Below are 56010 nucleotides of genomic sequence, written 5' to 3'. Positions count from 1 at the left end.
GGTCGACGCCGGATCGCCCCTGCCGGACCGTGCCCTACGCTGGACGGGTGACGACCCCGGAGACCGACGACGTGGCAGAGCAGCCCGAGGAGCAGCCTCGGGAGCGGCTCAAGGACCAGCTGAAGGAACGGATCGAGCGGTCTCGGGAGCAGCGGCAGGAGCGGCCCGAGGAGCGCCTGGAGCGGGCGGTGCGCGCCGCCGAGCAGGCGCTGATCGAGTTCGAGATCGCCGTGGAGACCTTCCGGGTCGAGGTGGAGAACTTCTCGCGCCTCCACCACCAGAAGCTCGGCCCGATGTACGCCCGGCTCGACGAGCTGGAGGCGCTGATCGCCGAGGCGACGGCGGAGCGCACCGGGGACCCGGAGGACCGCAGCCGGGCCGACGAGGCGCGGGCGCGGGTGCTGCCGATGCCCGGTGTCGAGGAGCTGTTCCACGGGTGGATGGACGGGGACGGACTGTTCCCGGAGGCCGTCGCGATGCTCACCGACCAGCAGGTGCGCCCGCCGCAGCGGGTGCGGCCCAGCGAGGAGGCCCGCAAGCTCTACCGCGAGCTGGCACGCAAGGCGCACCCGGACCTGGCCCAGGACGAGAAGGAGCGGGAGCGGCGCGACGAGTTCATCTCGCGGGTGAACGCGGCGTACGCGCGCGGCGACGAGCCCCTGCTGCGGGAACTGGCCGAGGAGTGGGCGGCGGGTCCGGTGCCGCCGGAGCGGGAGCCCTCGCCGAGCGAGGAGCTGTACGCCCGGCTCGACTGGCTGGCCCAGCGCAAGGAGCTGCTGACGGCCGTGGCCCGGGAGCTGGAGGAGGGCGCGATCGGCTCGATGCTGCGGATGGCGCCGGACGACCCGGACAAGCTGCTCGACGAGATCGCCGAGCAACTGCTCGCGCAGGTCGCCGAGCGGGAGGCCGAGCTGGAGCGGATCACCGCGGGCTGAGCGCGGCGGGCGGTCGGGTAGCGTCGGGGGCATGGTCTTTGGTTCTGGTGTGCCCACGGTCGGAGTCGACGAGCTCAAGGAAGGCGACTTCCTGCTCGACGTGCGGGAGAACGACGAGTGGCACGCGGGTCACGCCGCGGACGCGCTGCACATTCCGATGAGCGAGTTCGTGGCGCGGTTCGGCGAGTTCACCGAGGCGGCCCCGCAGGACGCCCGGGTCAATGTGGTGTGCCGGGTCGGCGGGCGCTCCGCCCAGGTCACGGCCTATCTGGTGCAGCAGGGCATCGACGCGGTCAACGTCGCGGGCGGCATGCAGGCGTGGGAAGCGGCCGGCCGCCCCGTCGTGGACGACGAGGGACAGCCGGGCGCCGTCGTCTGATCCGGACCGCTCAGCCCAGGGGATGGGCGGCGAGCAGATCGCCGAGTGCCTCCTCGTGGGCGGCGGCCGGGCCGAGCGAGAGCTCCAGGTGCTTGGCCCAGGCGTGGTAGCGGTGCAGTGGGTAGTCCGTGTCGGCGCCGAAGCCGCCGTGCAGGTGCTGCGCGGTCTGGACGACCCGGCGGACGCCGTCGGACGCCCAGCTCTTGGCGACCGCGACGTCACCGGCGACCGGCAGCGCGCCGCCCGCCCCGGTGCTGAGCCGCCAGGCCGCCTGCCACAGGGTGGCCTCCATGGCGCGCAGATCGATGTAGCGGTCGGCGGCCTGGACGGCGACGGCCTGGAACGTGGCGATCGGATGCCCGAACTGCTCGCGCTTGCCCGCGTAGTCGCTGGTCATCTTCAGCACCCCCTCGCCGAGGCCGAGCGCCAGCGCGCAGGTGCCGGTGGCGAGCAGATCGTGCAGCCGGGGCCAGGCCGCGGCGTCGTCGACGAGGTGCCGGTCGTCCAGGTGCACACCGTCCAGACGCAGTTCGGCGAGGCGCTCGCCGGTCGTGGAGATCTGCTCGGTGAAGGTGAGCCCCGGCAGGTCCTCGCCCCGGCCCGGACCGGGCAGGACCGCCAGTACCGGGGCGCCGTCACCGGTGTGCGCGGGGACGAGGACGCGGTCGGCGCCCCAGGCCCACGGCACCGCCGTCTGCACCCCGTCCAGGACCCAGCCGCCCGTCCCCGAGGCGCCCTCGCGGCGGGCGGTCACCGTCAGTTCGGCCGGGTCGTGTCCGGTACGGCCCGCCGCCGCCACGGTCAGGGCGAGACGGCCGTCGGCCGCGCGGGGGAGGATCTCCCGCTTCAGCTCCTCGCCGCCGTACGCCTCCACGGTCGCCGCCGCCGCGCTGTGCTCCAGGAGCGGGATGCGGGCGAGGACCTTCGCGGATTCGCGCAGCACCAGACAGAGCGCGATGGCGTCGAGTCCGGCGCCGCCGTGCTCGGGCGTGATGAGCAGGCTGAGCAGATCGGCGTCGGCGGCCTTGGACCACAGCGCGCGGTCGAAGTCCTCGGCCACGGCGCCGGCGGTGAGCGAGGGACTGGGCACGCTGTCGGGCGCGACCGGTGTGAACACCGCCCGCGCCGCCTCGACCGCCGCCTGTTGCTCCTCGGAGAAGGTGAAGTCCACCGGCTGTCCTCCCGTTCCTGCTCGGCTCCCTGACCCCCAGCGGGATCTGACGGAGCGTCAAGATAGAACAGGTTCTACGAGAAGGGAACAGGCGCAGGCGCGCCGCGGTCAGGCGGGTCAGCGGTCGAAGTCGAGCTCCACCTTCTCCGTGGTCGGACGGGACTGGCAGGCCAGGACGTACCCCGCGTCGGTCTCCTCCGGTTCGAGCGCGAAGTTGCGGTCCATGCGCACCGAGCCCGAGACGAGGAAGGCGCGGCACGTGCCGCAGACTCCGCCCTTGCAGGCGTAGGGCGCGTCCGCCCGGTTGCGCAGCACCGCGTCCAGCAGGGACTCGCCGTCCCGCACCGGCCAGCTGCCGGACCGTCCGTCGAGCTGCGCGGTGACCGTGCTGTGCGCGGGGGCCGAGGCCGGGGCGACGGCGGGCCGGTCGGTGTCCGGGCCGCCGTCCACATGGAAGATCTCCTCGTGGATGCGGGTCCGCTGCACTCCGAGGCCGCGCAGTGCCCGCTCGGCGCCCTGCACCAGGCCGAAGGGACCGCACAGGAACCAGCCGGCGATCCGCTCCACCGGCAGCAGCGCGGGCAGCAGCGACGTCAGCCGCTCCTGGCCGAGCCGCCCCGAGACCGGGCCCGCCTGCTGCTCCTCCCGGGAGAGGACGGTGACCAGCTGGAACCGGTCCGGGTAGCGGTCCTTCAGGTCCGCGACCTCCTCCAGGAACATCGTCGAGGCGGAGGTCCGGTCGCTGCGGATCAGACAGAAACGGGCCGCGGGCGCCCGCTCCAGGAGCGTCGTCGCGATGGAGAGCACCGGGGTGATGCCGCTGCCGCCGACCACCGCCGCGTAGTGCCCGGGGGCCGGGTCGAGGGTGAAGCGGCCGGCCGGGGTCATCACCTCCACCTCGTCCCCCACCGCGATCTCCTTGTGGGCGTACGTGGAGAACGCGCCGCCGTCGACCAGGCGCACGCCGACCCGCAGGGTGCGCGGGGCACCGTCGGCGGGGGCGGCGGAGCAGATCGAGTACGTACGGCGAACCTCCGCGCCGTCCACGGTGCGGCGCAGCGCGAGGTGCTGGCCCGGGGCGTGCCGGTACCGCTCGCGCAGCTCCTCGGGGACGGCGAAGGTCAGCGCCACCGAGTCGTCGGTGAGCCGGTCGACCGCCGTGACCCGGAGCCGGTGGAAGCGGGCCCGCGCGGGTGCTGCCATCACAGCTCCTTGAAGTGGTCGAAGGGTTCGCGGCAGTCGAGACAGCGGCGCAGCGCCTTGCAGGCGGTGGAGGAGAACCGGCTGAGCAGTTCGGTCTCGGCCGATCCGCAGTGCGGGCAGGCCACCGGCTCCGCGCTCACCGGTCCGGTGACGGACCCGGTGGTGTGCCGGGTCGCTCCGAGCGCCACGGGGACCGGGCCGGCGGGGGCGCGGGTGGTGCGCGGGGGCGCGATCCCGAACTCCCGCAGCTTGCGGCGGCCTTCGGGGCTGATGTCGTCGGTGGACCAGGCCGGGGAGAGGACCGGGCGGACGGTGACCTCGGGGATGCCGTGCTCGTGCAGGACCCGCTCGATGTCGGCCGACATGGCCTCGATCGCGGGACATCCGGTGTACGTCGGGCTCAGCTCGACCTCGACGCGGCCCGGGCCGAGGGTGTGCACGGCGCGCAGCACACCCAGCTCCTCCAGGGTCAGCACGGGCAGCTCGGGGTCGGGCACCGAGCCCGCGACACGCAGCAGCTCGGTCTCCAGCGGGGTGAGCGGCGCGGTCACCATGTCGCCCCCGGGTGGCTGCGGTGCAGGTGCTGCATCTCGGCGAGCATCCGGCCGAACGGCTCGGTGTGCAGGCCCTGACGCCCCGCTCCCGCGCTCCAGCCACCGCTCTGCGGGCCCTCGGGGACGGCGAGCGTCGCCTCCCGCAGGACGTCGGTGACCGCCTCCGTCCAACCGGCGCGCAGCTCGTCCCAGTCGAGCTCCACTCCCGGAAGCGGCTGGAACATCTCGCCGGTGAAGCGCCAGAGCGCCTCGACCGCGCGCCGCATGCGCGCGTGGCTCTCCTGCGTGCCGTCGCCGAGCCGCAGCGTCCACTGCCGGGCGTGGTCCCGGTGGTAGGCCACCTCCTTGACCGCCTTGGCGGCCAGGGGGGCGAACTCGCCCTCGCCGTCGGCCAGTCGGCCGTACAGAAGGTGCTGGTACGTGGAGAAGAACAGCTGGCGGGCGATGGTGTGGGCGAAGTCGCCGTTCGGCTGCTCGACCAGCTGGAGATTGCGGAAGTCGCGCTCCTCGCGCAGGTACGCCAGCTCGTCCTCGTCGCCGACCGTGCTCAGCAGGACGCGGGCCTGGCCGAGCAGGTCCAGCGCGATGTTCGCCAGCGCGACCTCCTCCTCCAGCACCGGGGCGTGGCCGGCCCACTCCCCCAGGCGGTGCGAGAGCACCAGGGCGTCGTCGCCGAGGGCCAGGGCGGCAATCGTGCCGCCGGCCTGCGAGGGCTGCGTCCGCTGCGTCACAGGTGCTTCACCCCTTCCGGGATCTCGTAGAACGTCGGGTGCCGGTACGGCTTGTCCGCCGCCGGTTCGAAGAACGGGTCCTTCTCGTCGGGCGAGGACGCCGTGATCGCCGTGGACGGGACGACCCACAGGGAGACGCCCTCGCCGCGGCGGGTGTACAGATCCCGGGCGTTGCGCAGGGCCAGCTCCGCGTCCGGGGCGTGCAGGCTGCCGGCGTGGGTGTGGGCGAGACCGCGGCGGGAGCGGACGAAGACCTCCCACAGGGGCCACTCACCGGCGCCGCCGGGCGCCTTCGGGGTCTCGCTCATGCTGCCCTGCCTTCTCGGGTCGGTGCCGGATCCGTGGTGGTGTGCTTGGCCGCGTGGGCCGCGGCGGCCTCGCGGACCCAGGCGCCCTCGTCGTGGGCGCGCCTGCGCTGGGTGATCCGCTGTTCGTTGCACGGGCCGTTGCCCTTGAGGATCTCCTTGAACTCCGACCAGTCGATCGGGCCGAAGTCGTGCTGTCCGCGCTCCTCGTTCCACACCAGGTCCGGGTCGGGGAGGGTCAGACCGAGGGAGGCGGCCTGCGGGACGCAGATGTCGACGAAGCGCTGCCTCAGCTCGTCGTTCGAGTGGCGCTTGATCTTCCAGGCCATCGACTGGGCCGAGTGCGCCGACTCGTCGTCGGGCGGGCCGAACATCATCAGCGACGGCCACCACCAGCGGTCCACCGCGTCCTGCGCCATCGCGTGCTGGGCCTCGGTGCCCCGGCTGAGGGCGAGCAGCAGCTCGTACCCCTGGCGCTGGTGGAAGGACTCCTCCTTGCAGACCCGGACCATCGCGCGGGCGTACGGGCCGTACGAGCAGCGGCACAGCGGGACCTGGTTCGTGATCGCCGCGCCGTCCACCAGCCAGCCGATCGCGCCGACGTCGGCCCAGGTGAGCGTCGGGTAGTTGAAGATCGAGGAGTACTTCTGGCGGCCGCTGTGGAGCTTGTCGAGCAGCTCGTCGCGGCTGGTGCCCAGGGTCTCGGCCGCGCTGTAGAGATACAGCCCGTGCCCCGCCTCGTCCTGCACCTTCGCCATCAGGATCGCCTTGCGGCGCAGGGACGGTGCGCGCGTGATCCAGTTGGCCTCCGGCTGCATGCCGATGATCTCGGAGTGCGCGTGCTGCGCGATCTGCCGTACGAGCGTGGCGCGGTAGGCGTCGGGCATCCAGTCGCGGGGCTCGATGCGCTCGTCCGCGGCCACCGCCGCGTCGAACACCGCCTGGAACTCCGCGGCGCGGTCGGCGCTGCCGGTGCTCTCGGTGCTCTTCACGTGGTGCGGGGCTGCTGTCGCCATTCCCGGTTCCCCTCGAACTCGGCTGCCGATGACGAGCCGGTCCGGCGCGGCCGGGCCGCCGTCCGCTCCCGACCGATCGTTCGGTTCGTCGAGTTCAATGGTGGGACCCGGCGCCGTAGGGTGTCAACCCTGAATGACCCGGCCTGTGGATAACCTCGGCCGCCTGTGCTTCGGGGCCGCTCCCCAGTACCGTGCCGGTGCGCCGCACCCGCGGGTCGACGGCGCGGAATCGGTTCGGCGGTGGACGGGCCGGGAGACGACGGGACCGGGACGGGGAACGGGGAACAGTGATGAAGACCGAAGCAGGCGCTGCGGGCGAGGCCGACGGGCCCGCACCGGAGCCGCCGGCCGGACCGCCGCCCGGAGGCGACGCGCCGCCGCCCGACGGGACGCACGAACCGTCCGCGCAGCAGCCCCGGCGCCAGGGCTTCGCCGCGCTCTCCCCGGTGAGCCAGGTCGCCGCCTCACTGGCCCTCGCGGGCATCGCCGTCGTCGCGTGCGTGCACATCCTGATGGTGTTCCTGCACGTCGCCCCGTCGAACACGATCACCAAGCGGCACGGCAAGGCGGTGGACGAATGGGTCTACCCCGAGTTCGAGCAGAACTGGAAGCTGTTCGCCCCCAACCCGCTGCAGCAGAACATCGCCGTCCAGGCCCGCGCCGAGGTGCGCGGCTCCGGCGGGGAACAGCGCACCACCGGCTGGTACGACCTGTCCGCCCAGGACGGCGCCGCGATCAAGGGCAATCCGCTGCCCAGCCACACCACGCAGAACGAACTGCGCCGCGCCTGGGACGTCTACCTCGGCTCGCACGACGCGCAGAACCGGTCGACCGGTCTGCGGGGCACGCTCTCCGAGCAGTACCTGCGCCGCATCCTCGTGCTCCGCTTCGACCGGCTCGGCGTCGCCGGCAAGGGCGACGTGATCGAGCGCGTCCAGATCCGCTCCCGGTCGGTCACGATCGCGCCCCCGAAGTGGAGTGACGAGAAGGTGAACCAGAAGCCGGTCTACCGGCAGCTGTCCTGGTGGACGGTGACCTCGCGCGACGCGCCTCTCGACAGCGGCACGCACGTGCGCGCGCAGGACCGGACGGACGGTGCGCGATGAGCGGCTTCCAGCGGAACGCGGCGGCGGAGCACGCCGAGCACCGGAACGGCGAGAGCCTGGGGCAGCGCGCCTCCCGGGCGGTGAGCAGCGGCATCGAGCGGGTCACCGCGTCCGCGCTCGGCCCCTACCAGAGCGCCGTGGTCCGCATCGGGTTCTCGGCGACCTGGCTGCTGTTCCTGCTGCGCGAGTTCCCGCACCGGCGGGAGATGTACGGCCCCGACGCCCCGTGGAGCTGGGGCATGGCGCAGCAGCTGATCTCGAACAACGACGCGTTCACCGCGCTGATGTGGTCGGACAGCCGGGTGTGGTTCGAGTTCGTCTACGGCGTCGCGGTGCTCGCCTCCGTCCTGCTGCTCCTGGGCTGGCGCACCCGCGTCATGTCGGTCCTGTTCATGATCGGCGTGCTGTCGCTGCAGAACCGCAGCGTGTTCATGGGGGACGGCGGCGACAACGTCATCCACCTGATGTCGATCTATCTGGTCTTCACCCGGTGCGGACAGGTGTGGTCGCTCGACGCGCGCCGCGCGGCACGCGCGCGTGCGGGCGGGTTCGGTTCGCCGGGAGTGGACCTGGCCGGGCCCGTCCTGTGGTGGGTGATCGGGCTCGCGCTCTCGACGATCACCTTCACGGGCAGAGTGAGCTTCGGCTGGCTGCTCTTCTTCTGGGGGCTGTGGGTCGTCCAGGGGCTGTGGTGGTTCGCCGACCGCCGCTCCGAGCGCGGTGAGGCGCGCCAGTTGTTCGACGTCGTCGCCAACCTCGCCCACAACGCGGCCCTGTTGATCATCATGGTCGAGGCGTGCCTGATCTACGCGACGGCCGGCTGGTACAAGATCCAGGGTGGCCGCTGGCAGGACGGCACCGCGGTCTACTACCCGCTCCACCTGGACTACTTCTCGCCCTGGCCCGCCCTGGGCGATCTGCTCAGCGCGTTCGGCCCGATGGTGATGCTCGTGACGTACGGGACCGTCGCCGTCCAGGTCGCCTTCCCGTTCACCGTCTTCAACCGCAAGATGAAGAACGTGCTGCTGGTCTTCATGATCACGGAGCATGTGTTCATCGCGGTCGTGCTGGGCCTGCCGTTCTTCTCGCTCGCGATGATCGCCGCCGACGCGGTGTTCCTGCCGACGTCCTTCCTGCGACGGGTCGGCGGCTGGGCCGCACGCGCGCGTGAGCGTGCGGTCGGTGGGCGCGCGGGCGGGGACGCGGCGGTGCCGGAGCAGCGTCCGGCGCAGGACGCCGAGCCGTCGGCGGTGCGCACGTAGGCTTCCTGCCATGAGCAAGGCGAGCACGGCGGACGGGCACAGCGGACTCCACGGGGGCGCCGACGGCGCCGAGGAGGCCGTACGGGCCTGGCGGCGCGCCGCCGACGACGCGGTGCTCCTCGACGGCTTCCACGCCCTCAAGCACGCCCTGCGCTTCGGCGCCGACGTCCGCGTCGCGCTCGCCGCCGACAAGGCGGCGGCGGGCGCCCTGGCCGACGACCTCGCGCCCGATGTCGCCGAGGACCTGGCCGCGCGGCTCGTGGAGGTGCCGGGCGACGTGCTGCGCTCGCTCGTGCCCCGGCTGCACCCCACCGGGGTCGCCGCGCTGGCCGGCCGCCCCGCGCGCGCCGGGAACCTGGCCGCGATCGGCCGGACGGGACGCACCACCCCGGTGATCGTCCTCGACGAGCCGCGCAACCTCGGCAACGCGGGCGCCGTCATCCGGCTGGCCGCCGGGTACGGGGCGGCCGGTGTCGTCACGACGGGCAGCCTCGACCCCTGGCACCCCACCGTGGTCCGGGGCGGGGCCGGGCTGCACTTCGCGACCGCCGTGGAGCGGCTGACCGTCGGCGAACTGCCCGACGGGCCGCTGTACGCGCTCGATCCCGAGGGCGCCGACATCCGCGGCCTGACGCTGCCGGACGACGCGCTGCTCGCCTTCGGGTCCGAGCGCAGCGGCCTCTCCGACGCACTGCGCGCGCGGGCCGACCATCTGGTGTCCCTGCCGATGCGGCCCCAGGTCTCCAGCTACAACCTGGCCACCAGCGTCGGCATGACCCTCTTCCACTGGAGCGCGCACAGCACGCAGGCGCCCTAGACGCCGTCGCGGCGGACCTCCACCACCCGGAAGCGGTTCGCCACGAAGGCGCCGTCGCACAGGGCCGCGTTCGCCGCCGGGTTGCCGCCCGAGCCGTGGAAGTCGGAGAACGCCGCCGTCTGGTTCACGTACACCCCGCCCGTCAGGTTGAGCGAGAGCTGGGCGCACTCCTCCAGGCAGACCTCCTCGACGGCCCCGGCCACGTCGTCGGACGTGGTGTACGCGCCGACCGTCATGGCGCCCTTCTCGCGCACCGTGCGCCGCAGCAGCTCCAGGGCGCCTGCGGTGGAGTCGACGGCGACCGCGAAGGAGACCGGGCCGAAGCACTCGCTCATGTAGGCCGCCTCGGCGTCGGGCTTCGCGCCGTCCAGCTTCACGATCACCGGGGTGCGCACCACGGCGTCGGGGAACTCCGCGTTCGCCACCTCCCGCGAGGGCAGGGCGACTTCACCGAGTCCGGACGCCGCCTCCAGACGGGCCTTCACGTCGGGGTTCACGAGCGCGCCCAGCAGCGCGGTCGCCCGCGCGTCGTCGCCGAGGAGGCCGGCGACCGCCGCCGCGAGGTCCGCGACCACCTCGTCGTACGACTTCGGGCCCGCGTCGGTGGTGATGCCGTCGCGCGGCACCAGCAGGTTCTGCGGGGTGGTGCACATCTGGCCGCTGTACAGGGACAGCGAGAACGCCAGGTTCGCCAGCATGCCCCGGTAGTCGTCCGTGCTGTCGATGACGACCGTGTTGACGCCCGCCTTCTCCGTGTAGACCTGCGCCTGGCGGGCGTGGGTCTCCAGCCAGTCGCCGAAGGCCGTCGAGCCCGTGTAGTCGACGATCCTGATCTCGGGGCGGACGGCGAGGGTCTTCGCGATGCCCTCGCCGGGCCGCTCGGCGGCGAGCGCCACCAGGTTCGGGTCGAAGCCCGCTTCGGCGAGCACCTCGCGGGCCACCTGGACGGTGAGCGCGAGCGGCAGCACCGCGCGCGGATGGGGCTTCACCAGCACCGGATTGCCGGTGGCGAGGGAGGCGAACAGGCCCGGGTAGCTGTTCCACGTCGGGAACGTGTTGCAGCCGATCAGCAGCGCGATCCCGCGCCCGACCGGGGTGAACTCCTTGGTCAGCAGCAGGGGATCGCGCTTGCCCTGGGGCTTGGACCACTGCGCCGTGTCCGGGGTGCGCACCTGCTCCGCGTACGCGTACGCCACCGCCTCCAGGCCGCGGTCCTGCGCGTGCGGGCCGCCCGCCTGGAACGCCATCATGAACGCCTGGCCGCTGGTGTGCATGACCGCGTGCGCGAACTCCATCGTGCGGGCGCTGATCCGGGCCAGGATCTCCAGACACACCACGGCCCGCAGCGCGGCGCCCGCCTCCCGCCACGCGCGCAGGCCCGCGCGCATGGCGGGCAGCAGCACGTCGACGTCCGCGTGCGGATACGTGATCCCCAACTCGATCCCGTACGGCGAGACTTCACCGCCGACGAAATCGTCCGTGCCGGGCTGGCCGAGATCGAGACGGGTGCCGAGCAGGGCGTCGAAGGCGGCCTTGCCCTCGGCCATGCTCAGGCTGCCGCCCTCCTCCCCGCCGTAGGCCTTCGGGTGCTCCGGGTGCGGGGACCAGTACGCGCGCGTGCGGATGGTGTCCAGCGCCTGGTCCAGGGTGGGCCGGTGCTGAGCGATCAGATCGTGCGCGGTGCTTGCGGCGGCGGCCATGGCGGACCAACTCCTCCTCGGTGCCGGCTCCTCGTCGAGCCGGCGGGCCGGTTGGGACCGGGCGGTGCGGGGCTGGGCGACGACGACCAGCAAGAGTTAGAGTAACCGAACGATCGGTCGGGACAAGGGGGCGGCGAAAAGCTGTGGAAAACCCGCCCATCGAGCCCCGGAGGCCCGGAGCGGACGCACGTACGGGAGGATCACGCCATGACTGCACATGACCGCCTCGTCGGCGTGGTCGGCACCGGCACCATGGGTCAGGGCATCGCCCAGGTCGCGCTCACCGCGGGCCATCCCGTCCGGCTGTACGACGCCGTGCCTGGCCGGGCCCGCGCGGCCGCCGAGTCGATCACCGCGCGGCTCGACCGGCTCGTCGAGAAGGGGCGCATGAGCGCCGAGGAGCGCACGCTCGCCGTCGCGCGCCTCAAGCCCGCGCAGACCCTCCACGAGCTGGCCCCCGCGGCCCTCGTCGTCGAGGCCGTCCTGGAGCAACTGGACATCAAGCAGGAGCTCTTGCGCGAGCTGGAGGAGATCGTCGGCGAGGACTGCCTGCTCGCCACGAACACCTCGTCCCTGTCCGTGACGGCGATCGGCGGCGCGCTGCGCGTCCCCGGGCGCTTCGTCGGACTGCACTTCTTCAACCCGGCGCCGCTGATGCCGCTGGTGGAGGTCGTCTCCGGCCACTCCACGGACGTCACCGCGGCCACGCGCGCGTACGAGACCGCCCGCGCCTGGGGCAAGACCCCGGTGGCCTGCGCCGACACCCCCGGCTTCCTGGTCAACAGGATCGCGCGGCCCTTCTACGCGGAGGCGTTCGCGGTCTACGAGGAGCAGGGCGCCGATCCCGCCACCATCGACGCGGTGCTGCGCGAGAGCGGCGGCTTCAAGATGGGCGCCTTCGAGCTCACCGACCTCATCGGCCAGGACGTGAACGAGGCGGTCACCCGCTCCGTGTGGGAGGGCTTCTTCCAGGACGCGAAGTTCCGGCCGTCCCTGGCCCAGCGCCGGCTCGTCGAGGCGGGACGCCTCGGGGTCAAGTCGGGCCAGGGCTGGTACGCGTACGGGGACGGCGCCGAGGACGACGACCGGGCCGAACCGCACACCGCCGCCCCGGCCGCGCCGCCCGCGCACGTGACCGTCGAGGGCGATCTGGAGAACGCGGGCGAGCTGATCGCGATGATGCGCGCGGCGGGCATCGAGGTCACCCAGGAGGACGAGGACAAGGGCACCCGCATCGTGCTGCCCGGGGGCGGCCAGCTGGTGCAGACGGACGGACAGACGTCCATCGAGTACCGGGACGTCGTCTACTTCGACCTGGCCCTCGACTACCGCTCCGCCACCCGCATCGCGCTGGCCACCTGCCAGGACGGCAATCCGCGCACCCTGCGCGAGGCCGTGGGGCTCTTCCAGGCGCTCGGCAAGGAGGTCAGCGTCATCGGGGACGTCCCCGGCATGATCGTCGCCCGCACGGTCGCCCGGATCATCGACCTGGCGCACGACGCCCTCGCGCGCGGGGTGGCCACCGAGGAGGACATCGACACCGCGATGCGGCTCGGCGTCAACTACCCCCTCGGCCCCTTCGAATGGAGCCGCAAGCTGGGCCGGACCTGGGCCTGCGGCCTGCTGGAGGAGCTGCGCGACCGGGACCCCTCCGGGCGCTTCGCACCCTCTCTCGCCCTGCTCAGGCACTCGTACGACCCCAAGAAGTGGGAGGGCTCCGCGTGACCACAGCACGGCGCGACACCTACACCCCGCAGTCCCTGCTCGCGGTCGCCGTGACCGTCTTCAACGAGCGCGGCTACGACGGCACGTCCATGGAGCACCTGTCCAAGGCGGCCGGCATCTCCAAGTCGTCGATCTACCACCACGTGACGGGCAAGGAGGAGCTGCTGCGCCGCGCCGTCACCCGGGCGCTCGACGGCCTCTTCGGCATCCTCGACGAGCAGCCCGCGCGCGAGGGGCGGGCGGTCGAGCGCCTGGAGCACGTCACCCGGCGCATGGTCGAGGTGCTGACCGCCGAACTTCCCTACGTGACCCTGCTGCTGCGGGTGCGCGGGAACACCGCCACCGAGCGCTGGGCGATGGAACGGCGCAGGGAGTTCGACCACCAGGTCGCCGCGCTGCTCAGGGCGGCCGCCGCCGACGGTGACGTGCGGGGCGACATCGAGGTGCGGCTCGCGACCCGGCTCGTCTTCGGAATGATCAACTCCATCGTGGAGTGGTACCGGCCCGGCCGCGGTGAGCTGGACAGCGCCGAGGTGGCGGAGGCCGTCGCGAAGCTGGTCTTCGAAGGACTGCGCAAAGAGGGCTGAGCGGGGGCTCAGACGTCCGCGGGGCCCGGGTCCCCGGCGGCGCCCGCGTCGAGGGTCTCCTCCTCGAAGACCAGCAGCGTGCGGGTGCTGAGGACCTCGGGGATGGACTGGAGCTTGGTGAGGACCAGTTCGCGCAGGGCCCGGTTGTCGCGGGTGTGCACCAGGATCAGCACGTCGAAGTCGCCGCTGACCAGGGCGATGTGCGCGGCCTCCGGCATCCGGCGCAGCTGCTCGCGGACCGTCCGCCAGGTGTTCTGGACGATCTTGAGGGTGATATACGCGGACGCGCCCTGACCTGCGCGTTCGTGGTCGACGCGGGCACCGAAGCCACGGATGACCCCGTCGTCGATGAGGCGGTTGATCCGCGCGTAGGCGTTCGCCCGTGACACATGGACGCGCTCGGCCACGGAGCGTATCGACGCGCGGCCGTCGGTCCGGAGCATCTGCAGGATGTCGCGGTCGATGGAGTCCAGGGGCCGGGCCCCGGAGCCGTCGGCCATTTGTTCAGATGCCATGTGCCCCCGCCTCCCTACCATGGACGTACTGCATTCATCTCAGGCTGTGGAGAACCGATTGTCCACAGCCTGGAGGGGCCTGTAGCCAAAATGTGCCGACGACCGAACAATCGGTAGGTGAGGCGGGTCACATCCGACGCGCCAGCGAACCGCTCCCACGAGGAGGTGTCGTCATGACGGTCATGGAACAGCGGGACTCCCGCACCGCACCCGTTCCGCCGCCCGCCTGGCAGCCCCGCACGGACCCCGCGCCGCTGCTGCCGGACGCGGAGCCGTACCGGGTCCTGGGCACCGACGCCGCCGCGCAGGCCGATCCAGGGCTGCTGCGCCGGTTGTACGCGGAGGTGGTGCGCGGCCGCCGGTACAACGCGCAGGCGACGGCGCTGACCCGCCAGGGCCGCCTCGCCGTGTACCCGTCGACGACCGGCCAGGAGGCGAGCGAGGTGGCCGCCGCGCTGGTCCTCCAGGAGCGCGACTGGCTCTTCCCCAGCTACCGCGACACCCTCGCCGCCGTCGCCCGGGGCCTCGACCCCGTGCAGGCGCTCACGCTGCTGCGGGGCGACTGGCACACCGGTTACGACCCGCGTGAGCACCGCATCGCACCGCTGTCCACGCCGCTGGCGACCCAGCTGCCGCACGCCGTGGGCCTCGCGCACGCCGCCCGGCTCAAGGGCGACGACGTGGTGGCGCTCGCCATGGTGGGCGACGGCGGCACCAGTGAGGGCGACTTCCACGAGGCGCTGAACTTCGCCGCCGTGTGGCAGGCCCCGGTGGTCTTCCTCGTCCAGAACAACGGGTTCGCCATCTCCGTGCCGCTCGCCAAGCAGACCGCGGCGCCCTCCCTGGCCCACAAGGCCGTCGGGTACGGGATGCCGGGCCGCCTGGTCGACGGGAACGACGCGGTGGCGATGTACGAGGTGTTGGGCGACGCGATCGCCCGCGCGCGTGAGGGACACGGTCCGACGCTGGTGGAGGCCGTCACGTACCGCATGGACGCGCACACCAACGCCGACGACGCGACGCGCTACCGCACCGACGCCGAGGTCGAGATCTGGCGGGCGCACGACCCGATCCTCCTCCTGGAGCGCGAGCTGACCGGGCGCGGGCTCATCGACGAGGCCGGCATCCGGGCCGTGCGCGACGACGCGGAGACCATGGCCGCCGGGCTGCGCGAGCGCATGAACCAGGACCCGGTGCTCGACCCGATGGACCTGTTCGGCGACGTGTACGCCGAGCGGACCTCGCAACTGCGCGAGCAGGCGGCCCAGTTGCGGGCCGAGCTCGACGCCGAGGCCGAAGGGGGCCAGGCATGACCACGGTCGCGAAGCCACCCGCCGCCAAGCCCGCGAAGCCCGCCACCATGGCGCAGGCGCTGGGCCGGGCCCTGCGCGACGCCATGGCCGAGGACCCGGCCGTGCACGTCATGGGCGAGGACGTGGGCACCCTGGGCGGTGTCTTCCGGATCACCGACGGGCTCGCCAAGGAGTTCGGCGAGGACCGCTGCACCGACACCCCGCTGGCCGAGGCGGGCATTCTCGGCACCGCCGTGGGCATGGCGATGTACGGGTTGCGGCCGGTCGTGGAGATGCAGTTCGACGCGTTCGCGTACCCCGCCTTCGAACAACTGGTGTCGCACGTCGCGCGGATGCGCAACCGCACGCGCGGCGCCCTGCCGATGCCCCTCACCGTGCGCATCCCCTACGGCGGCGGCATCGGCGGCGTCGAGCACCACAGCGACTCCTCCGAGGCGTACTACATGGCGACGCCCGGCCTGACCGTCGTCACCCCGGCCACGGTCGCGGACGCGTACGGCCTGCTGCGGCAGTCGATCGCCTCGGACGACCCGGTGGTGTTCCTGGAGCCCAAGCGGCTCTACTGGAGCAAGGACACCTGGAACCCCGAGCAGCCGGCGGACGTTGAACCGATCGGCACGGCAGTGGTCCGCCGCCGCGGGACCGGTGCCACGCTGATCACGTACGGACCGTCGCTGCCCGTCTGCCTGGAGGCGGCCGAGGCGGCCCAGGCGGAGGGCTGGGACCTGGAAGTGATCGACCTGCGCTCGCTGGTGCCGTTCGATGACGCCACGGTGGCCGCGTCCGTGCGGCGCACCGGGCGCGCGGTCGTGGTGCACGAGTCCGGGGGCTTCGGCGGTCCCGGCGGGGAGATCGCGGCCCGGATCAGCGAGCGGTGCTTCCACCATCTCCAGGCGCCGGTGCTGCGGGTGGCCGGGTTCGACATCCCGTACCCGCCGCCGATGCTGGAGCGGCACCACCTGCCCGGCGTGGACCGGGTGCTCGACGCGGTGGCGCGACTGCAGTGGGACCAGTGAACATGGGACCCGTGACAGGGCCGGCGAGGGGTCCGGTGAGGGACGGTGGGCTGATGGCGCAGGTGCTGGAGTTCAAGCTGCCCGACCTCGGGGAGGGACTCACCGAGGCGACGATCGTGAGCTGGCTGGTGAGCGTCGGTGATGTGGTCGCCGTCGACCAGCCGGTCGTGGAGGTGGAGACCGCCAAGGCGATGGTGGAGGTGCCGTGTCCCTACGGGGGCGTGGTCACCGCCCGCTTCGGCGACGAGGGGACCGAGCTGCCGGTCGGGGCCGCGCTGCTGACGGTCGCGGTCGGCGCCGAGGGCGCGGGTGCCGCGGCCGGCGGAGCCGCTCCGGCGGCCGCCGCGCCCGTGCAGAACGGCGCGGCCGGGGAGAAGTCCGGCGCGTCGGGGAACGTGCTGGTGGGGTACGGGACCAGCGCGGCGCCCGCCCGCCGCAGGCGCGTGCGGCCCGCGGTGGCGACCGGGGGCGCGGTGCCCGAGCGGCGCGAGCCTCCGCGTGCCGGGTCCGCCGCCGTGCCGACCGCCGTTCCGGCCGCCGAACCCGTCGCGGGGCCGGTCGCCGTGATCTCGCCGCTCGTGCGCAGGCTGGCGCGGGAACACGGCCTCGATCTGAGCCGGTTGACCGGCTCGGGGCGCGACGGGCTCATCCTCCGCTCGGACGTGGAGCGGGCGGTGACGGAGCGTTCCGCCACCCCGACGGCCACCACCGTCCCGGCAACACCGGCAACACCGGCAACACCGGCAACACCGGCAACACCGGCAACACCGGCAACGCCAGTCACCCCGACAGCCCCGAACGCCCCGCAGGGCCACCGCACTCCCCTGCGCGGCATCCGCGGAACCATCGCCGACAAGCTGTCCCGCAGCCGTACCGAAATACCCGACGCCACCTGCTGGGTGGACGCCGACGCCACGGAACTGCTGCTCGCGCGCGCGGCGATGAACGCCGCGACCGGTCCGTCCGCCGGACCCAAGATCTCCGTCCTGGCGCTGCTGGCCCGGATCTGCACGGCGGCCCTGGCCCGCTACCCGGAGCTGAACGCCACGGTGGACACGGCCCGCCGCGAGATCGTCCGGCTGGACGAGGTGCATCTCGGGTTCGCCGCGCAGACCGAGCGCGGCCTCGTCGTCCCCGTCGTACGGGACGCCCACACGCGGGGTGCCGAGTCGCTGAGCGCCGAGTTCGCGCGGCTCACCGACAAGGCCAGGACCGGGACCCTGACGCCGGCGGAACTCACCGGCGGCACCTTCACGTTGAACAACTACGGGGTGTTCGGGGTCGACGGCTCCACGCCGATCATCAACCACCCCGAGGCGGCCATGCTCGGCGTCGGCCGGATCGCGGCCAAACCCTGGGTGCACGGAGGGGAGCTGGCGGTCCGCCAGGTCGTCCAGCTCTCCCTCACCTTCGACCACCGGGTCTGCGACGGCGGTACGGCGGGCGGTTTCCTGCGGTACGTGGCGGACTGCGTGGAACAGCCGGCGGTGCTGCTGCGCACCCTCTGACCGGCCGCGCGTCGCCGAGTCGGTGTCCCCCGGGGTGGCAATGATCGGTTCTGCGCCCATACTCGGGGGATGACCGAAGCCGCCACGCCCGACCGGCGCAGCGCACCCGCGTACGACGCCGTCGTCCTCGCGGGCGGCGCCGCGCGTCGGCTCGGCGGCACGGACAAGCCCGGGGTGCGGGTCGGTGGCCGGGCCCTGCTCGACCGGGTCCTCGCCGCCTGTGCCGGGGCCCGGGACACCGTCGTCGTGGCCGCGCCGCGGCCGACCGCGCGCCCGGTCCGCTGGGCCCGCGAGGAGCCGCCGGGCGGCGGGCCGCTCGCCGCTCTGGGCGCGGGAGTTCGGGCCCTCGAAGGCTCCGCGCAGGCCCGGCCGGACACGGTCGTCGCGCTCTCCGCCGACCTGCCGTTCCTGGAGCCGCGCACCGTACGGCTGCTGCTCGACACGCTCGCCGCGCAGGACGCCGAAGGGGCGCTGCTGACCGACGGCGAGGGCCGGGACCAGCCGCTCGTCGCCGCCTATCGGGTGGCGTCGCTGCGCCGGACGCTGGACGCCCTGACGCGGGAGCACGGGGCGCTCACAGGCCTGCCGTTGCGGCTGCTCACCCGGGATCTGCGGCTCGTCCGCCGCACCGATCCCGTCGATCCCGCGGCCTCCTTCGACTGCGACACCTGGGACGACATCGCCGCCGCCCGATCACGGATCAGGGAGCATGGGCACGTGTTGGATGAATGGATCTCCGCAGCCAAGGACGAACTGGGCATCGACCTGGACGTCGACACCGGCGTCCTGCTCGACCTCGCCCGTGACGCCGCGCACGGGGTAGCGCGCCCCGCGGCACCGCTGACGACGTTCCTCGTCGGATACGCGGCCGGGCGGGCGGGCGGCGGTCCCGAAGCCGTGGCCGCGGCCGCCGCCAAGGCCGCCGCGCTCGCCAACCGGTGGGCCGAGGAGGCCGCCGCGGCGGACGCCGAGTCGGGCGACGCGGGATGAGCGGGCCGCACGCGCGGGCCGCGCACGCCGACCCGCTGGACGGCGACGTCGAAGAGGCGCTCGCCCTGGCCAACGGCGGCCGGAGCACGCCCCGCCCCGAGGCCCCCGCCCCCGCGGCACCCACCGCCCCGCAGACGCGGACCTCCGCCCCCGCCCACCCGGAGCGGGACCGGCAGTCGGCACCCCCCGGCGCCCGCCCGGCCCCCGGCACCGGCACCGCGCACACCGCACCCGGCGCTCACGGCCACGGTGAGGGCTCGTCCTGGGCGGCCGCGCGCCGCGCCGCAGCCCAGGCGGGCCGGGCCGCCGCCCAGCACCGGGCCGCGGCCGCACACCGTCCGTCCCCGGGCGCGTCCGCGACGGCGGCACCCCATCCCCGTACGACAGAGGGCCGCACGGCAGAAACCCGTACGTCGGAACCCCGCGTCCAGCCGATGGTGCCCGCCAGCGCCGTCGACGCGCTCGACGCCGTCGCGCCCGTCCCCGTGGACGAGAACCAACTTCCGCTCCCCGGGCTCCCGTTCATCGACCACACCCCGCCTCCGACCCCGGCGGGGCCCGTCGCGGTCGACGAGAGCGAGCCCGCGCGGATCCCGCCCGGCGCGGCCCGTGTCCCGCTCGACGAGGCCCTGGGCCTCGTCCTCGCCGCCCCCCTCACCGCCCTGACCGACCTGCCGTCCTTCGACACCTCCGCCATGGACGGCTGGGTCGTGGCCGGACCGGGCCCCTGGAGCGTCCGGGACCAGGGGATCCTCGCCGGACACGGGGGGCCGCCCGAACTGTCCGACGGCGAGGCGGCGGCGATCGCGACCGGCGCCCGGATCCCGCCGGACACCACCGCCGTCATCCGTTCCGAGCACGGGCATCTGGACGACCAGGGCCGACTGCACCCGCTGCGCGACGTCACGCACGGGCAGGACATCCGGCCGCGCGGCCAGGAGTGCCGCAGTGGCGAACCGCTGCTGCCCGCGGGCGCGGTCGTCACCCCGGCGGTCCTCGGCCTGGCGGCCGCCGCGGGCTACGACGAGCTGACCGTCGTCCCCCGCCCCCGGGTCGACGTGCTCGTCCTGGGCGACGAACTGCTGACCTCGGGACGGCCCCGCGACGGCCTCATCCGGGACGCGCTCGGCCCGATGCTGCCGCACTGGCTGCGCGCGCTCGGCGTCGAGGTCACGGCCGTGCGCCGGCTCGGCGACGACGCCAAGGCGCTGCTCAAGGCGGTCCGGAAGTCCACCGCCGACCTGATCGTCACGACCGGCGGCACCGCGTCCGGTCCTGTCGACCACGTCCACCCCACGCTGCGCGCCGTCGACGCCGAACTCCTCGTGAACGGGGTCGCGGCCCGCCCCGGCCACCCGATGCTGCTCGCCCGTCTCACGGAGGGGCAGCACCTCGTCGGCCTGCCCGGCAATCCCCTCGCGGCCGTCTCCGGGCTGCTCACCCTCGCCGAGCCGCTGCTGCGCGAGCTGTCCGGCCGGGCCGGGCACACGGAGCCGTACAGCGCCCCGCTCCACACCGCCGTCCACGGGCACCCGGGCGACACCCGCCTGGTCCCCGTCGTCGTCCGGCAGGACGAGGGCAGCGGGCACGAGTGGGCGGTGCCGCTGCGCTACAACGGCCCGGCCATGCTGCGCGGCATCGCCGCCGCCGACGCCCTCGCGGTGATCCCGCCGGGCGGCGCCCAGGAGGGCCAGGAGGTCGAGATCCTCGACCTGCCGTGGTCCTGGGGGTCACGATGACCGCCGCGCCCCGCACCGCCACCTCACACATATCCGGGCCCCGCCCAGCCAGGGCCCTCAACTCGCGCGCAGACGAAGGGTGTTTCACGTGAAACTGGCCGGCCATGACGCCATGGCGCGCCAAGCGGACGAACGCACGACGACCTACCGGGTGAAACTGCCCCGGCGGGTCGTCGAGCGGCCGCTGCGCCAGGTCGCCCGCCGTGTCCTGATGGCGCTGACCGTGCTGCTGGCCACCGCGATGATCGTGTGGGCCGACCGCGGCGGCTACAACGACACGTCCGACGGCACGGTCGACCTTCTCGACTCCTTCTACTACGCGACGGTCACCCTCTCCACCACCGGTTACGGCGACATCGTGCCGGTCAGTGACTTCGCCCGTCTCATCAACATCTTCGTCATCACGCCGCTGCGCGTGCTCTTCCTGATCATCTTGGTCGGCACCACGCTCGAAGTCCTCACCGAACGGACCCGTGAGGAATGGCGTCTGAACCGCTGGAGGTCCACCTTGCGTGACCACGTCGTCGTCGTCGGCTTCGGAACCAAGGGCCGCAGCGCCGTGGAGACGGTCTGCGCCACCGGTCTGAAGCCCGAGCAGGTCGTGGTCGTCGACCCCAGCGGCAAGGCCATCGAGGCCGCCACCGCCCTCGGCTACGCGGGAGTCACGGGCGACGCGACCCGCAGCAGCGTGCTGCTGCGGGCCGAGGTGCAGCGGGCCCGGAAGATCATCATCGCCACGCAGCGCGACGACACCGCGGTCCTGGTGACGCTGACGGCACGCCAGCTGAACCGCGCCGCGAAGATCGTCGCCTGTGTGCGCGAGGAGGAGAACGCGCCGCTGCTGCGCCAGTCGGGCGCCGACGCCGTCATCACCAGCGCCAGCGCTGCGGGCCGTCTGCTCGGCCTGTCGGTGCTCAGCCCGCACGCGGGCATGGTCATGGAGGACCTGATCCAGAAGGGCAGCGGCCTCGATCTGGTCGAGCGGACGGTGACCAAGCCGGAGGTCGGGCTCAAGCCGCGCGACACCGACGATCTGGTGGTCAGTGTCGTCCGCGGACACCGCATGCTCGGCTACGACGATCCGGCGGTCGGCACGCTCCAGCTCACCGACCGGCTGATCACCATCGCGCGCGTCACGCCCACCCGGCAGGTGGTGCCCGACACGAAGCCGTTGTCGTAGGGGACGGGAGTAGCCTCGCGGCCATGTATGCGATCACGATCCCGGAACCCGGCGGACCCGAGGCGCTCGTGTGGACGGAGGTCCCCGACCCCGTGCCCGGCGAGGGCGAGGTCCTCGTCGAGGTCGTCTCCAGCGCCGTCAACCGCGCCGATCTGCTCCAGCGGCAGGGCTTCTACAGCCCGCCCCCCGGCTCCTCCCCGTACCCCGGTCTGGAGTGCGCGGGGCGGATCGCCGCGATCGGCCCCGGGGTCGGCGGCTGGTCGGTCGGCGACGAGGTGTGCGCGCTGCTGGTCGGCGGCGGTTACGCCGAGAAGGTCGTCGTGCCGGCCGGTCAGCTGCTTCCGGTGCCCGGCGGCATCGACCTCGTCACGGCCGCCGCGCTGCCCGAGGTGACCTGCACCGTCTGGTCCAACGTCTTCATGATCGCCCACCTGCGCCCGGGGGAGACCTTCCTCGTGCACGGCGGGTCCAGCGGCATCGGCACCATGGCGATCCAGCTGGCGAAGGCCGTCGGCGCCAAGGTCGCGGTGACCGCGGGCACCAAGGAGAAGCTGGACTTCTGCGCCGAGCTGGGCGCGGACATCCTCGTCAACTACCGCGAGCAGGACTTCGTCGAGGAGATCGGGAACGCCACCGACGGTGCCGGGGCCGACGTCATCCTCGACAACATGGGCGCCAAGTACCTGAACCGCAACGTCGACGCCCTCGCGGTCAACGGCCGGCTCGCCATCATCGGCATGCAGGGCGGCGTCAAGGGCGAGCTGAACATCGCCACCCTGCTCGGCAAGCGCGGCGCCATCACGGCGACCACGCTGCGGGCCCGCCCGCTCGCGGAGAAGGCGGCGGTCGTCGCGGCGGTGCGCGAGCACGTGTGGCCGCTGATCGAGGGCGGGCACGTACGGCCGATCGTGGACCGCAGGCTGCCCATGAGCGACGCGGCACAGGGCCACCGGGTGCTCGAGGAGTCGGGCCACATCGGCAAGGTGCTGCTGACGAACGCGTAGTCCCTACGGGCGGGGCGGGTCAGCGGCGCAGACGCAGGGCCAGGAAGCCGAGCCCGAGCCCGGTCAGCAGCAGGCCCGCCCCCAGCGGCAGCACATTGACGAGCGGTCCGCCGAGTCCCGGCCGCAGGACGGGCCTGCGGACGGCGGAGGGCCGCTCGGTGTCGCGCGGTGCGGGGGTCGCGGCCGGTTCGGAGGGCGGCGCCACGGGCTCGGACTCCCGCGGCGCGGGCAGCTCACGGCCGGGCGGGGTACGGCCCACTCCCGCCCTGCTGCCGGCGAGGGACCCGTGCGGCGAGGGCTCGGCCGCGTACGCGACGCCCCCCAGGAACAGCGGCAGTGCGAGCAGAACGGCCAGTGCGCCGGCCGCCCACCGAAGCCGCCCCATGCCCTGCCCCTTCCGTCGATCGCCCCATTCCTACGCCAAGCCTCACACAGCCGGATAAAACAGGCACGCCGGATTTGTGACCCGGCAGGACGGTGGATCAACCGCTGACGGGGGCACCACGGTCATGTGAGCGCTCGGTGCGAGAGAATGGCGGCATGGAGATGCCGAGGAACGAACAGTCGCCGGAGAACCCGCAGATCTTGGTCGTGGGCCAGGACGGAATGGCTCTGGGTGGCGGCTCAGACGACGGCTCCCGCGAGGTCCCGGTGACGGAGATGGTGGAACAGCCCGCCAAGGTGATGCGGATCGGCAGCATGATCAAGCAGCTGCTCGAAGAAGTGCGCGTGGCTCCGCTGGACGAGGCGAGCCGGCAGCGGCTCAAGGAGATCCACGCCAGCTCCGTCAAGGAACTGGAGGACGGCCTCGCGCCCGAGCTGGTCGAGGAGCTGGAGCGGCTCTCCCTGCCCTTCACGGACGACGCGACGCCGACCGACGCGGAGCTGCGGATCGCGCAGGCGCAGCTGGTGGGCTGGCTGGAGGGGCTGTTCCACGGCATCCAGACCACGCTGTTCGCCCAGCAGATGGCGGCGCGGGCCCAGCTGGAGCAGATGCGCCGCGCGCTGCCGCCCGGTGTCGGCGGCGGCGACGAGGACGAGGACCCGCGCACGGGCGGCCGCTCGGGCGGCCCCTACCTGTAGAGCACCAGGCACGAGAGACGGGTCCGGCCCGCGCGAGCAGCGCGGGCCGGACCCGTCTCTCGTGCTGTCGCCGTTCCGAGTGAGGTTCGCCACCGGGCGCCGGGGCGGGATGCCCGTTACGTGAACGTTATGCGGTCGGTGGTCAGGGGACCGGCACGGAATTGGCGCGCACGATTTGCATGGCCTGCACGCCAACGGGTTTGATGTCCGGTCCGTCTCGGGCCGGGGCGGTGTCCGGAGCCTGTAGCGTGGCCGCGACGGAGACCGTAATTCACAACCGCGCGTACTCCGACGGGATACAGGAATCCGGCAGCGCGCACAGAAACGACGGCGAGGACCGATGGCACAGGCAGGCGCTCAGGGCCCGTCCGACCCCGAGGCGACTGGCGGCGGTATGTCAGACGCGCCGGAGATGTGGGGCAACGGCGGGCTCGTCGGGGACGGCCGGTACCGGCTGACCCGCAGACTCGGCCGGGGCGGCATGGCCGAGGTGTTCGCGGCCGAGGACGTACGCCTCGGGCGCACCGTCGCCGTCAAGCTGCTCCGCTCCGACCTCGCCGAGGACCCGGTCTCCAAGGCCCGCTTCACGCGCGAGGCCCAGTCGGTCGCCGGCCTGAACCACCACGCGGTCGTCGCGGTCTACGACTCCGGTGAGGACTACGTGAACGGCTCGACCGTTCCGTACATCGTCATGGAGATCGTCGAGGGCCGCACCATCCGCGACCTCCTCCTCAACGCCGAGGCGCCGGGCCCCGAGCAGGCCCTGATCATCGTCTCCGGGGTCCTGGAGGCGCTCGCCTACTCGCACCAGCACGGCATCGTGCACCGCGACATCAAGCCCGCGAACGTCATCATCACCAACACCGGTGCGGTGAAGGTGATGGACTTCGGCATCGCGCGCGCCCTGCACGGCGCCCAGTCGACCATGACGCAGACCGGCATGGTCATGGGCACGCCCCAGTACCTCTCCCCCGAGCAGGCGCTCGGCAAGGCCGTCGACCACCGCTCGGACCTCTACGCGACGGGCTGCCTGCTCTACGAACTGCTCGCGCTGCGGCCCCCGTTCACCGGTGAGACGCCGCTGTCCGTCGTCTACCAGCACGTCCAGGACTCCCCCGTGCCGCCCTCCGAGGTCTCGGACGCGGTGCCGCCGGAGCTGGACGGCCTCGTCATGCGCTCGCTCGCCAAGGACCCGGACGACCGGTTCCAGACGGCCGAGGAGATGCGCGGGCTCGTCCAGTACGGGCTCCAGATGCTGTACGAGCAGGGCGGCCACACCGGCACCTGGAACACCGGGCCGGTCGGCATGCACGAGGGCGGCGGGACCCCCGCGATGGGCGTCGCGGCCACCACGGCCATGCCGCACCCCGGGGACAGCGGCACGGCCGCCCAGCCGATGCTGCGCCCGTCGGGCGGCGACGACGGCGGCTTCGAGGGCGGCGGCAACAAGGGCGGCGGCCGCGGCAAGCTGTGGATCGTGGCCGTGCTCGCGGTGATCGCGATCGCGGTCGGTGTGGCCCTGGCGCTCAACGGCGGTGGCGGCGACGGCGGTGGCGGGACCAAGCAGTCGCCGACGCCGACCAAGTCGGAGAAGAAGGAGTCCAAGGAGCCCTCGGACGAGGCGACCACCGAGGACACGGACACGGGCGACTCCGGCGACTACACCAACGAGCCCCCGCCGGAGGCGACGACGCAGCCGACGCAGACCCGGCAGCCGACCAGCCAGCCGCCGTCGGACACGGGCACGCCGACCGACAGCACGGACGGCGGTCAGAACACGGGCGGCGGCGGTACCGACGGCGGCACCGACGGTGGTGCGGACGGCGGCACCGACGGCGGGACCGATGCCGGGACGTCGGACGGCGGCACGGACGCCGGGGCGACCGAGGGCAGCTCGGCCGGGAACGGCGGCGCGACGCCGACCCCGCCCACGGCCACGCCCTGATCCGAACCGCCCGACCAGAATCCGCTGATCAGAACCGCCTGATCAGCGCCGTCGTACCCGCGCCGCCGGGGGCTCCACCCCGGCGGACCCGCCCCGCAGCTCGTGCACCGTCATGAACTGCGGGGTGACGCACAGGTACACCGGTTCGTAGATCTCGTCGTCCGCGTAGTGCGGGGCGGATCCGAAGAGTTCGAGCTCTGCGGTGCTGGGCTCGATCAGCTCGCAGGTGCCGACGCACTGCACCGACCACTGGCCCGGCTCGCGCGACCGCTCGGCGCCGAGGTTGTCCGCGCCGTACGCGACGACGCTGCCGACGCACGCCTGGTGGTAGCCGTATCCCCGGTGCATGCGCAGCAGCAGGCGGCCGTCGGCCACGACGTGGCGGGCGGCGGCGAGGAAGGGCAGGGCGCGCATGCTCGTGGCGACTCTCCCGTACGGCACTCGGGAGAGAAGCTCGAAGCCGCGGTCCAGGTCCGGCTGCGTCTCGGAGGGCATGTCACCACTGTGCGTTGCCGACACCGCGCCGGAAAAGAGGACCCGGCCCCCAGCACGGGGGACCTACGTCCCGTGTGGAGGGGCGTCCGGGTGGGCCGGCGGTGACGGGGCGAACGCGCTCAGTGCCTCTCGGCCTGCAGACGGGCGACGTAGGCGGCCGCCTGGGAGCGGCGCTCCATGCCGAGCTTCGACAGCAGGCTGGAGACATAGTTCTTGATCGTCTTCTCGGCGAGATGAAGGCGCTCGCCGATCGCGCGGTTGGTCATGCCCTCGCCGATCAGGTCGAGGATCTTGCGCTCCTGGTCGGTGAGGCCGGCCAGCCGGTCGTCCTCCTTGCTGCGGCCGCCGTCCCGCAGCCGCTCCAGGACCCGGGCGGTGGCGACGGGGTCGAGCAGCGACTTGCCCGCGGCGACGTCCCGTACGGCCGTCAGCAGCTCATTGCCGCGGATGGCCTTCAGCACGTAACCCGAGGCACCGGCCATGATCGCGTCGAAGAGGGCCTCGTCGTCCGCGAACGACGTCAGCATCAGGCACTTGATCGACTCGTCCTGGGAACGGATCTCCCGGCACACCTCGACCCCGCTGCCGTCCGGCAGCCGCACGTCCAGGACGGCGACGTCGGGCCGGGTGGCGGGGATGCGCACCAGGGCGTCGGCCGCGGTACCGGCCTCGCCGACCACCTCGATGTCGTCCTCGACCGACAGCAGCTCATGGACTCCCCTGCGGACCACTTCGTGGTCGTCGAGGAGAAATACCTTGATTTTTCCGTCTTCGCGCACGGAGTCAGTCTCACACACGAACTCGCGCAGCGCCCTAGATGACCAAGGGGTGACCGGGATAACGTGCCGGTGTTCCGGCCCCCTGCCAGGCTGTTACCAGGTGCCGTCGCACAGCTGTTGACCTGCGGCGCTCCGTCCGAGGTGCGATTACTAGGAAATCCAATCAAGCACTTACTTGGAAATCCAAGCAAAATCGCAGGTCAGATGGGGTTTCGCAGATGTGTGACCCACTGGGTAACGTGCTGGGTGAAGGGTGCTTGCCGGAGCACTTGTCGCGCCTGTCTCCGACAACCTCGCACCCACCCCGTGCGTGGACGGATCAGGCGAGCCGAGCCGACTGGCCATCCGGCAATCCCGGGGGCCGGACCGACGGAGGAGCACACGTGACCGTTGACAGTGCTGCCAGCACTGGCGCAGCGCGCACCCCGCGCAAGCGGACTGCCGCGAGCAAGACTGCGAAGAAGTCCCCCGGGAGGACCGCAGCCGCGAAGGGGAAGTCGGACCTGGTCCAGCTGCTGACGCCCGAGGGCGAGCGGGTCAGGAACCGCGAGAACTCGGTGTACGACAAGTACGTCGCCGACATCACCGACGACGCGCTGCGCGGCCTGTACCGGGACATGGTGATGGCCCGCCGCTTCGACGCGGAGGCCGTCACGCTGCAGCGCCAGGGCGAGCTGGGCCTGTGGCCCTCGCTGCTCGGCCAGGAGGCCGCCCAGGTGGGCTCCGCGCGCGCGACCCGGGACGACGACTACGTCTTCCCGACCTACCGCGAGCACGGCGTCGCCTGGTGCCGCGGGGTCGAGCCGGAGAACCTGCTCGGCATGTTCCGCGGCGTGAACAACGGCGGCTGGGACCCGAACACCAACAACTTCCACCTGTACACGATCGTCATCGGCTCGCAGACGCTGCACGCCACCGGCTACGCCATGGGCATCGCCAAGGACGGCGCGGACTCGGCCGTGATCGCGTACTTCGGTGACGGCGCCAGCAGCCAGGGCGATGTCGCGGAGTCCTTCACGTTCTCCGCCGTGTACAACGCCCCGGTCGTGTTCTTCTGCCAGAACAACCAGTGGGCGATCTCCGAGCCGACCGAGAAGCAGACCCGTGTGCCGCTCTACCAGCGCGCGCAGGGCTTCGGCTTCCCGGGCGTCCGCGTGGACGGCAACGACGTGCTCGCCTGCCTCGCCGTGACCCGGTGGGCGCTGGAGCGGGCGCGCGCCGGTGAGGGCCCGACGCTGGTCGAGGCGTTCACGTACCGGATGGGCGCGCACACCACCTCCGACGACCCGACGAAGTACCGGGCCGACGAGGAGCGCGTCGCCTGGGAGGCGAAGGACCCGATCCTGCGGCTGCGCGCCTACCTGGAGAACCACACCGACACCGGCGCGGAGTTCTTCACGGACCTGGAGACCGAGAGCGAGACGCTCGGCCGGCGGGTGCGCGAGGCCGTGCGCGGCATGAAGGACCCGGACCGGATGGCGATGTTCGAGCACGGTTACGCGGACGGGCACGCGCTCGTCGACGAGGAGCGGGCGCAGTTCGCCGCCTACCAGGCGTCGTTCGCGGAGGAGGGTGCCTGAGATGGCCGTACAGAAGCTTCCGATCGCCAAGGCGATCAACGAATCCCTGCGCACGGCGCTGGAGAACGACCCGAAGGTCCTCGTCATGGGCGAGGACGTCGGCAAGCTGGGCGGTGTCTTCCGGGTCACCGACGGGCTGCAGAAGGACTTCGGCGAGGACCGGGTCATCGACACCCCGCTCGCGGAGTCGGGCATCGTCGGCACCGCGATCGGCATGGCGCTGCGCGGCTACCGCCCGGTGGTGGAGATCCAGTTCGACGGGTTCGTCTTCCCCGCCTACGACCAGATCGTCACGCAGCTCGCGAAGATGCACGCCCGCGCGCTCGGCAAGGTCAAGGTGCCGGTCGTCGTGCGCATCCCGTACGGCGGCGGCATCGGCGCGGTCGAGCACCACAGCGAGTCGCCCGAGGCGCTGTTCGCGCACGTGGCGGGCCTGAAGGTGGTCACGCCGTCGAACTCCTCGGACGCCTACTGGATGCTCCAGCAGGCCATCCAGAGCGACGACCCGGTGATCTTCTTCGAGCCCAAGCGCCGCTACTGGGACAAGGGCGAGGTCGACACCGAGGCCGTCCCGGGCGATCTGCACAAGGCCGTCGTCGCCCACGAGGGCACCGACCTGACGCTCGTCGCCTACGGGCCGATGGTGAAGGTCTGCCTGGAGGCCGCCACGGCCGCCGCGGAGGAGGGCACCTCCCTGGAGGTCCTCGACCTGCGCTCCATCTCGCCGCTGGACTTCGACGCCGTACAGAAGTCGGTGGAGAAGACGCGGCATCTGGTGGTCGTGCACGAGGCGCCCGTGTTCCTCGGCTCCGGCGCGGAGATCGCCGCCCGGATCACCGAGCGGTGCTTCTACCACCTGGAGGCGCCCGTCCTGCGGGTCGGCGGCTACCACGCGCCGTATCCGCCGGCGCGCCTGGAGGAGGAGTACCTGCCGGGCCTCGACCGGGTGCTCGACGCCGTCGACCGCTCGCTGGCGTACTGAGGGAAGAGGTCGAACGTCATGGTGCGCGAGTTCAAGATGCCCGACGTGGGCGAGGGTCTGACCGAGGCGGAGATCCTCAAGTGGTACGTACAGCCCGGTGACACGGTCACCGACGGGCAGGTCGTGTGCGAGGTGGAGACGGCCAAGGCCGCCGTCGAGCTGCCGATCCCGTTCGACGGGGTCGTGGGTGAGCTGAAGTTCCCCGAGGGCACGACCGTCGACGTCGGACAGGTCATCATCTCGGTGCGGACGGCCGGGGAGGAGCCCGTCGCCGAGGCGCCCGTCGCGGAGGAGGCCGTCGCGGAGGAGCCGAGCGGGCGGCAGCCGGTGCTCGTCGGCTACGGCGTCGCCGAGTCCTCCACCAAGCGGCGAGCGCGCAAGGAGCCCGCGGTGGCCAACGGCACCGCGACGGCCGTGCTCACCCAGCAGCGGCCGCTGGCCAAGCCGCCGGTGCGCAAGCTGGCCAAGGACCTCGGGGTCGACCTGGCCACCGTCGTCCCGGCCGGTGCCGACGGGATCATCACGCGGGAGGACGTGCACGCGGCCGTCGCGCCGCCCGCGCCCGCCGCGCCCGTCGCGCCCGAGATCCCGGCTCCGGTGCAGGCCCCGGCCGCGGTGCCGGCGGCGGCGCCCGCGGCCTCGTACGACTCCGTGCGCGAGACCCGGATCCCGGTCAAGGGCGTGCGCAAGGCGACCGCGCAGGCGATGGTGGCCTCGAAGTTCACCGCGCCGCACGTCACCGAGTTCGTGACGGTGGACGTGACGCGCACGATGAAGCTCGTCGAGGAGCTGAAGGCCGACAAGGACATGGCCGGTCTGCGGGTCAACCCGCTGCTGCTCATCTCCAAGGCGCTGCTCGTCGCCATCCGGCGCAACCCGGAGGTCAACGCCTCCTGGGACGAGGGGATCGACGGCAAGGCCGAGATCGTCCAGAAGCACTACGTGAATCTGGGCATCGCCGCCGCCACGCCCCGCGGGCTCATCGTCCCGAACATCAAGGACGCCCAGGCCAAGACGCTGCCCGAACTGGCGTCCGCCCTGGGGGAGCTGGTGTCCACCGCGCGCGAGGGGAAGACCTCGCCGGGTGCCATGCAGGGCGGCACCGTCACCATCACCAACGTCGGCGTGTTCGGCATCGACACCGGGACGCCCATCCTGAACCCGGGCGAGTCGGCGATCCTCGCCGTCGGGGCGATCAAGCTCCAGCCCTGGGTGCACAAGGGCAAGGTCAAGCCGCGGCACGTGACGACGCTGGCGCTCTCCTTCGACCACCGGCTCGTCGACGGCGAGCTGGGGTCCAAGGTGCTGGCGGACGTGGCGGCCGTGCTCGAACGGCCGAAGCGCCTGCTGACCTGGTCCTAGACCGTACGACCGAAGGGGCGCCCCGTCCGGCGGGGCGCCCCTTCGGCCTGCGTCACATTGCCTACCGCTTGAAGCCGTAGTCCATCAGCTTCTTGGCGTCGGACGTGCGGGCCGAGACCGAGGACGAGCTCAGGACCGTGCCGATCACCGTCTTGCTGCCGCGGGTCGCCGCGAACACCAGGCAGTAGCCCGCCTCCGGGCCGGAGCCGGTCTTCACGCCGATGGCGCCCGAGTACGAGCCCAGCAGGGTGTTCGTGTTGGTCCACGTCATGTAGCGGTAGCCACCGGTCTTCGTGGTGACCTTGCGCTTCGTCGTCTTGGTCTTCACGACCGCGCGGAACGTCGAGTTCTTCATGGCGCTGCTCGCGATCTTGGTGAGATCGCGCGGCGTCGAGTAGTTCGAGCCGTTGCCGATGCCGTCGAACGAGTCGAAGTGGGTGTTCTTCAGGTTCAGCTTCTTCGCCTCGGCGTTCATCTTGCCGATGAACGACTTCACGCGCGCCGAGCGCGTGGAGCCCGAGCCGAACTTGTCCGCGAGGGCGTACGCCGCGTCGCAGCCCGACGGCAGCATCAGCCCGTAGAGGAGCTGGCGGACGGTGACCTTGTCGCCGACGATCAGGCGGGCCGACGAGGCGCCGTTCTTGACTATGTAGTCGCTGTACGCCTTCTGGATCGTGACCTTGCTGTCCAGGTTCAGATTGCTCTGGGCCAGCACCACCTTCGCGGTCATGATCTTCGTGGTGGAGCCGGTGGACCGCCGGGTGTCGGCGGCCTTGGTGAACAGGGTCGAGCCCGATCCGTTGTTCATCACGAAGCCGCCCTTGGCGGCGATGGTCGGCTTGGCAGGCGCCGTGGCCGCCTGGGCGGAGGTGGTCACCGCTCCGCTGGTGAGCATGGCTCCCGCGACGAGAACAGCCATGCCCGTTATGCGTCTATTCAACTTGTACGCTCCAAATGCCCCTGGGGGGCGGCCCGTTGGGATGGGGCGCCCGCACTGAAGAGACGAATGAGGCGGGAGAAGGGTTGCACCGGTCCGGGCATCTTCCTGTGTCCCGCATGGTGGACGACGGCCGACTTGCGTACGTGTTGTATCTATGATGTGCGCATGCCCTCGACCGTCACCGAAAAACGCCCGCCCGCCGCGGAGCGCGTCTACGACCACGTGAAGCGCGCCGTCCTCGAACGCCGCTACGAGGGAGGGACGTTGCTCACCGAGGGCGAGCTGGCCGAGGCGGTCGGCGTCTCCCGCACACCGGTCCGCGAGGCCCTGCTGAAGCTGGAGGTCGAGGGGCTGCTGCGGCTCTACCCGAAGAAGGGCGCCCTGGTGCTGCCCGTCTCCGCGCAGGAGATCGCGGACGTCGTGGAGACCCGGCTGCTCGTCGAGGAGCACGCGGTGCGCAAGGCCGTGCCCGCGTCCCCGCAGCTCATCGGGCGGCTGACCGAGCTCCTCGAGCAGCAGCGCGCGCAGGTCGCCGCCGGTGACCTCGCGGAGGCCGCCGCCACCGACCGCTGCTTCCACGCGGAGATCGTGCGCAGCGGCAACAACGCGATCCTCTCGCGCGTCTACGACCAGATGCGCGACCGGCAGCTGCGGATGGGCGTCGTCGTGATGCAGGCCCACCCGGACCGCACGGCGAAGACGCTCGCCGAGCACGAGGAGATCCTGGACGCGCTGCGCGCCGGGGACAAGGAGGCCGCCGTGGCGGTGGTCCGCCGGCACGTCTCGCGCGTGCGCGACCTGGCCCGGGGTGAGGAACGATGAGCAGCTCCGCCGCACCGTCCCTGCCCGGCGATCCGCCCGGCGGCCGGCGGGCCGTCGTCGTGTGGTCGGTCGGCGTCGCCGTCTACTTCGTCGCCGTCGTCTTCCGCACGTCGCTGGGGGTGGCCGGACTCGACGCCGTCGAGCGCTTCCACATCAACGCCTCGGCCCTGTCGACCTTCTCCATCCTCCAGCTGCTCGTGTACGCGGGCATGCAGATACCCGTCGGCCTGATGGTCGACCGGCTCGGCACCAAGAAGGTGCTCACGATCGGCGTGGTGCTGTTCACCGTCGGACAGCTCGGCTTCGCGTTCTCGTCCTCGTACGGCATGGCGCTCGCCTCGCGCGCGCTGCTCGGCTGCGGTGACGCCATGACGTTCATCAGCGTGCTGCGGCTCGGCACCCGCTGGTTCCCCGCGCGGCGCGGTCCGCTGGTCGCGCAGCTCGCCGGTCTGGTCGGCATGGCGGGCAATCTGGTCTCCACCCTGGTGCTCGCCCGGCTGCTGCACGGGGTCGGCTGGGAGACGGCGTTCGCGGGCAGCGCGCTGCTCGGTGTCCTCGTCCTGGTCCTGATGGTGCTGTTCCTGAAGGACCACCCCGAGGGGTTCGAGCCCGCGCCGCTGCCGACGACGCACAAGGGCGCCGCGTACGTGCGGGCCCAGATCGCCGCCTCCTGGCGCGAGCCGGGGACCCGGCTCGGCCTGTGGGTGCACTTCACCACGCAGTTCCCCGCGATGGTCTTCCTGCTGCTGTGGGGGCTGCCGTTCCTGGTGGAGGCGCAGGGGCTCTCGCGCGGGACGGCCGGCGAGCTGCTGACGCTCGTCGTGCTCTCCAACATGGTCGTCGGGCTCGTCTACGGGCAGATCGTCGCCCGGCACCACACGGCCCGGCTGCCGCTGGCGCTCGGCACGGTCGCCGCCGTCGCCGTGCTGTGGGCGGCGCCCATGGCGTGGCCGGGACGGTCGCCGATGTGGCTGCTGCTCGTGATGTGCGTGGGGCTCGGCGCCTGCGGGCCCGCCTCGATGATCGGCTTCGACTTCGCGCGGCCCGCGAATCCGCCGGAGCGGCAGGGCACGGGGTCCGGGATCGTGAACATGGGCGGCTTCGTCGCCTCGATGACGACGCTGCTGGCCGTGGGTGTGCTGCTCGACGCGACCGGGGACAACTACCGGATCGCGTTCGCCGCGGTGTTCGTGCTGCAGGGGCTCGGGGTGAGTCAGATCCTGCGGTTGCGGAAGCGGGCCGCCCGGGTCGAGCGGGAGCGGCTCGTCGCTTCTCGGGTCGCCTCGGTGCATGTTCCCGTGTGAGGCGGGGCGGGGACCGGGTGCGCTCGGGCGGGGCCGGGGTGCGGCCCGATCGACGCTTGCCCCGCGCTGGGGGCCGCCTTGCCCACCCTGCCGCCCTTGGCGGCAGATTGCCCAAGGCGGGGGACGGCAGGGCATCGCCCTCCAGAGCTACTGGGTGATGACCAGGGCGTGGAGGATGGCCGAGGCCAGGTCCGGGTCGCCCTCGATCTTCACGCGGTCCGCGACCGCCTCCGGGGTGACGCGGCCGCAGGACAGCCGGACGTAGGTCTCCCAGTCCAGGGCGAGCGTCGCCGCGGGGCCGAGCGAGGGGGCGCCGTCGATCGTGCCCCTGCCCTCGGCGTCCACGCGGACCGTGCGCAGGAACTCGACCGGCCCGTGCACGTCGAAGACCACGGCGGAGTTCGGCGGGGCGCCCGCGTCCTTCGCGACGATCTTGGGCAGTACGGCGAGGAGCATGTCGCGGGTGACGTACGCGCCCGGGGAGTCGAGGTTGCCCGGCTTGCCGAGCGCCCACCGCAGGTCCTGCTCGTGCGCCCAGATGTCGAACGCCCGCCGCCGCAGCGCGAACTCCAGCGTCTCCTCGACCGCGCGCGGGCCGCGCACGATGGTCTCGGGCTCCCGCGACTCGTTCCGCAGCTGCCGGGAGCGGCGGATGATCGTGTACTCCAGCTCGGAGGCCATCTCCGGCGCCGTGTGGTGGCGGCGGACGTCGACCTGGACCTCCGTGTAGCGCTGCGCCTCCGTCTGGACGTGGTAGAGGTCGCGGGGCAGGGTGTGGATGGGACGCGGGTCGCCGAGCATCTCGCAGTCCACGCCGATGACGTGCGAGACGATGTCGCGCACCGACCAGCCGGGGCACGGGGTCGCCCGGCTCCACTCGCCCTCCGCGAGCGGTGTGACCAGCTCGGATATCGCTTCCACGGAGTGGGTCCAGGCGTCGGCGTAGGACTGAAGGCTGGGGTGGAGACTCACGGAAGGGAACCCCTTGAACGGTTGGTGCGCGGTTGGTACACGGGCGGTGACTTGGGCGGCGGGCACGTGCGGCGTGGGTGTCTTGGGAGGCTAAGTTACGCTGCCCCGAGGCACCCCTGCAGTGCTTTCGTGTGACGATCGTAGGCCGTTGTTGACGTGTAGCCGACGGCTCGAATGCCAGGACGGTGGTACTGTGCGCGCCTCCCTCATCCAGATCGCAGTAAACGAGGACGAATCGGTCAACTCTCGCCGGGAACGTGTGAGTTCACTGGTGCGTGATCAAGCCGGGTCCGCGGATCTCGTCGTGCTCCCCGAGCTGTGGACGACCGGGGCCTTCGCCTACGAGCTGTTCTCCGCCGAGGCCGAGCCGCTGGAGGGTCCGACCTTCGAGGTGATGGCGAAGGCGGCGCGGGACGCGGGGGTCTGGCTGCACGCCGGGTCGATCCCCGAGCGGGACCCGGACGGGCCGCTGTACAACACCGCGCTGGTCTTCTCCCCCGACGGGGAGCTGGCCGCCGCCTATCGCAAGATCCACCGGTTCGGCTTCGACAAGGGCGAGGCGGTGCTGATGAGCGCCGGGCAGGAGCTGGTGACGGTCCGCCTCCCGGAGACCGTCGCGGGCGTGACGACCTGCTACGACCTGCGCTTTCCCGAGCTGTACCGGGGACTCGTCGGGCGCGGCGCCGAGACGCTGATCGTCTCCGCCGGGTGGCCCGAGCGGCGGCGCGCGCACTGGACGCTGCTCGCGCAGGCGCGGGCCGTCGAGAACCAGGCGTTCGTGCTGGCCTGCGGGACCGCGGGGACGCATGCCGGGGTGCCGCAGGCCGGGCACAGTGTCGTGGTGGATCCGTGGGGCGAGGTGCTCGGCGAGGCGGGTGCCGGTGAAGAAGTCCTCCGCGTCGAGTTCGACCCGGCCCGGGTCGGGGAGACCCGGGACCAGTTCCCGGCCCTGAAGGACCGCCTCCTGGGCCTGGAGCCGCCCCGCCGCTGACCGGGGGCTCGTTTCCGGCCGCGGACCGGTGGCCGCTTCTCGCGTCAGTTCCCCGAGCGCAGCTCGCTTCAGGGGCGCGGGGAACTGCGCGACCGGCCACGACGAAAGGTGCACCCGGCGACGGTCAGTCCACGACGCCGCGCTCCTTCTCCGCGAGATGGATGACGCAGACCGCCACCGCGATCAGCAGCGCCGGATCGGCATCCTCACGGATGACGTTCACGCCGTACGTGTCGCGCACCCGCAACCACCGCCGGGAGATCTCCGCGAGGAGTTCACCCTCGTACTCGACGGCGAACTCGCGGTCCAGGATCTTGCCGCTGACGTCGAGTTCGGTCTCGCCGTCGGCGAGCGCGACCCGGTAGTGGTTGCGCAGCAGGGAGAGCCGCTTGCGCTTGACGCGCGCCAGCTCCTGGTCGGCGCGCTCGATCACCATCGTGTCCCGCAGCGCGAACATCTTCTGGTGGATGTCGATGAGGACGCGTCCGTCGGAACCCTTCAGCTCGAAGGTGTCGCGCAGCCGCATCGCCTTGCCGTCGACGAGGAACGCCTTGTGGCCGTTCTCGTCCTCGATCCAGTAGTCCTCGCCCACGGCGAAGAGCCGTTCCCTCACTTCGTAGCGCATACGTCGAGAGTGCCCCCGAGGCGCCGTCCGGACCCCTCCCCGTGCCCGAAAGGAGCAGCCCCGGCCCAAGACCCGTCCGGATCAGGACAGTTCAGTGGTAGCTGCAACCATTAGGGGAACGGGTGGGTCCTAGGAGATGGACGTGACTTAACGACCTGACCAATCGAAGGAACTCCCCTCATGGCACGTGCACGACTTCGTCTCACCGCACCGCTGATGGCCGCCGCCCTCGTCGGCGGCGGGCTCGCCGCCCTGTCGCTCGCCCCGGGGCAGGCCGCCGCCGCCACCGCGGGCAAGGCCGACCGGGCCGACGACTTCAACGGGGACGGCTACTCCGACCTCGTCTCCGGTGCCGCGGGCGGCACCGTCTCCGACAAGGCGGGGGCCGGCTACGTCGCGGTGACCTACGGGTCGCCGACGGGTCTGAAGGCCGCGAACAAGACGCTGATCAGCCGCTCGACCGCCGGTGTCCCCGGCTCCGCCGCGGCCAAGGAGGGCTTCGGCGCCTCCGTCGCCAAGGGCGACCTCGACGGCGACGGCTACAGCGACCTCGTCATAGGCAGCACCAAGTCCACCACCGGCGCCGTCGTCCTGTGGGGCTCCGCCTCCGGCCTGACCGGCGGCACCACGATCGCCACGTACGGCCGCTCGCCGCAGATCGGCGACTTCGACGGCGACGGCAAGGCCGACCTGGCGCTGCTCGCCGCCATGGGTTCCTACGGCGACGACCCCGAGCACCAGGCCGCCGCCCTCTGGAAGGGCCCGGTCACCCGGGCCGGGGCGCCCGCCAAGAAGCTGAACTTCATGGACAAGTCCGAGTGGTGGGGCTACGGCAAGGACGACTCGACCTGCGTCGACGACCCGTCCGGCTGTGTCGACGGCCCGGACTCGACGACCGGCCCGGTCTTCTTCAAGGCGGTCGGCGACCTCAACGGCGACGGCCGCGACGACCTCGCCCTGCGCTCCTACGAGGGCGACGGCATGTGGAACAACACCGTCCTGTACGGCAGCGCCGCGGGCTTCAAGCGCGGCTGGGCGCCGGAGACCCAGGGCGCCCTGGCCGCCGGGGACGTCAACGGCGACGGCATCGACGACCTGGTCGTCGGCTCCGACCCCGAGGACTCCGACATCGGCGAGACGATGCAGAAGGTCACCCTCGCCTTCGGTACGAAGGACGGCCTGAAGGGCGACCGCACCCAGGAGTTCGACCAGTCCCTGCCCGGCTTCTACGGCGCCCAGGAGGACGGCGACCACCTCGGCTCCTGCGTCGCGGTCGGCGATGTCACCGGCGACGGCAAGGCCGATGTCGCGCTCGGCATCTCCGGCGAGGACTTCAGCGGCCTGACGGACGCGGGCGCGGTCGCGCTGCTGCCCGGCTCCGCGACCGGCGTCACCGGCACCGGCTCCGTCGTCCTGAACCAGAACTCGGCGAACGTGCCCGGCGTCGCCGAGAGCGGCGACCTGTTCGGCTCCGACTGCGCCCTGCTCGACGTGAACGGCGACGGCAGCCGCGACCTGGCCGCCTCCGCCACCGGCGAGAACGACTCCTCCGGCGCCGTGTGGACCTTCCCGGGCTCCGCGAGCGGCGTGACCGGCACCGGCTCGATCGCGCTCAACCCGACCGACCTCGGCGCCCCCGTCACCAAGGCCCTCTTCGGCAGCCCCCTGAAGTAGGCGCCCCGCCTCGACACCACCCACGGACGCGTCTGCTCATGACCGGGCAGACGCGTCCGCGGTCCTCCTGACGCTCGACGAGCGAAAACCGCACCCTTCAGGTCTCCTGAACACATGACCAGGGACGACGAACTCGCCGCACTCAGGGCCCGGGTGAGCGAACTGGAGGCCGAACGGCCCGCGCGACGGCCCCGATCCCGCCCGAAATCGGCCCTCGCCGTGGTCCTGGTCGTCCTCGCGGCGCTCCTCACCCCGCTCAGCGTGGTCGCCGTATGGTCGAACGCCCTGATCGGTGACACCGACCGCTACGTCCAGACCATGGCACCGCTCGCCGACGACCCCGACGTACGAACGGCCGTCACCAACCGGGTGACCACGGCCGTCATGGACCGCATCGACGTCGCAGACCTGCTGAGCGGCGTAGCCCCCGCCGACCGCCCGCTCCTGGAGAAGGCGCTCGGCGCCGCCGACGGCCCCCTGACCAGCGGCCTCACCTCCCTGGTCCGCACCACGACCGAGAGGTTCGTGGCGAGCGCCGCCTTCACCACGGTGTGGGACCGGCTCAACCGCACGGCCCACGCCGCCGTCGACAAGGCGCTCACCGGCCACGACGACGGCGCCGTGAAGGTCGAGGACGGCGAGGTCACCCTCGACCTCGCCCCGGTCGTCGACCAGGTCAAACAGTCCCTCGTCGACCAGGGCCTCACGGTCGCGGGCAACATCCCCGAGGTGCACACCAGCATCACCCTCATGCAGTCCACCGGCGCCCTCGCCAAGGCCCGCACCGGCTTCCGCCTGCTCCAGCTGCTGTCCTGGGTGCTGCCCCTGCTCGTCGTCCTGCTGGCCGCCGGAGCGGTCCTGCTCGCCCGCCGCCGGCGCCGCGCCCTGATCACCGCCGCCGTCGCGATCGCCGCCGGCGCGCTCGTCCTCGGCCTCGCGCTGTGGATCGGCCGCGCCGTCTACCTGGACGCCCTGCCCGACGACGTCTCCCGGCCCGCCGCCGGCGCCGTCTACGACACCCTGGTCCGCTTCCTGCGCACGGCCGTCCGCGTCGTCGCCGTCGTCGGCGCGGTCGTCGCCCTCGCCTCCTGGCTGAGCGGCCCCGGCCGCTGGGCGCGGGCGGTGCGCGGCGCGTGGACCGGCGCGATCGGCTCCGTACGGGACACCCTGTTCACCGGCGGCTCCGGCACGTTCGGGCCGGTCGGCCCGTGGGTGCACCGGATGCGCACGTGGCTGAACCTCACGGTCGCCGCCGTCGCCGCGGCCGTGCTGATCGCCTGGTCCTACCCCACCGCGACCGTGGTGCTCTGGATCGCGGTCGTCGCCGTCTGCGCCCTCGCCGTGATCGAGTTCCTCGACGCCCCTACGCTGCCGCCGCCCGCCCTGCCGGAGGAGTCCGCAGACGACGCGCCACCGGCCGCTCCCGCGCGATGACGCACCCGGCGGAGATCCCCACGCACACCACCGTGAACAGCACGATCAGCCACGACAGCAGCGAGAAGACCAGCCCGAACGGACCGAACTCGGCGAGCGAACGGTTCAGCGCGCGCGGCATGTAGAGGTGCGAGGCCCACGACAGGGACACCACTCCCACCCCCGTGAGCAGCGCGCCCGGCAGCAGCGGCAGCCACGGCACCCGCCCGCCGAGCAGCAGATGCTGCGTCCACCACCACAGCAGCACGCTGGTGACGTACGACAGCGGCATGCCCAGCCACGGGCCCGCGCCGAAACCGCCGCGCAGCACGTTCTGCAGCGTCACGACGGCGAGCCACACGCACAGCCAGGCCACCCACCGCCAGGCGATCAGCTTCAGACCGGCCGGCGGCAGCCCCCACGCCCGCTCGCACACCCGCTGCAGCGCGCGACTGCACGCGGTCGCCGACGCCAGCATGACGAGCGCGCCGACCGCCCCCGACGTGTCCCGCGCCGCCGAGTCCCCGCTTCCGTACACCTGCCGCACCTGGGCGAGCGAGTCGTCGCTGAGCCCGAGGGCGGCGCGCGCCGACTCCAGCATCTGCTCCCGTACGGAGGCGGGCGCGAACGCGGCGACGACGAACAGGATCGGGATCGCCGTCAGGAACGTCTGCGCGGCGAGCCGGGTCGCGGAGTCCAGCAGATTCACCGCGACCAGCTGCCGGGTCAGACGCGTGACGAACGGGAACTCCTCCCTGATCTCCCGCGCGCGTGCGGCGGCCCACGCGGTCGCCCGGCCGACGGTGCTCGTGTCGCTCATAGCTGATCAGCATGCGCCGGGGCGGCGGGACCTGAGGGGAACGGCGCACAGAAGGGTGTGGTTGTCTTGAATCATGTCGAAGCGCGCACGTGTCCGGGCCCCTGAGCTGGTGGGCAAGGGTGGATGGATCAACACCGACGGCAGGCTCGAGGGTCTGGCGGACCTGCGCGGCCGCATCGTCGTCCTCGACTTCTGGACCTTCTGCTGCGTGAACTGCCTGCACGTCCTCGACGAACTGCGGGAGCTGGAGGAGAAGCACCGGGACACCGTCGTGATCATCGGGGTGCACTCGCCGAAGTTCGTGCACGAGGCCGAGCACGCGGCCGTCGTCGACGCCGTCGAGCGGTACGGGGTGGAGCACCCGGTGCTCGACGATCCGGAGCTCGCGACCTGGAAGCAGTACGCGGTGCGGGCCTGGCCCACGCTCGTCGTGATCGACCCCGAGGGGTACGTCGTCGCGCAGCACGCCGGTGAGGGGCACGCCCACGCCATCGAGCGGCTGGTGGCGGAGCTGGAGGCCGAGCACGCCGCGAAGGGGACGCTGCGGCGCGGTGACGGGCCGTACGTGGCGCCCGAGCCGGTCGCCGGCGATCTGCGCTTCCCCGGCAAGGCGCTGCTGCTGCCGTCGGGGAACTTCCTGGTCAGCGACACCACCCGGCATCAGCTGGTGGAACTGGCGGCGGACGGGGAGACCGTCGTGCGGCGGATCGGGAGCGGGGAGCGCGGTTTCGGGCCCCGGTCGTTCAACGAGCCGCAGGGGCTCGCCCTGCTCGACGCGGACACCGTCGTCGTCGCCGACACCGTGAACCACGCGCTGCGCGCCGTCGACCTGACGACCGGCGCGATCAGCACCCTCGCGGGCACCGGGAAGCAGTGGTGGCAGGGGTCGCCGACCAGCGGCCCGGCGCGCGAGGTCGACCTGTCGTCGCCGTGGGACGTGGCCGTCTTCGACGGCAAGGTGTGGATCGCGATGGCGGGCGTGCACCAGCTGTGGACGTACGACCCGCGGCAGGAGACGGTCGCGGTCGCGGCGGGCACGACGAACGAGGGTCTCGTCGACGGGCCCGGCGCCGAGGCCTGGTTCGCGCAGCCGTCCGGGCTCGCGGCCACCGACGACCGCCTCTGGGTGGCCGACTCCGAGACGTCCGCGCTGCGTTGGGTGGACCTCGACGGCGTCGTCCACACGGCCGTCGGCACCGGTCTCTTCGACTTCGGGCACCGGGACGGCGCCGCCGGACAGGCGCTGCTCCAGCACCCGCTGGGCGTCACCGCGCTGCCCGACGGCTCGGTCGCGGTCTCGGACACGTACAACCACGCGCTGCGCCGCTACGACCCGGCGACCGGCGAGGTCGGCACCCTCGCCACCGATCTGCGGGAGCCGAGCGACGCGGTCGTGGTGGACGGCTCCGGCGAGATCGTCGTCGTGGAGTCCGCCCGGCACCGGCTGACCCGGCTGCGGCTGCCCGAGGAGGCCGTGCGCGTCGACTCCGTCGCCCACCGCACCCGGCGTGCCGCCACCGAGGTGGCGGGCGGCAAGCTGCGGCTGGACGTCATCTTCCAGGCCCCCGCCGGGCAGAAGCTCGACACCCGGTACGGGCCCTCGACCCGGCTGCTCGTCTCGGCGACACCGCCCGAGCTGCTGCTGGCCGGTGACGGGCCGGGCACCGATCTCGCCCGCGAGCTGGTCCTGGACCCGGCGGTGCCGGAGGGCGTGCTGCACGTCTCGGCGATGGCCGCGTCCTGCGACGACGACCCGGCCAACGAGTACCCGGCCTGCCACGTCCACCAGCAGGACTGGGGCGTCCCGGTCGTGGTGGTCGCGGACGGCGGGGCACAGCGGCTGCCGCTGGTGCTGGCCGGCCTCGACGCCTGAGGCGCGGGCCGGAGCCCCGCGTCGTCGGACGCGGTGATCGTCAGATGCGGTGGTTCCGCTCCTCCTCGATCACCGTCGTGTGTGCCCCCGCCATGCCCCTGCGCTTGCCGATGCTGCGGAAGGCGAAGACCCCGATCAGCCCGACGATCATCAGGATCCAGCCGACGAGGTCGAGATTGACGTCCTGAATGTGCCAGTCGGTCGCGAACGCGAGGATCGCACCGACGGCGATCAGGATGATGCAACCGCCCAGGCTCATGAGGTCCGCCTCCTGCCGTGTGTCCGTGTGGTACTCGGATGTGCTTGCGAAGCCCGGGTACCCGGACTCCGTTGCATCACACGGCAGTTGAGGCGATCGCTCCGCTCAGCCCTCCAGGAAGGCGGTGAGCGCGTTCGCCAGGTGGAACGGGTCGTCGGCGCCGCACAGTTCGCGCACGCTGTGCATGGAGAGGATCGCCGCGCCGATGTCGACGGTCTTGATCCCGTGCCGGGCGGCGGTGATCGGGCCGATCGTCGTCCCGCACGGCATCGCGTTGTTGGAGACGAACGACTGGTAGGGCACGCCCGCCTTCTCGCACGCGGCGACGAACACCGCGCGGCCCACGCCGTCGGTGGCGTAGCGGTTGTTGACGTTCACCTTCAGGATCGGGCCGCCGTTGGCGCGCGGGTGGTGCGTCGGGTCGTGGCGCTCGGCGTAGTTGGGGTGCACGGCGTGCCCGGTGTCCGAGGAGAGGCAGATGGTGCCGGCGAAGGCGCGCGCCCGGTCCTCCGGGGAGCCGCCGCGGGCGAAGACCGACCGCTCCAGCACGTTCCCGAGCAGCGGGCCGTCGGCGCCGGTGTCGGACTGCGACCCGTTCTCCTCGTGGTCGAAGGCGGCGAACACCGGGATGTACGGCAGCTCGTCGTGCTTGCTGACCTCGGTGAGGGCGGCGGTGCAGGCGTGCACGGACAGCAGGTTGTCCATGCGCGGGCCGGCCACGAGTTCCTTGTCGCGGCCCAGGTAGGCGGGGGCCTCGACGGCGTACGGCATGAGGTCCCAGCCGGTGATGGAGCCGCGCTCCAGGTCGTACTCGTCCTCGATGAAGCCGAGCAGGTCGCCCTCGTGGACGTCGCCGCCCAGGCCCCAGATGGGCTGCATGTGGCGCTGCTTGTCGAGCTTCAGGCCGTCCGCGTTGACCCCGCGGTCCAGGTGCACGGCGAGCTGGGGCACGCGCAGCAGGGGCCGGTCGATGTCGATCAGGCGCTCGCTGCCGTCGCGCAGGGTGATCCGGCCGGCGAGGCCGAGGTCGCGGTCGAGCCAGGAGTTGAGGAGCGGGCCGCCGTAGATCTCGACGGCGATCTGGCGCCAGCCGTTGCTGCCCATGTCGGGCTGCGGCTTGACCCTCAGGTTCGGGGAGTCGGTGTGGGCGCCGACGATCCGGTACGGGGTGTGGGGCTGGGCTCCCTTCGGCACGTACCAGGCGATGATCGCGCCGCCGCGCGTGACGTACTTTCCACCGGTCTCGCCGTCCCAGGCGTCGGTCTCGGCGACCTGCTTGAATCCGGCCTTCTCCAGGCGGGCGGCTGCCGTTGCCACGGTGTGGTACGGGGTGGGGCTTGCCGCGAGGAAGGTCATCAGGTCGTCGGTGTGGCCGCGGTCGAAGGGGCCGGTGGATGTGCTCATGCCGCCAGGGTAGTGCGGGCCGCTGGGGGCCTGCCTGCGGCGGCCCGACGCCGTTCCGTCTGCCCCGTCCTGTCCGATTGCGCCCGCGGCCCGGTGGCCGCTTCTCGCGCAGTTCCCCGCGCCCCTGACGCCTTGCGCCGCGCGCGGCTTCCCCGTTGTCGGGTGCGCCACCGTCGTGGCCGGTCGCGCAGTTCCCCGCGCCCCTGAGATGCGCACTTCGTGCGGCATCTCATCAAGAGAGGCGCGGCCGGCCCCCATCGGAGCCGCGGACGAGAGGAGGCCCGTCGTCCCCGGGGGGGACGACGGGCCTCGGGCTCGATCCGGTTCGGCGGAGCCTAGAAGGCGGACTCGTCGAGCTCCATGACGTCCAGCCCCGTCTCACTGGTGCCCTGCGCCAGCTTGCGGGCGCCGGTCACGCCGGGCAGGACGTTCGCCGCGAAGAACTTGGCGGCGGCGACCTTGCCCTGGTAGAACGCGGCGTCCTTGCCGGAGACCCCGGCGGCCAGCCGCTCGGCGGCGACGGCGGCACCCTTGAGCAGCAGGTAGCCGACGACGACGTCGCCGGAGGCCATCAGCAGGCGGGTCGTGTTCAGGCCCACCTTGTAGATGTTCTTGGCGTCCTGCTCGGTGGCGGCCAGGTCGGTCAGCATGACGCCGACGATGGCCTCCAGCTCGACGGCGGCCTTGGCCAGCGACTCGCGGGCCCCGGCCAGCTCCTCGCCGCCGGTCTCCACGGCGAGGAACTTCTTGATCTCCTCGGCCAGACCGTTCAGCGCGGCGCCCTGGTTGCGGACGATCTTCCGGAAGAAGAAGTCCTGGCCCTGGATGGCCGTGGTGCCCTCGTAGAGCGTGTCGATCTTGGAGTCCCGGATGTACTGCTCGATCGGGTACTCCTGGAGGAAGCCGGAGCCGCCGAAGGTCTGCAGCGACTGCGCGAGCTGCTCGTAGCCCTTCTCGGAGCCGTAGCCCTTCACGATCGGCAGGAGCAGGTCGTTCAGCGCGTGCTCGGTCGAGGCGTCCTCGCCGGAGGCCTCCTTGACCTGGATCGCGTCCTGCACCGAGGCGGTGTAGAGGACGAGCGAGCGCATGCCCTCCGCGTACGCCTTCTGCGTGAGCAGCGAGCGGCGCACGTCCGGGTGGTGCGTGACGGTGACCTTGGGCGCGGCCTTGTCGCCGAAGGCGGCGAGGTCGGAGCCCTGGACGCGCTCCTTGGCGTACTCCAGCGCGTTCAGGTAACCGGTCGACAGCGTCGAGATCGCCTTCGTGCCGACCATCATGCGGGCGAACTCGATGATGCGGAACATCTGGCGGATGCCGTCGTGCTTGTCGCCGATCAGCCAGCCCTTGGCGGGGTGCTGGTCGCCGAAGGTCATCTCGCAGGTGTTGGACGCCTTGAGGCCCATCTTGTGCTCGACGTTGGTCGCGTACACGCCGTTGCGCTCGCCCAGCTCGCCGGTCTCCCAGTCGAACTCGAACTTCGGGACCAGGAAGAGCGAGAGGCCCTTGGTGCCGGGGCCGTGGCCCTCGGGGCGGGCCAGCACGTAGTGGAGGATGTTCTCCGACATGTCGTGCTCACCGGACGTGATGAACCGCTTCACGCCCTCGATGTGCCACGAGCCGTCCTCCTGCTGCACGGCCTTGGTGCGGCCGGCGCCGACGTCCGAACCGGCGTCCGGCTCGGTCAGCACCATCGTCGAGCCCCACTGCTTCTCGACGGCGATCTCGGCGATCTTCTTCTGCGCCTCGTTGCCCTCCTCGAAGAGGATGCCCGCGAACGCGGGGCCCGAGGAGTACATCCAGATCGCCGGGTTCGCACCCAGGATCAGCTCGGCGAAGGCCCAGATCAGGGAGCGCGGGGCGGTGGTGCCGCCGATCTCCTCGGGCAGGCCCAGGCGCCAGTACTCGGCGTCCATGAAGGCCTTGTAGGACTTCTTGAAGGTCTCCGGGACCGGCGCGGTGTTCGTCTCGGGGTCGAAGACCGGCGGGTTGCGGTCCGCGTCCGCGAAGGACTCGGCCAGGTCGTTCTCGGCGAGACGGGTCGTCTCCTCGAGGATGCTCCTGGCCGTCTCGACGTCCATCTCCCCGAACGGTCCGGTGCCGTACAGCTTGTCGCGGCCGAGCACCTCGAAGAGGTTGAACTCGATGTCGCGGAGATTCGACTTGTAGTGCCCCATGGCGACGGCTCCGTAAAGGCTCGGGAGGGATCGACCGCGGCCGATCTCGTATGCATACCAACTAGTAACCATCAGGATGCTACCCGCCGGTAATAAGGCGCAACCCCTGCGGGGTCAACTGTGACGAAACGCTCGGCCTGACACGTCGGTCGCGCGGAGGAATTCCACCATCAACGCACCCCAGGCGTCCGGCAGTTCGGCGAACGGGAGGTGTCCGGTCGCCATCTCCGCGACGTGCGCGCCCGGTATCGAGGCGGCCAGCTCCCGCTGGGCGGGCGGAGGCGCCAAGCGGTCCTCCGTCGTCACCACCACCAGCGTCGGCGCGGTGATCCCGGCCAGGTCCGCGCGGACGTCGGCCCGCGTGACCAGGTCCGCGTGGTCGCCCGCGCCGGGCGGGGCCGTCGCGGCCAGCTCCCGCACGGCCGCCGCCGCCTCCGCGTCGGTCAGTGCGTGCAGTGCCCGTGAGGACAGGGCGTACGGGAGCAGGAAGCGGGCGAAGGCGTCCCGGTCGCCGGCCGCGGCGAGCGTGCGCCAGGTCTCGGCGGCCAGCCGCAGCTGCGGTGCCGGATGGCCGAAGGTGGCCGTGAGCAGCAGGGCCGTCACCCGCCCGGGATGCCGGGCCGCGATCCGGACGGCCACCGGGCCGCCCAGTGAGTACCCCGCCACGGCGAACCGGTCCAGGCCCTCGGTGTCCGCCGCGGCCACCAGCTCGTCGGCCAGGTCGTCCAGCCGGAGCGGGCCGGTGGCGCGCGGGGTGGCGCCCGTGCCCGGGTAGTCGACGCCGACGGTCGTGCGGGCCGCCGCCAGGGCCGGGAGCACCGGGCCGTAGTTGGCCTCGACCGAACCGCCCGCGCCGTGCGCGAGCAGCAGCCCGGGCCCTGATCCCCGCACCGTCCGCGCGTACGGCTCGGCCGCCCGGGCCGCCCGCGCGCTCGCCTGGTCCGTCATGGCTGTTCCTCCCCCTCGCGGCGCGCGGATGTCCGGGCGCCCATGGCCGTGCCGATGCCGTCGTGCGATCTGCGCCGCCACGTTCTGTATCGGTCACTACACAAACAACGTAACAGCGCCCGCGCTCTTTATCTATCCCTCGCTACAGAAATACCGCCCGGCCCCATCGCCCCGCCCGCCCTCGGTACCCTTGCCCCATGTACGGATACGAGGGGACCCCGGGTGGGGCGGGCGGTCAGCAGCAGTACGCGCCGCCGCAGCAGGGCATGCCTCCGCAGGCCGGCATGGGCGGATACGGGCAGCAGGCGCCGCCGCTGTACCCGGAGCCCTCGCCGCCGTCGCTCGCCGACGCGGTCCGCGCGTTCACCACGGGCTCGATGTCCGCCGAGGACTTCCAGCAGATCTTCGCGTCCTCGAAGGTCTACTGCCCCCGCGGTGACACCCCGGGCTTCCTGGCGCTGCACAACACCCAGCAGCCCGTGATCCCGATGTTCACCACGCTCAAGGAGCTGCGCCGGTACGCGGGCAAGGAGTCCAAGTACTTCGTCATCACCGGCGCCGAGGTGATCGACCTGCTGCCCACCGGATACGGCTTCGTCCTCGACATGGAGGGCGAGCACCGGATGGTCTTCGACGCCAAGGCGGTCGAACAGATGGTCGACTTCGCCATGCGCCGGATGTACGGCTGAGCCACACGCGGCTGAGCGCCCGGAACCCGCGCCTCGCACCCCGCACTCGGAACGCCCGGAGGGAATGCCCTCCGGGCGTTCGGCGTTCCGAGTGGCAGAAAGTTCTACGTTCAACTAATATCGAGGCACGAGGAACCGAGGAGGTCCCCAAAATGCCCGCTGTGACCGTCGAGAACCCGCTGACCCTGCCCCGCGTGTCGGCGCCGGCCGACGCCGTGGCACGCCCCGTGCTCGCCGTGACGACCGCGCCCACCGGCTTCGAGGGCGAGGGCTTCCCGGTGCGCCGCGCGTTCGCCGGGATCAACTACCGCCACCTCGACCCGTTCATCATGATGGACCAGATGGGCGAGGTGGAGTACGCGCCCGGAGAGCCCAAGGGCACGCCCTGGCACCCGCACCGCGGCTTCGAGACCGTCACGTACATCATCGACGGCACCTTCATCCACCAGGACAGCCACGGCGGTGGCGGCACCATCACCAACGGTGACACCCAGTGGATGACGGCCGGCTCGGGCCTGCTGCACATCGAGGCGCCGCCGGAGTCGCTCGTCATGTCCGGCGGTCTCTTCCACGGCCTCCAGCTGTGGGTGAACCTGCCCGCCAAGGACAAGATGCAGAACCCGCGCTACCAGGACATCCGCGGCGGCCAGGTCAAGCTGCTCACCACGGCTGACGGCGGCGCGCTGCTCCGCGTCATCGCCGGTGAGTTCGACGGCCACGAGGGCCCGGGCATCACGCACACGCCGATCACGATGGTGCACGCCACCGTCCGCCCCGGCGCCGAGGCGACCCTGCCCTGGCGCGAGGACTACAACGGCCTCGTCTACGTGCTCGCCGGACGCGGCACCGTGGGCACGGACCGGCGCCCCGTGCACATGGGGCAGACGGCCGTGTTCGGCGCGGGCTCGTCCCTGACCGTCCGGGCCGACGAGTCGCAGGACTCGAACACCCCCGACCTGGAGGTCGTGATCCTGGGCGGACAGCCGATCCGTGAGCCCATGGCGCACTACGGCCCGTTCGTCATGAACACCAAGGCCGAACTCCAGCAGGCCTTCGACGACTTCCAGGCCGGCCGCCTGGGCGTCGTCCCCAGCGCGGAGCGGCTGCCGCACACCAGCTGACAGCGCGTCACCCGCGTGGCCCCGCCCGGAAGGTCGGGGCCACGCGCGCGTGATGACCTGGGAGCGTGCAGACGACCCGAGAGCCCCAGGAACCGCCCCCGGGCGCACCGCTGCTCCCCCTGGGAGCCCGGCGCGTCGCCGCCTGGTGCACGGTGGCCCTGCTCGTCACCGGCGTCGCCGCCGTCGGCATCTGGCTCTGCGTCGTGTTCAAGTCGGCGGTCACCCCGGTCCTGCTCGCGCTGCTCGGCACCGCGCTGCTCGCCCCCGTCTTCGAGTGGCTGAACCGGCGCAAGGTGCCGCGCGCGCTCGCGGCCGCGCTGACCTGCGTCGCCCTGATCGCCGTCGTCGGCGGCGCCGGGTACATCGTGGTCAAGGCGCTCATCGACACCGGCGACCAGATCGTCGACTCCGTGCAGGACGCGGGCGACTGGATCCGCGCGCACTTCGGGCTCTCCGGCGCCGACGACCTCGGCAATGTCGCCGACAACGCCAAGGACCTGCTCTCCAAGTGGGGCTCCAGCCTGGCCGGCGGGGTGCTGACCGGACTCTCGGTCATCGGCTCGCTCCTCGCGACCTCCGTGCTGGCGCTGCTGCTCACGTTCTTCTTCCTCAAGGACTCCGACCGCGCCGTGGGCCTCGCGCACGCCGTCGCCCCGCGCGGCGCCGGTGAGGTCATCGAGGCGATGGGGCGCCGCGCCTTCGAGGCGATCTCGGGCTTCATGCGCGGGACGACCTTCATCGCGCTCATCGACGCCCTGTGCATCACCATCGGCCTGCTGATCCTGCGGGTGCCGGGCGCGGTGGGCCTGGGCGCGCTCGTCTTCGTCGGGGCCTACATCCCCTACCTCGGCGCCACCATCTCCGGCGCCGTCGCCGTCCTCGTCGCCCTCGCCGACCGGGGCTTCGTCATCGCCCTGTGGGCGCTCGGGGTGATCCTCGCGGTGCAGCAGCTGGAGGGGCACATCCTCCAGCCCATGATCCAGTCGCGCACGGTGCAGATGCATCCGGCGCTGGTGATGCTGGCGATCGCCGCGGGGGCCTCCGTCGCCGGCATCCTCGGGATGCTGCTCGCGGTGCCGCTGACGGCCGCCGCGTTCGGGATCATCGGGGAGCTGAAGGGGCGTTACGGGAGCCCGTCGGAGCCGGCTGTTTCACGTGAAACCGCCGATTGAGTGATGTCGGGCCCGGGGAGGTCCGCCCTCTCGGTGTCCGACGGCTCGTACAGCTCGAACCAGATGCTCTTGCCCTCGCCCCGCGGGTCGACGCCCCACTTCTGGGCGAGCAGTTCCATCAGGACCAACCCCCGGCCGGACGAGGCGAGTTCGCCGGGCCTGCGCTTGTGCGGCAGGTCGTCCGAGGCGTCGGCGACCTCCACGCGCAGGCGGCGCGGGCCCTCGCAGCCGCGGCCGACCTCGGCGACCAGCAGGGCGTCGCCGTCGGTGTGCACCAGGACGTTGGTGACCATCTCGGAGACCATCAGCACCGCCGAGTCGACCTGGTCCTCGTCGGCCCAGTCGTGCAGCAGCTCGCGCAGCTGCTGACGGGCGACGGCGATCCGCTCCGGCTCGGCCTGCGCGATGGTCATGGCGGTGCGCCGGGCCGTGACGGGCACCCGCGACGCGGTCGCGCGGCGCAGCAGGAGCAGCGCTATGTCGTCCTCGCGGCGGTCGGCGAGCGGGCCCGTGGTGTGGTGCGAGGGCGGCCCGTGGACCGCCTGGACGAGGGCGTCCGCCAGCAGCTCCAGGTCGTCGGCGGGGACCGATTCCAGCGTCGTACGGATCCGGGACCAGCCGGAGTCGAGATCGTGCCCGCCCGTCTCGATCAGGCCGTCCGTGCAGATCAGCAGCGTCTCGGAGGGTTCCAGGGCGAGCCGGGTCGTCGGGTAGTCGGCGTCGGGGTCGATGCCGAGCGGCAGGCCGCCCGCGGTCGGGCGCATCATCACCGTGCCGTCGGCGGTGCGTATGGCGGGGTCCGGATGGCCCGCGCGGGCGATCTCCAGGGTGCCGGTGACCGGGTCGGCCTCGACGTACAGGCAGGTCGCGAAGCGCAGGTCGGAGAAGTCCGCCGCGTCGGCGGTGCCCGCGGTGATCCCGTACAGGAAGCGGGAGGCGCGGGAGAGGACCGCGTCGGGGCGGTGGCCCTCGGAGGCGTAGGCGCGCAGCGCGATCCGCAGCTGGCCCATGAGGCCCGCCGCCTGCACGTCGTGGCCCTGGACGTCACCGATGACCAGGGCGATCCGGCCGCTGGGCAGCGGGATCATGTCGTACCAGTCGCCGCCGACCTGGAGGCCGCCGCCGGTCGGGACGTAGCGGGCCGCGATGGTCATGCCCGGGATCTCGGGGCCGATCGTCGGCAGCATCGACTTCTGCAGACCGTCGGTCAGCGCGCGCTCCGACTCGGCGACCCCGGCCCGGGACAGGGCCTGGGCCAGCATGCGGGCGACGGTGGTCAGCACCGAGCGCTCGTCGGGGGTGAAGGTGACCCGGTAGGCGAAGCCCGCCATCCACGCGCCGATGGTGCGCCCGGCGACGACCAGGGGCAGGAACGCCCAGGACTGCCGGTTGAAGCGGGCCGCGAGCGGCCAGGCCGCCGGATAGCGCCGCCGGTACTCCTCGGGCGAGGAGAGGTAGACGGCGCGGCCGGTGCGGCAGACCTCCGCCGCCGGATAGTCCGTGGCCAGGTCCATGTCGGTGAAGGGACCCTCGGAGCCGGGCTGGTGACCGTGGTGGCCGATGACGGTGAGCCGGTCGCCCGCGACGCCGAACACGGCGAGGCCGTCGGGGGAGAACCCCGGCATGGACAGACCGGCCGCGACCCGCAGCACCTCGGCCGTGGAGTCGGCCTCGGCCAGGGCGCGGCCCGCGTCCAGCAGGAACGCCTCGCGGGAGCGGCGCCAGTCGCCGGTGACGGGGGCGCGGGAGGAGGCGCCGGGCGGCGGCTCGGCGACCTCCTGGAGGGTGCCGATCAGCTCGAACAGGTCCGGGGAGTCGCCGTGCAGCACCGGCTTGGAGCGGCTGCGCACGGTGCGGATGACCCGGCCCTGCTCGTCCATGATGCGCAGCCGGGCCTCGGCGAGGGTGTCCTCGGCGACGGCGAGCCGGATGATGCCGTCGATCTCGTTCCAGTCCACCGGGTGGAACCGGGCGCGGGCACCGGCCTCCGTGAGGGTCGTGAGCCGCGCGGGCAGCCCGACGAGGCGGGCGGCCTCCGCGTCGAAGGTGACCGTGCCCGCCCTGTTGTCCCAGCGCCACAGGCCGGTCGCGAGAGCGGAGAGGACGTCCTCCACCGGGGGGAGGGGGTCACCAGTGCGCATTGCTCCACTCTAGGAAGAGGTGATCGGTCACTGCCACCGAGAGTATTCGCCGAGCGATCTTCGGGCGGCCGGTACCCTTGGGGAGATCCGGGTTGTCTCCCCGGGAACCCCAAGCGCAAAGGCTGGATGAACGACGATGCATCGGTACAGGTCCCACACCTGCGGCGAGCTCCGCGCCTCTGACGTCGGCTCCGACGTCCGGCTGAGCGGCTGGCTGCACAATCGCCGAGACCTGGGCGGCATCCTCTTCATCGATCTGCGCGACCACTACGGCATCACGCAGCTCGTCGCCCGCCCGGGCACGAAGGCCGCCGAGGTCCTGGACAAGCTCACCAAGGAGACCGTCGTCCGCGTGGACGGCAAGGTCGTCTCCCGCGGCGCGGACAACGTGAACGGCGAGCTGCCCACCGGCGAGATCGAGATCGAGGCCGCCGAGGTCGAGGTCCTGGGCGCGGCCCAGCAGATCCCCTTCACGATCAACGCGGACGACGGCGTGAACGAGGAGCGGCGCCTGGAGTACCGCTTCCTCGACCTGCGCCGCGAGCGCATGCACAAGAACATCATGCTGCGCAGCGCGGTCATCGCCTCGATCCGCTCGAAGATGGTCGCCCTCGGGTTCAACGAGATGGCGACGCCGATCCTCACCGCGACCTCCCCCGAGGGCGCCCGTGACTTCGTCGTCCCGTCCCGCCTGAACCCCGGCAAGTTCTACGCGCTGCCGCAGGCCCCGCAGCAGTTCAAGCAGCTGCTGATGATCTCGGGCTTCGACCGCTACTTCCAGATCGCGCCGTGCTTCCGCGACGAGGACGCGCGCGCGGACCGCTCGCCGGGCGAGTTCTACCAGCTCGACATCGAGATGAGCTTCGTGGAGCAGGAAGACGTCTTCCGCCCCATCGAGAAGCTCATGACGGAGATCTTCACGGAGTTCGGCGGCGGCCGCGAGGTCACGAGCCCCTTCCCGCGCATCCCGTTCCGCGAGTCGATGCTGAAGTACGGCAACGACAAGCCGGACCTGCGCGCCAAGCTGGAGCTCGTCGACATCACCGACGTGTTCGAGGGCTCGGAGTTCAAGGCGTTCGCGGGCAAGCACGTGCGTGCGCTGCCGGTGCCGGACACCGCCTCGCAGTCCCGCAAGTTCTTCGACGGCCTCGGTGACTACGCGGTCGAGCAGGGCGCCAGGGGCCTGGCCTGGATCCGCGTCGGCGAGGACGGCACGTTCGCGGGCCCGATCGCGAAGTTCCTCACCGAGGAGAACGTCAAGGTCCTCACCGACCGCCTCGGCCTGAAGGCCGGTCACGCCGTGTTCTTCGGCGCGGGCGAGTTCGACGAGGTCTCCAAGATCATGGGTGCCGTCCGCGTCGAGGCCGCCAAGCGCGCCGGCCACTTCGAGGAGGGCGTCTTCCGCTTCTGCTGGATCGTCGACTTCCCGATGTACGAGAAGGACGAGGAGACCGGCAAGATCGACTTCTCCCACAACCCGTTCTCCATGCCGCAGGGCGGCATGCAGGACCTGGAGGAGAAGGACCCGCTGGACATCCTGGCCTGGCAGTACGACATCGTCTGCAACGGCGTGGAGCTGTCCTCGGGCGCGATCCGGAACCACGAGCCGGACATCATGCTCAAGGCCTTCGAGATCGCGGGCTACGACCGGGACACCGTCGAGCACGAGTTCGCGGGCATGCTCCGCGCGTTCCGCTTCGGCGCCCCGCCGCACGGCGGGATCGCCCCGGGCGTCGACCGCATCGTCATGCTCCTCGCCGACGAGCCGAACATCCGGGAGACGATCTCCTTCCCGCTGAACGGCAACGCGCAGGACCTGATGATGGGCGCCCCGACCGAGCTGGACGAGTCGCGCCTGCGCGAGCTCAACATCCAGCTGCGCAAGCCGGTCGAGAAGAAGTAGCACCGCGCAGCCTGCAGTACGTGAAGGGGCCCGGACCGGTCGACCGGTCCGGGCCCCTTCACGTACAGCGTGCGTACAGCTCAGATCACCCAGAGCAGGCCGTTGCCGCCCAGCAGGGTGCCGGCGGTCTGCTTCTGACCCAGGCTGGGCGCAGTGAAGATCTTGCTGCCCGTGGCCGTCGGCCGGGACGTACCGCCCGGCAGCACCCAGACCGCTCCCGTGGAGTTGTTCTCGTTCGCCGCCCCGATGAACAGCTCCGGTCTGCCGTCGGCGTTCACATCGCCCGCCGACACCGTCGTACCGAAGAAGTCGTCCGTCTCGGAGGAGCCCGGGACGCCCGCCGTGTCCTGGTCGAAGGCGTACGAGCCGGCGCCGAGGGCGCCGGAGGAGCGGCCCGGGATCACGGTCACCATTCCGGCACGGTTCTTGGCCAGATCCTCGTACGGCGATCCGACGATGATGTCGTCGAGCCCGTCCCGGTTCAGGTCGGCCACGGCGAGCGCCCCGCCGAAGGCGTCGCCCCGCTCGCTGGTGCCGGGCACCGAGGCGGTGTTCTGCGTGATCTGCACGGGGGCAGTGGCGGGCGTGATGCCGTGCGCGGACCCGTACCAGACGAGGACACGGCCGCCCGACTGGCCGTCGGCACCCGCGTGTTCGGGTTCGTCGGGGTCGCCGGCCACCAAGTCGTCGTAGCCGTCGCCGTTGACATCGCCGCTCGCCGCGATGAGGCCGTTGCCCTGGAGTTCGTCGCCGGACGCGGGCACCGTGTACATCTCGCCGCCGCTCAGGCCCGACAGGTGGGAGGTGGCGGTGGCGGGGTCGGGAGTGCCGTCGCCGTCGAAGTCGCCGAGCGCGACGGACTCGGTGGAGGGGGTGTCGTCGTTGTACGTGACCGATCCGTGGCTGCCGCTCCTGCTGAACGGACCGCTGACGTACACGGTCGCGTCCCATCCGGCGATCGCCAGCGCGGTCCGCGTACCGGTGCCCCTGGAGAGCACCGCGACGTCGAGGCCGTAGTGGTTCGGCGCGCCCGCGGGCGTGGGCAGGTCCGTGGCGCTCGTCAGACCTCTTGAGCTCCCCCACAGGACCGTCACCGTTCCGGCGTCGGTGCCCTTCGACGTGTCCTCGTAGGGGGAGGTGACCACCAGGTCGGCGTACCCGTCGCGGTTGAGGTCCAGGGTGGCGGTGGCCGCACCGAACCGGTCGTACGCCTCGGCGAGGCCCGGTACCCCGGACGTGTTCTGCGTGATCGTCGCGCGGCGGCTCGCGGAGAGCCCGGACTTCGATCCGTACAGCACGATCACCGCTCCGGCCGCCTCCTTGCCGGACACGTCCGCGCCCGGCGCGGGCACCACGGCGTCGCGGTAGCCGTCCCCGTTGAAGTCTCCCGGCACCCCGCCGTGCACCGCCGACGCCGTTCCGGCCGGCACCAGCAGGCCGCCGATCATTCCCGCGGCCACCAGTGCGGCCGCTCCCCATCTGCGCATCCCGAGCCTCTCCCACCCCTTGTACGACGCGCGCATCATAGGAGAGTGCGGGGCGCCGGGTGCGGCGAACGCCCAGGTTCTCAGGGAGTTCAGCACCGTCCGGGTGTGCCGTGATCGTGCGGTCACTGTCAGTGGCGGCCCGTAGCCGGCCGGTGTCGAGCTGGACACCGAGCCGCTGAAGGACTGGGCGCGCTGAGCGGCTCGGCAGAGCGAGAGGCGGCTCCGTCGGCCGCACCTACGACAAGCTCGGCTACGTCCGGGCGACGCTGCCCACCGGCAGGGCCGAGGCCGCCATC

50 protein-coding genes are annotated in these 56010 nt (G+C 72.2%); 29 read left to right on the top strand and 21 right to left on the bottom strand.

Annotated elements, in window-relative coordinates; genetic code table 11:
* The first annotated feature begins 119 nt into the window (after positions 1–119).
* Positions 120–935 (top strand): J domain-containing protein, encoded by an 816-nt coding sequence (locus ABT127_RS15275; protein ID WP_351449868.1) that lies wholly within the window; start codon positions 120–122, stop codon positions 933–935.
* 31 nt (positions 936–966) lie between these two features.
* Positions 967–1314 (top strand): rhodanese-like domain-containing protein, encoded by a 348-nt coding sequence (locus tag ABT127_RS15270; RefSeq protein WP_351449251.1) that lies wholly within the window; start codon positions 967–969, stop codon positions 1312–1314.
* A gap of 10 nt (positions 1315–1324) precedes the next feature.
* Here ABT127_RS15270 and ABT127_RS15265 read toward each other — a convergent pair whose 3' ends face one another.
* From ABT127_RS15265 to paaA, 6 genes are all read right to left on the bottom strand, one after another.
* A complete protein-coding gene (locus ABT127_RS15265; RefSeq protein ID WP_351449249.1) occupies positions 1325–2485 on the bottom strand; it encodes an acyl-CoA dehydrogenase family protein in 1161 nt (386 codons plus the stop codon).
* 117 nt (positions 2486–2602) lie between these two features.
* Positions 2603–3688, bottom strand: coding sequence for a 1,2-phenylacetyl-CoA epoxidase subunit PaaE (gene paaE, locus ABT127_RS15260; protein ID WP_351449247.1), 1086 nt, complete (start codon positions 3686–3688; stop codon positions 2603–2605).
* On the bottom strand, positions 3688–4242 hold the full coding sequence (paaD, locus tag ABT127_RS15255) for a 1,2-phenylacetyl-CoA epoxidase subunit PaaD (RefSeq protein WP_351449245.1): 555 nt from the start codon (positions 4240–4242) through the stop codon (positions 3688–3690). The genes paaE and paaD overlap by 1 nt, the downstream gene beginning before the upstream one ends.
* Positions 4236–4973: a 1,2-phenylacetyl-CoA epoxidase subunit PaaC gene (gene paaC, locus ABT127_RS15250; protein WP_351449242.1), complete on the bottom strand. Its 738-nt coding sequence runs from the start codon at positions 4971–4973 to the stop codon at positions 4236–4238. Before paaC ends, paaD begins: the two co-directional genes overlap by 7 nt.
* Entirely contained in the window at positions 4970–5281 is a 312-nt protein-coding gene (paaB, locus tag ABT127_RS15245; RefSeq protein ID WP_351449240.1) for a 1,2-phenylacetyl-CoA epoxidase subunit PaaB, read from the bottom strand. The genes paaC and paaB overlap by 4 nt, the downstream gene beginning before the upstream one ends.
* The gene (paaA, locus tag ABT127_RS15240; protein ID WP_351449237.1) at positions 5278–6294 is read right to left on the bottom strand and encodes a 1,2-phenylacetyl-CoA epoxidase subunit PaaA; all 1017 of its coding nucleotides are present in this window, start codon (positions 6292–6294) and stop codon (positions 5278–5280) included. The genes paaB and paaA overlap by 4 nt, the downstream gene beginning before the upstream one ends.
* Before the next feature lie 290 nt (positions 6295–6584).
* Here paaA and ABT127_RS15235 point away from each other — a divergent pair, with 290 nt between their 5' ends.
* The 3 genes from ABT127_RS15235 to ABT127_RS15225 are packed head-to-tail and all read left to right on the top strand — an operon-like array spanning position 6585 to position 9479.
* The gene (locus ABT127_RS15235) at positions 6585–7400 is read left to right on the top strand and encodes a DUF5819 family protein (protein WP_351449235.1); all 816 of its coding nucleotides are present in this window, start codon (positions 6585–6587) and stop codon (positions 7398–7400) included.
* On the top strand, positions 7397–8662 hold the full coding sequence (locus ABT127_RS15230; protein WP_351449233.1) for an HTTM domain-containing protein: 1266 nt from the start codon (positions 7397–7399) through the stop codon (positions 8660–8662). The genes ABT127_RS15235 and ABT127_RS15230 overlap by 4 nt, the downstream gene beginning before the upstream one ends.
* Before the next feature lie 10 nt (positions 8663–8672).
* Complete coding sequence (locus tag ABT127_RS15225) at positions 8673–9479, top strand: TrmH family RNA methyltransferase (protein ID WP_351449230.1); 807 nt, start codon at positions 8673–8675, stop codon at positions 9477–9479.
* Here ABT127_RS15225 and paaN read toward each other — a convergent pair.
* Positions 9476–11179 carry a phenylacetic acid degradation protein PaaN gene (gene paaN / locus ABT127_RS15220; protein WP_351449227.1) on the bottom strand — a complete coding sequence of 568 codons (1704 nt, stop codon included), beginning with the start codon at positions 11177–11179 and terminating at the stop codon, positions 9476–9478. The two genes, ABT127_RS15225 and paaN, sit on opposite strands and share 4 nt — an antisense overlap.
* Before the next feature lie 207 nt (positions 11180–11386).
* Here paaN and ABT127_RS15215 point away from each other — a divergent pair, with 207 nt between their 5' ends.
* Both ABT127_RS15215 and ABT127_RS15210 read left to right on the top strand, forming a co-directional pair.
* Entirely contained in the window at positions 11387–12904 is a 1518-nt protein-coding gene (locus ABT127_RS15215; protein WP_351449224.1) for a 3-hydroxyacyl-CoA dehydrogenase, read from the top strand.
* A complete protein-coding gene (locus ABT127_RS15210) occupies positions 12901–13491 on the top strand; it encodes a TetR/AcrR family transcriptional regulator (protein WP_351449221.1) in 591 nt (196 codons plus the stop codon). Before ABT127_RS15215 ends, ABT127_RS15210 begins: the two co-directional genes overlap by 4 nt.
* An 8-nt stretch (positions 13492–13499) precedes the next feature.
* On the opposite strand, the gene ABT127_RS15205 is transcribed toward ABT127_RS15210, so the two are convergent.
* Positions 13500–14006 (bottom strand): Lrp/AsnC family transcriptional regulator, encoded by a 507-nt coding sequence (locus tag ABT127_RS15205; protein ID WP_351449219.1) that lies wholly within the window; start codon positions 14004–14006, stop codon positions 13500–13502.
* A gap of 173 nt (positions 14007–14179) precedes the next feature.
* On the opposite strand from ABT127_RS15205, the gene pdhA (ABT127_RS15200) reads away from it, so the two are divergent.
* The 7 genes from pdhA (ABT127_RS15200) (at position 14180) to ABT127_RS15170 (ending at position 22756) form a co-directional block, all read left to right on the top strand.
* Positions 14180–15319 carry a pyruvate dehydrogenase (acetyl-transferring) E1 component subunit alpha gene (gene pdhA, locus ABT127_RS15200; RefSeq protein WP_351449217.1) on the top strand — a complete coding sequence of 380 codons (1140 nt, stop codon included), beginning with the start codon at positions 14180–14182 and terminating at the stop codon, positions 15317–15319.
* Positions 15316–16335, top strand: a complete 1020-nt coding sequence (locus ABT127_RS15195; RefSeq protein ID WP_351449214.1) for an alpha-ketoacid dehydrogenase subunit beta — start codon at positions 15316–15318, stop codon at positions 16333–16335. Before pdhA (ABT127_RS15200) ends, ABT127_RS15195 begins: the two co-directional genes overlap by 4 nt.
* Before the next feature lie 53 nt (positions 16336–16388).
* Positions 16389–17843 carry a dihydrolipoamide acetyltransferase family protein gene (locus ABT127_RS15190; protein ID WP_351449211.1) on the top strand — a complete coding sequence of 485 codons (1455 nt, stop codon included), beginning with the start codon at positions 16389–16391 and terminating at the stop codon, positions 17841–17843.
* A 69-nt stretch (positions 17844–17912) separates the two neighbouring features.
* Positions 17913–18833, top strand: coding sequence for an NTP transferase domain-containing protein (locus ABT127_RS15185; RefSeq protein ID WP_351449208.1), 921 nt, complete (start codon positions 17913–17915; stop codon positions 18831–18833).
* Positions 18830–20572 carry a molybdopterin molybdotransferase MoeA gene (locus tag ABT127_RS15180; RefSeq protein ID WP_351449205.1) on the top strand — a complete coding sequence of 581 codons (1743 nt, stop codon included), beginning with the start codon at positions 18830–18832 and terminating at the stop codon, positions 20570–20572. The genes ABT127_RS15185 and ABT127_RS15180 overlap by 4 nt, the downstream gene beginning before the upstream one ends.
* An 88-nt stretch (positions 20573–20660) precedes the next feature.
* Positions 20661–21752 (top strand): potassium channel family protein, encoded by a 1092-nt coding sequence (locus tag ABT127_RS15175; protein WP_351449203.1) that lies wholly within the window; start codon positions 20661–20663, stop codon positions 21750–21752.
* Between the two features lie 23 nt (positions 21753–21775).
* Positions 21776–22756, top strand: coding sequence for an NAD(P)H-quinone oxidoreductase (locus ABT127_RS15170; protein WP_351449201.1), 981 nt, complete (start codon positions 21776–21778; stop codon positions 22754–22756).
* A gap of 19 nt (positions 22757–22775) precedes the next feature.
* Here the strand turns inward: ABT127_RS15170 and ABT127_RS15165 are convergent, their stop codons facing one another.
* On the bottom strand, positions 22776–23141 hold the full coding sequence (locus tag ABT127_RS15165; protein ID WP_351449198.1) for a hypothetical protein: 366 nt from the start codon (positions 23139–23141) through the stop codon (positions 22776–22778).
* A 155-nt stretch (positions 23142–23296) separates the two neighbouring features.
* On the opposite strand from ABT127_RS15165, the gene ABT127_RS15160 reads away from it, so the two are divergent.
* Together ABT127_RS15160 and ABT127_RS15155 are read left to right on the top strand one after the other, a co-directional pair.
* Positions 23297–23839: a bacterial proteasome activator family protein gene (locus ABT127_RS15160; RefSeq protein ID WP_351449196.1), complete on the top strand. Its 543-nt coding sequence runs from the start codon at positions 23297–23299 to the stop codon at positions 23837–23839.
* 340 nt (positions 23840–24179) lie between these two features.
* Complete coding sequence (locus ABT127_RS15155; protein WP_351449194.1) at positions 24180–25784, top strand: protein kinase domain-containing protein; 1605 nt, start codon at positions 24180–24182, stop codon at positions 25782–25784.
* Positions 25785–25826: 42 nt separating this feature from the next.
* Here the strand turns inward: ABT127_RS15155 and ABT127_RS15150 are convergent, their stop codons facing one another.
* Positions 25827–26279: a pyridoxamine 5'-phosphate oxidase family protein gene (locus ABT127_RS15150; protein WP_351449191.1), complete on the bottom strand. Its 453-nt coding sequence runs from the start codon at positions 26277–26279 to the stop codon at positions 25827–25829.
* A 119-nt stretch (positions 26280–26398) separates the two neighbouring features.
* Positions 26399–27058, bottom strand: a complete 660-nt coding sequence (locus ABT127_RS15145; RefSeq protein ID WP_351449189.1) for a response regulator — start codon at positions 27056–27058, stop codon at positions 26399–26401.
* 383 nt (positions 27059–27441) lie between these two features.
* On the opposite strand from ABT127_RS15145, the gene pdhA (ABT127_RS15140) reads away from it, so the two are divergent.
* From pdhA (ABT127_RS15140) to ABT127_RS15130, 3 genes are read left to right on the top strand one after another with little or no spacing between them, the layout of a single operon-like run.
* On the top strand, positions 27442–28638 hold the full coding sequence (gene pdhA, locus ABT127_RS15140) for a pyruvate dehydrogenase (acetyl-transferring) E1 component subunit alpha (protein WP_351449186.1): 1197 nt from the start codon (positions 27442–27444) through the stop codon (positions 28636–28638).
* Between the two features lies 1 nt (position 28639).
* Entirely contained in the window at positions 28640–29620 is a 981-nt protein-coding gene (locus ABT127_RS15135; protein WP_351449183.1) for an alpha-ketoacid dehydrogenase subunit beta, read from the top strand.
* Positions 29621–29638: 18 nt separating this feature from the next.
* On the top strand, positions 29639–30982 hold the full coding sequence (locus tag ABT127_RS15130) for a dihydrolipoamide acetyltransferase family protein (protein WP_351449180.1): 1344 nt from the start codon (positions 29639–29641) through the stop codon (positions 30980–30982).
* A gap of 61 nt (positions 30983–31043) precedes the next feature.
* On the opposite strand, the gene ABT127_RS15125 is transcribed toward ABT127_RS15130, so the two are convergent.
* Complete coding sequence (locus tag ABT127_RS15125; RefSeq protein ID WP_351449177.1) at positions 31044–31901, bottom strand: D-alanyl-D-alanine carboxypeptidase family protein; 858 nt, start codon at positions 31899–31901, stop codon at positions 31044–31046.
* A 186-nt stretch (positions 31902–32087) separates the two neighbouring features.
* On the opposite strand from ABT127_RS15125, the gene ABT127_RS15120 reads away from it, so the two are divergent.
* Positions 32088–32744 carry a GntR family transcriptional regulator gene (locus ABT127_RS15120; protein ID WP_351449175.1) on the top strand — a complete coding sequence of 219 codons (657 nt, stop codon included), beginning with the start codon at positions 32088–32090 and terminating at the stop codon, positions 32742–32744.
* A complete protein-coding gene (locus tag ABT127_RS15115; protein WP_351449172.1) occupies positions 32741–34048 on the top strand; it encodes an MFS transporter in 1308 nt (435 codons plus the stop codon). The genes ABT127_RS15120 and ABT127_RS15115 overlap by 4 nt, the downstream gene beginning before the upstream one ends.
* Positions 34049–34195: 147 nt before the next feature.
* Here the strand turns inward: ABT127_RS15115 and ABT127_RS15110 are convergent, their stop codons facing one another.
* The gene (locus tag ABT127_RS15110) at positions 34196–35020 is read right to left on the bottom strand and encodes a maleylpyruvate isomerase family mycothiol-dependent enzyme (RefSeq protein ID WP_351449169.1); all 825 of its coding nucleotides are present in this window, start codon (positions 35018–35020) and stop codon (positions 34196–34198) included.
* A 193-nt stretch (positions 35021–35213) separates the two neighbouring features.
* On the opposite strand from ABT127_RS15110, the gene ABT127_RS15105 reads away from it, so the two are divergent.
* Complete coding sequence (locus tag ABT127_RS15105) at positions 35214–36011, top strand: carbon-nitrogen family hydrolase (RefSeq protein WP_351449167.1); 798 nt, start codon at positions 35214–35216, stop codon at positions 36009–36011.
* A 124-nt stretch (positions 36012–36135) separates the two neighbouring features.
* On the opposite strand, the gene ABT127_RS15100 is transcribed toward ABT127_RS15105, so the two are convergent.
* A complete protein-coding gene (locus tag ABT127_RS15100) occupies positions 36136–36636 on the bottom strand; it encodes an LURP-one-related/scramblase family protein (RefSeq protein WP_351449164.1) in 501 nt (166 codons plus the stop codon).
* A gap of 180 nt (positions 36637–36816) precedes the next feature.
* On the opposite strand from ABT127_RS15100, the gene ABT127_RS15095 reads away from it, so the two are divergent.
* Positions 36817–38310: an FG-GAP repeat domain-containing protein gene (locus tag ABT127_RS15095; protein WP_351449162.1), complete on the top strand. Its 1494-nt coding sequence runs from the start codon at positions 36817–36819 to the stop codon at positions 38308–38310.
* Between the two features lie 114 nt (positions 38311–38424).
* Positions 38425–39744: a hypothetical protein gene (locus tag ABT127_RS15090; RefSeq protein ID WP_351449159.1), complete on the top strand. Its 1320-nt coding sequence runs from the start codon at positions 38425–38427 to the stop codon at positions 39742–39744.
* Here the strand turns inward: ABT127_RS15090 and ABT127_RS15085 are convergent.
* Positions 39674–40543 (bottom strand): YhjD/YihY/BrkB family envelope integrity protein, encoded by an 870-nt coding sequence (locus tag ABT127_RS15085; RefSeq protein ID WP_351449157.1) that lies wholly within the window; start codon positions 40541–40543, stop codon positions 39674–39676. The two genes, ABT127_RS15090 and ABT127_RS15085, sit on opposite strands and share 71 nt — an antisense overlap.
* A gap of 73 nt (positions 40544–40616) precedes the next feature.
* Between ABT127_RS15085 and ABT127_RS15080 the strand changes: the two genes are divergently transcribed.
* Positions 40617–42416 (top strand): NHL domain-containing thioredoxin family protein, encoded by a 1800-nt coding sequence (locus ABT127_RS15080; RefSeq protein WP_351449155.1) that lies wholly within the window; start codon positions 40617–40619, stop codon positions 42414–42416.
* Between the two features lie 40 nt (positions 42417–42456).
* Here the strand turns inward: ABT127_RS15080 and ABT127_RS15075 are convergent, their stop codons facing one another.
* The 4 genes from ABT127_RS15075 to ABT127_RS15060 form a co-directional block, all read right to left on the bottom strand.
* Positions 42457–42675: a DUF6458 family protein gene (locus ABT127_RS15075; protein ID WP_351449153.1), complete on the bottom strand. Its 219-nt coding sequence runs from the start codon at positions 42673–42675 to the stop codon at positions 42457–42459.
* A 105-nt stretch (positions 42676–42780) separates the two neighbouring features.
* Positions 42781–44079, bottom strand: coding sequence for a M18 family aminopeptidase (locus ABT127_RS15070; protein ID WP_351449150.1), 1299 nt, complete (start codon positions 44077–44079; stop codon positions 42781–42783).
* A gap of 335 nt (positions 44080–44414) precedes the next feature.
* Positions 44415–46253 carry an acyl-CoA dehydrogenase gene (locus tag ABT127_RS15065; RefSeq protein WP_351449147.1) on the bottom strand — a complete coding sequence of 613 codons (1839 nt, stop codon included), beginning with the start codon at positions 46251–46253 and terminating at the stop codon, positions 44415–44417.
* 114 nt (positions 46254–46367) lie between these two features.
* On the bottom strand, positions 46368–47201 hold the full coding sequence (locus tag ABT127_RS15060; protein ID WP_351449144.1) for an alpha/beta fold hydrolase: 834 nt from the start codon (positions 47199–47201) through the stop codon (positions 46368–46370).
* A gap of 197 nt (positions 47202–47398) precedes the next feature.
* Between ABT127_RS15060 and ABT127_RS15055 the strand changes: the two genes are divergently transcribed.
* The 3 genes from ABT127_RS15055 to ABT127_RS15045 all read left to right on the top strand — a co-directional run bounded on the left by ABT127_RS15055 (position 47399) and on the right by ABT127_RS15045 (position 50183).
* Positions 47399–47890: an SseB family protein gene (locus tag ABT127_RS15055; RefSeq protein WP_351449141.1), complete on the top strand. Its 492-nt coding sequence runs from the start codon at positions 47399–47401 to the stop codon at positions 47888–47890.
* Positions 47891–48042: 152 nt separating this feature from the next.
* Positions 48043–49011 carry a pirin family protein gene (locus tag ABT127_RS15050; RefSeq protein WP_351449138.1) on the top strand — a complete coding sequence of 323 codons (969 nt, stop codon included), beginning with the start codon at positions 48043–48045 and terminating at the stop codon, positions 49009–49011.
* A gap of 65 nt (positions 49012–49076) precedes the next feature.
* Positions 49077–50183 (top strand): AI-2E family transporter, encoded by a 1107-nt coding sequence (locus ABT127_RS15045; RefSeq protein WP_351449135.1) that lies wholly within the window; start codon positions 49077–49079, stop codon positions 50181–50183.
* Here the strand turns inward: ABT127_RS15045 and ABT127_RS15040 are convergent.
* Positions 50135–52324 carry an ATP-binding SpoIIE family protein phosphatase gene (locus tag ABT127_RS15040; protein WP_351449133.1) on the bottom strand — a complete coding sequence of 730 codons (2190 nt, stop codon included), beginning with the start codon at positions 52322–52324 and terminating at the stop codon, positions 50135–50137. The genes ABT127_RS15045 and ABT127_RS15040 overlap by 49 nt on opposite strands.
* A gap of 136 nt (positions 52325–52460) precedes the next feature.
* Here ABT127_RS15040 and aspS point away from each other — a divergent pair, with 136 nt between their 5' ends.
* Positions 52461–54227: an aspartate--tRNA ligase gene (aspS, locus tag ABT127_RS15035; RefSeq protein WP_351449131.1), complete on the top strand. Its 1767-nt coding sequence runs from the start codon at positions 52461–52463 to the stop codon at positions 54225–54227.
* An 80-nt stretch (positions 54228–54307) separates the two neighbouring features.
* Here the strand turns inward: aspS and ABT127_RS15030 are convergent, their stop codons facing one another.
* Positions 54308–55714, bottom strand: a complete 1407-nt coding sequence (locus ABT127_RS15030) for an FG-GAP repeat protein (RefSeq protein ID WP_351449128.1) — start codon at positions 55712–55714, stop codon at positions 54308–54310.
* Positions 55715–56010: the final 296 nt, after the last annotated feature.

Origin of the sequence: Streptomyces sp. NPDC001904 (genome assembly GCF_040297005.1) — a bacterium.
GTDB lineage: Bacteria > Actinomycetota > Actinomycetes > Streptomycetales > Streptomycetaceae > Streptomyces.
Note: the sequence above shows the minus strand (reverse complement) of the source record. Positions and strands in the feature narration are given on the sequence as shown.

Excerpts from the sequence above, each read along its gene's own strand:
- ABT127_RS15185 (WP_351449208.1), top strand. The coding sequence starts at position 17,913 with ATGACCGAAGCCGCCACGCCCGACCGGCGCAGCGCACCCGCGTACGAC.
- ABT127_RS15085 (WP_351449157.1), bottom strand. The coding sequence starts at position 40,543 with ATGAGCGACACGAGCACCGTCGGCCGGGCGACCGCGTGGGCCGCCGCA.
- ABT127_RS15065 (WP_351449147.1), bottom strand. The coding sequence starts at position 46,253 with ATGGGGCACTACAAGTCGAATCTCCGCGACATCGAGTTCAACCTCTTC.
- ABT127_RS15215 (WP_351449224.1), top strand. The coding sequence starts at position 11,387 with ATGACTGCACATGACCGCCTCGTCGGCGTGGTCGGCACCGGCACCATG.
- ABT127_RS15095 (WP_351449162.1), top strand. The coding sequence starts at position 36,817 with ATGGCACGTGCACGACTTCGTCTCACCGCACCGCTGATGGCCGCCGCC.
- ABT127_RS15060 (WP_351449144.1), bottom strand. The coding sequence starts at position 47,201 with ATGACGGACCAGGCGAGCGCGCGGGCGGCCCGGGCGGCCGAGCCGTAC.
- ABT127_RS15165 (WP_351449198.1), bottom strand. The coding sequence starts at position 23,141 with ATGGGGCGGCTTCGGTGGGCGGCCGGCGCACTGGCCGTTCTGCTCGCA.
- ABT127_RS15125 (WP_351449177.1), bottom strand. The coding sequence starts at position 31,901 with ATGGCTGTTCTCGTCGCGGGAGCCATGCTCACCAGCGGAGCGGTGACC.
- ABT127_RS15030 (WP_351449128.1), bottom strand. The coding sequence starts at position 55,714 with ATGCGCAGATGGGGAGCGGCCGCACTGGTGGCCGCGGGAATGATCGGC.
- paaD (WP_351449245.1), bottom strand. The coding sequence starts at position 4,242 with ATGGTGACCGCGCCGCTCACCCCGCTGGAGACCGAGCTGCTGCGTGTC.
- ABT127_RS15160 (WP_351449196.1), top strand. The coding sequence starts at position 23,297 with ATGGAGATGCCGAGGAACGAACAGTCGCCGGAGAACCCGCAGATCTTG.
- ABT127_RS15070 (WP_351449150.1), bottom strand. The coding sequence starts at position 44,079 with ATGAGCACATCCACCGGCCCCTTCGACCGCGGCCACACCGACGACCTG.
- ABT127_RS15190 (WP_351449211.1), top strand. The coding sequence starts at position 16,389 with ATGGCGCAGGTGCTGGAGTTCAAGCTGCCCGACCTCGGGGAGGGACTC.
- ABT127_RS15100 (WP_351449164.1), bottom strand. The coding sequence starts at position 36,636 with ATGCGCTACGAAGTGAGGGAACGGCTCTTCGCCGTGGGCGAGGACTAC.
- pdhA (WP_351449217.1), top strand. The coding sequence starts at position 14,180 with ATGACGGTCATGGAACAGCGGGACTCCCGCACCGCACCCGTTCCGCCG.
- ABT127_RS15235 (WP_351449235.1), top strand. The coding sequence starts at position 6,585 with ATGAAGACCGAAGCAGGCGCTGCGGGCGAGGCCGACGGGCCCGCACCG.
- ABT127_RS15205 (WP_351449219.1), bottom strand. The coding sequence starts at position 14,006 with ATGGCATCTGAACAAATGGCCGACGGCTCCGGGGCCCGGCCCCTGGAC.
- ABT127_RS15225 (WP_351449230.1), top strand. The coding sequence starts at position 8,673 with ATGAGCAAGGCGAGCACGGCGGACGGGCACAGCGGACTCCACGGGGGC.
- ABT127_RS15080 (WP_351449155.1), top strand. The coding sequence starts at position 40,617 with ATGTCGAAGCGCGCACGTGTCCGGGCCCCTGAGCTGGTGGGCAAGGGT.
- paaN (WP_351449227.1), bottom strand. The coding sequence starts at position 11,179 with ATGGCCGCCGCCGCAAGCACCGCGCACGATCTGATCGCTCAGCACCGG.
- ABT127_RS15040 (WP_351449133.1), bottom strand. The coding sequence starts at position 52,324 with ATGCGCACTGGTGACCCCCTCCCCCCGGTGGAGGACGTCCTCTCCGCT.
- ABT127_RS15135 (WP_351449183.1), top strand. The coding sequence starts at position 28,640 with ATGGCCGTACAGAAGCTTCCGATCGCCAAGGCGATCAACGAATCCCTG.
- ABT127_RS15230 (WP_351449233.1), top strand. The coding sequence starts at position 7,397 with ATGAGCGGCTTCCAGCGGAACGCGGCGGCGGAGCACGCCGAGCACCGG.
- ABT127_RS15130 (WP_351449180.1), top strand. The coding sequence starts at position 29,639 with ATGGTGCGCGAGTTCAAGATGCCCGACGTGGGCGAGGGTCTGACCGAG.
- ABT127_RS15270 (WP_351449251.1), top strand. The coding sequence starts at position 967 with ATGGTCTTTGGTTCTGGTGTGCCCACGGTCGGAGTCGACGAGCTCAAG.
- ABT127_RS15180 (WP_351449205.1), top strand. The coding sequence starts at position 18,830 with ATGAGCGGGCCGCACGCGCGGGCCGCGCACGCCGACCCGCTGGACGGC.
- ABT127_RS15050 (WP_351449138.1), top strand. The coding sequence starts at position 48,043 with ATGCCCGCTGTGACCGTCGAGAACCCGCTGACCCTGCCCCGCGTGTCG.
- aspS (WP_351449131.1), top strand. The coding sequence starts at position 52,461 with ATGCATCGGTACAGGTCCCACACCTGCGGCGAGCTCCGCGCCTCTGAC.
- ABT127_RS15090 (WP_351449159.1), top strand. The coding sequence starts at position 38,425 with ATGACCAGGGACGACGAACTCGCCGCACTCAGGGCCCGGGTGAGCGAA.
- paaB (WP_351449240.1), bottom strand. The coding sequence starts at position 5,281 with ATGAGCGAGACCCCGAAGGCGCCCGGCGGCGCCGGTGAGTGGCCCCTG.
- paaA (WP_351449237.1), bottom strand. The coding sequence starts at position 6,294 with ATGGCGACAGCAGCCCCGCACCACGTGAAGAGCACCGAGAGCACCGGC.
- ABT127_RS15195 (WP_351449214.1), top strand. The coding sequence starts at position 15,316 with ATGACCACGGTCGCGAAGCCACCCGCCGCCAAGCCCGCGAAGCCCGCC.
- ABT127_RS15055 (WP_351449141.1), top strand. The coding sequence starts at position 47,399 with ATGTACGGATACGAGGGGACCCCGGGTGGGGCGGGCGGTCAGCAGCAG.
- ABT127_RS15170 (WP_351449201.1), top strand. The coding sequence starts at position 21,776 with ATGTATGCGATCACGATCCCGGAACCCGGCGGACCCGAGGCGCTCGTG.
- ABT127_RS15150 (WP_351449191.1), bottom strand. The coding sequence starts at position 26,279 with ATGCCCTCCGAGACGCAGCCGGACCTGGACCGCGGCTTCGAGCTTCTC.
- ABT127_RS15155 (WP_351449194.1), top strand. The coding sequence starts at position 24,180 with ATGGCACAGGCAGGCGCTCAGGGCCCGTCCGACCCCGAGGCGACTGGC.
- ABT127_RS15115 (WP_351449172.1), top strand. The coding sequence starts at position 32,741 with ATGAGCAGCTCCGCCGCACCGTCCCTGCCCGGCGATCCGCCCGGCGGC.
- ABT127_RS15075 (WP_351449153.1), bottom strand. The coding sequence starts at position 42,675 with ATGAGCCTGGGCGGTTGCATCATCCTGATCGCCGTCGGTGCGATCCTC.
- paaE (WP_351449247.1), bottom strand. The coding sequence starts at position 3,688 with ATGGCAGCACCCGCGCGGGCCCGCTTCCACCGGCTCCGGGTCACGGCG.
- ABT127_RS15120 (WP_351449175.1), top strand. The coding sequence starts at position 32,088 with ATGCCCTCGACCGTCACCGAAAAACGCCCGCCCGCCGCGGAGCGCGTC.